Origin of the sequence: uncultured Sanguibacteroides sp., from assembly GCF_900543425.1 — a bacterium.
Classification (GTDB): Bacteria; Bacteroidota; Bacteroidia; order Bacteroidales; family Marinifilaceae; genus Gabonibacter.
In genome coordinates this window covers 1-57,671 of the sequence record NZ_UQRQ01000019.1, presented here as the reverse complement: position 1 = coordinate 57,671, position 57,671 = coordinate 1, and the positions used below count along the sequence as shown (strand labels likewise).

Genomic DNA, 57,671 nt, shown 5'->3' with positions numbered 1-57,671 from the left:
AATACCATTATCGCGAGTGGAGAGGTTTCGAATACGGTAAACCGATTAGAGGGACATCGGTTGGAAATTTACCTTGGAGAGAAAAGTGTTATTAGAGGAGAATTTAAATCCAAGGGCTTACCCCGTTTCTGGGAGACGGATTTTGACATTACTTTTCAGGATAGTAAAATTGCTCCCGAGGAATTGGAAGGTATTTACATGCCTTGGTTGGAAAGTCATTATGTGAAATTACCGGCTTTATTGCATAAATACAGGACTTTTGATCTGGAAGGGAATTTTAAGGGTAAGATAGAAGATTTTGTATTGACGGCAAAAAGTGAAACTCCCGGTCTTTTGGGAAATATGGATTTGGCTTATAAACCGGATACGATAGCCGGACATCGATATAATGGAAGCTTCCGTTTCTATCATGTAGATTATAGGTTTCTCACCGGACAATCTTATTTGGGGAATGGTTCCTATTTGGGGAAATATGCCGGGTATTCGAGTGATTCTTCGTCTACCTTTACATTGGATAGCCGGATTGGTCATCTGAATCTCTTTCACGGTTGGGTTCGAAATGTCGGTTTGGTTGTTCGTGGCGATAACGATTACATGAAACTTACTTCGTTCGTAAAAAATGATAGTATACAGGCCAGTTTAGTGTTAGACTATATGTACGGGGATACGATTCGATTGGCGGATGTATCGGGAGAGTTGCACGTCCGGCATTGGGATTCATGGAATACTCCTGTTTTTGGGGAGAAGGAATCCTTCGGTTTCCGTTTTTCCGGTAATTATGATCAAAAAAACGAAGATGCTGAAGTGAAATTATCCATTTCAGATCTCTCTTATGAAAATATCCGGGGAAGTTTTGTTATCGACTCGATACGGTTGGAGCATCAAAAACTGGAGGAGTACGGATTGACTGATTTACGCTCTTCCATGGCGGATGTGCGTGTGGAGGGTTTTTATACGGGACTTACTTTTGAAGACCTTGTAGATAATCTGGTCTGTCGTTATGTTCCTGCTTATCGCTATGCTGTTGATAAAACCTTAAAACCGGGAACGAATTTTACCTGTGAAGTAGCACTAAAAGAGGTAAGTCCTGTGTTGAAAGTGATCTATCCCGAGCTGACGGTTTCCGACGGGACGAGTTTCTCGTGTGATTTTAACGATTATCAAGGGAGCTTGCGGGTGAGATTGGAAGCGGATACATTGCGTTGGGGGGATGTGCATTTGTATCATTCGAAAATCCGGGCGACGGGAGATTCTTTGACTTTACAATGTATATATACGGCAGATGAACTGAATTATAAACGTATCGGGCAATTGTATAATGTTCGTAATGTGACGAGTATAAAAACCAATGATGTGGACAATGCCCTTTCATGGGGGAATTGGGAAAAAGAGACTTATTCCGGTTCATTGTCGGCTAACTTGCGATTGATGAAGTATCACGATCGGTATATTACACAAGTTTTTGTAAATCCCGGTACGATTGTAATGGCAGATAGCGTGTGGCAGGTTAAGAGGGCTCTTCTGCTAAAAGAAGATAAGAATATTTTCGTGAATAATTTTGTTATTTCTCGCGGAGATCAGCGTTTTAGCTTACAGGGAAAAATTGGTAATAGTCCGCGAGATACACTTACTGTTTCTTTTGATAATTTTGATCTGGCAGAGTTTAATAGGATTATTTTCGATAATAAAGTGAAGCTTTTTGGGAAAGTAGTCGGGCGGGTGAATGTGTCTGATTTTTATAAGGATCGTTTGATTTATGCTGACGTTGACGTAAATCAGTGGGGTATAAATCAGGATACGCTGGGAACAATGGAGATCCGTTCTTTTTGGGATGCGCCGGGAAGTGCGTTGCAAATGCAAGTTTCCGACCAGATTGGTGATCGGGTTCCGTTGTTCATTTCCGGATATTACAAACCCTCTTCCGACAGTATAAATATAAATATGGCTCTGTCCGGAATTGATATGAAATATGTATCCAATTATTTCCCCGATCTTATCAAAAAGGGTGCGGGTTCGGTTTTCGGAGAACTATCTTTGGCCGGGACGATGGGGGACGCTAAGGTAAACGGATTTTTAGGTATGGATACCGTATCCTTTGCTTTGACCGGGTTGAACACGGATTTTTCTATCGACGATCGGATACAGATAAAAGACAACAGAATTTTGTTGGATCGCTTTGCCATTCGGGATGCCGCTTCCAATGAGGCTGCCTGTTCCGGGTATTACGATATCGGGAGTAGTCTGTACGACGTGAGCGTACAATTAAAGAATTTCATGGTATTGAATACGCAAATGGAGCAAGGCGAATCTTTCTACGGTCAATTGTATCTTAGCGGGCAGACTCGCCTGCATAATTTGAACGGACCGACCAGTTTTACTGTAAACATAAAGACCGAACCCTATTCTAAAATATATGTTCCTCTGACGTCTGCCACTTCGGAGAATAGCGGGCAATTTTTACATTTTATGGGTGATGAACAGTCGGATACCTTGAGACGCTCTTTTGAGTTTCAGCATTCGTTGGCAGATGGGGTTGATTTGAATGCCAATCTGGAGATTAATAATAATCTGGAGGTACAGATTATATTTGATCCCACGATCGGAGATATATTGAAAACAGTGGGAAGTGGAGATATCAGAGTCTCTTTGGATAAAGATCGCCAATTGAATGTTTTCGGTGAATATAAGATCGAGAAAGGGGATTACCTTTTCACTTTGAGCAATCTGGTCAATAAGAAATTTATTTTGACCCCCGGGGGAAGTATAAAATGGAATGGCTCCTTGGATGATGCTACCATTGATATGAGTGCTGTTTATCATTTGAAAACATCGTTAAGTGATTTGTTGTCGGGGATGGAAAAAGGGACAACCAAGGTTCCCGTGGAATGTATTCTGAACTTGAAAGAAAATTTGATGAATCCTTCCGTGAATTTCAGTATTAATTTTCCTTCTTTGGACGCCCAGATGAAAAGTTTGGTACAAAGTCTTTTTGCCAGCCAGGATGATATTAACAAGCAGATGTTTTCTCTTTTGATATTGAATAAATTTTACACTCCGGATTACGTGGAAAAATTGGAGGGAAAAGATGAAAGAAGTGCCGGTTATCAGATGGGGGTGACTACCGCGAGTGAATTACTTTCTAACCAGCTGTCTCGTTGGTTTTCGCAAATCAGTAATAATTTTGATATCGGTTTTTCTTATCGTCCTGGAGATGAGGTGACTACAAATGAATTTGAATTGGCACTCTCTACTCAGATTTGGAACAATCGAGTGACTATTTCTGCTAACGGCAATGTGGTCGAAAAGGCAAAAACGACTTCTAACAGTCCGATTACGGGAGATTTTGACGTGGATGTAAAAATCAATAAGCAAGGTACCTTAAAATTAAAAGCTTATTCTCATACGGATGAGAAGATCACTTATAATGCCACGGAAACGGTTCAAGGGGTTGGTATCTCTTACCAGGAAACTTTTGATACCTTTAAAGAACTATTACGAAAATATTTTGGTTTTTTCAAACGGAAAAAACATTTGCCGGAAGATGTGCAAACGGTTGATAATAAAGTACAAGATTAATATTCTATATTCTATTTTTTATTTTCGATTCAGATGTCATTGTTTTTTTCCTTTTTTTTAGTGAAATTGGGAGCGTTACATGAATACGTATAACCAACTAATATAAAAAAAATGACAGAAAAAGACTACATGAATCGTGAGGCCAAATACGGTGCTCATAATTATCATCCGCTACCCGTGGTATTAGAGAAAGGAAAAGGAATTTTTGTATGGGATGTGAACGGGAAACGTTATTTTGATTTTCTTTCCGCTTATTCGGCTGTTAATCAGGGACATTGTCATCCGAAGATCGTAAAGGCAATGACTGATCAGGCCAAAAAACTGATGTTGACTTCCAGGGCGTTTTATAATAATGTTTTAGGTGAATGGGAAGAATACATCACCAAGTATTTTGGATATGATAAGGTGTTACCGATGAATAGCGGGGCAGAAGCGGATGAAACGGCTTTAAAACTTTGTCGTCGTTGGGGATATGATGTGAAAGGTATTCCTGCCGATCAGGCAAAAATTATTGTCTGTGATAATAATTTCCACGGTCGTACGATCACGATTGTGACTCTTTCCAATGATCCTTCTTCTTACGCGGGCTTTGGACCTTTTACTCCTGGTTTCGTACGTATACCTTATAACGATATTCCGGCACTGGAAAGAGAGTTGAAAGATCCTAACGTGGCGGGATTTTTATTGGAACCGATACAGGGTGAGGCTGGTGTATTCGTGCCGGACGAGGGGTACCTGAAAAAGGCTTATGACTTGTGTAAAGCCCATAATGTGTTATTTATGGCAGATGAGGTACAGACCGGAGTGGCTCGTACCGGACGAATGCTGGCATGTGATCATGAAGGGGTTCGACCGGATGTTTTGATTTTAGGGAAGGCTATATCCGGAGGGGCAATGCCTGTTTCCTGCGTGTTGGCCGATGATGAAATTATGTTGACGATTAAGCCGGGTGAACACGGTTCTACCTACGGCGGTAATCCGATTGCGGCAAAAGTATCCATGGCGGCTTTACAGGTAGTGAAAGATGAAAAATTAGTTGAAAACGCCGAGAAATTAGGAAAGGTTTTCCGGAAAAAGGTAGGAGAGATAAAATCCGATATGATCGAGTTGGTTCGCGGTAAGGGCTTGTTGAATGCCGTGGTGATTAAACCGAAGAACGGAAAGACGGCTTGGGATGTATGTTTGAAATTGAGGGATAACGGTTTGCTGGCTAAGCCTACCCACGAACATATTATTCGTTTTGCACCACCTTTGGTAATTAAGAAGAAACAATTACTCGAGGCGGTTGACATTATTAAAAAGACTCTTAAAGAATTCGAGTAGACAAGATATGGTCTAAAGAAGTAGTAAGATGAGTTATAACCGTTGTAAAATAGAGAGGAATCTGTTTTACAACGGTTTATTTTCTACAACCGACGGGGCTATTTATTTTTTGGGGGAGTTTGGGGCGGTTGAGATTCTGTTTTCTTCTTTTCAATCATTTTGCATTCTCCGTTAAATTGGGCTCCCGGTTCTACAATCAAAGTACGTGTGGTAATTGTCCCTTCTATGATAGATTTCGATTTTAGAATCACGCTTCCTTCGGAAATAATATCTCCGGTTAACTTACCGAAGATCTCGATGTAAGGGGCTTCTGTTTGTCCCGTGATACTTGCTGCCGGACCAATAATTATTTTTCCGTTAGTCGTCATGTTTCCCTTTAGTGTCCCGTTGATACGAATATCTTTATCCGTTTGTAAATTACCTTCCAGTGTAAGCCCTTCGTTTAATAAGTTGAAAATGTTTTCTGTCTCTTTCTCTTTTGCCATGGCTTTCTTTTTTTTACATGTATATTACTGTTGATATTGATAAGTGATAGAATATCATTGTTTTAATATTGATAACATAACTCATAAAACCAACGTTTTATGAGTACGGTAATGTGTATGTATTTTAGAAATTAAATGCAAAGTAATATATAATTATAAATCTGATAGACAATTAGATGGCCTCAGTATTGGAGTATGGAATAAATATAATTATGGAGTATGTGTTGTGCTTATAAAACGTTCGTTTAAAGCGTAATATTATAAAATAAAAATGAGATATATGATATAAATGGAGTAAAAATAATATGATGTATATAAAATATAGGCGTAACTATGTGAAATATAATATGTAGTTGTTTAAATCTGTTCTTGCGTATATTATCTTTACAAGCATTGATTACATTTTAGAGGAAAGCGGTTCCCGATATTTTAGGTTTATTATAACATAATTTTAAAATATCAATTTATTTATTCTTAGAATTATCTTTCTATATTTGTTACGAGGTTTGTGCGTAACCTTATAAATTTATTTATTCACTTAAATTTACACAAATGAGAAAATGTAGATTGGTTATTTTAAGCTTATTTCTTTTTCTGTTGTTTTTGCCGGGTGCTTTCGGGCAGGAACAGGATAAGTTACTGCAACTTTTGAAGCAAGAGTTAGCATATGATATGAAAGAGTTGCAAAAACAGGAATTTCCTCCTTATCATATGAATTTTCGTGTTTTGGATGATAGAAATGTAAACATATCCAGCTCTTTCGGAGCAACGATGTCGGTTCAAGACTATCGTACTCGCATGTTAGTACCTCAGATCCGTTTAGGCGATACTTTACTGGATAATTTTAAATATAATTACATGGGAACGGCTCCGGACCAAAGAAGAAGTTACCGGGGATCGTTACTTCCTTTGGAGGATGAAAACGGAGAAGACGGTATACGACAAGCAATTTGGTCGGAGGTTATAAAGCGGTATAATTTTGCCCTTGATATGTATGAAAAGGCAAAAACACAGAGTACGGTGAGTGTTGATAATGAGGATAAGGCTCCTTGTTTTTCTTCCACTCCGGTAGAAAAATATTACGAAGCACCGATCCCGGCAGAAAAGCAAGCTATTGATGTAAAGGCTTGGGAAAAACGATTGAACGAAGTTTCTTCTATATTTAAAGAGTCTTCTTTATTGCAGGAAGGACAGGCCAGTTTGAGTTTCAGGGTATTGCGCACTTACTTTGTGAATACAGAAGGTACGGAAGTCGTGCAAAACCGGACATATGCTCGTATTATCATCTCTGCTTCCATGAAGGCGGAGGACGGAATGGATTTACCATTGAATCTTTCTTATTTTGCTTATGAGTTGAAAGATCTTCCTTCTAACGAGCGTTTGATAGCAGATGCAGAAGATATGGTAAAACGGTTAAATATTTTGCGAACGGCTCCGGTTGTTGATCCCTATACGGGACCGGCTATTCTGTCGGGTCCTGCCAGCGGTGTGTTTTTCCATGAAATCTTCGGACATCGTTTGGAAGGTCATCGGATGAAGAGCGGCGGACAAACCTTTAAAAAGATGGTTGGCGAACAGGTATTGCCAACTGATTTCCAGGTATATTCCGATCCTACGTTGAGACAATATGCAGGAGATTATATGAACGGTTTTTATTTATACGATGACGAGGGAGTGAAGGCCCGTCGGGTAGATGTCGTTACGAACGGTATATTGCAAGAGTTTTTGATGAGCCGGGTTCCTTTGGAGGGATTCCCTCATAGTAATGCTCACGGACGTACTGCCGGAGGTGGAGATCCCGTATCCCGTCAGGCTAATTTGGTTGTGGAAACAACGAATCCCCAAACCGAGGCTCAATTACGCCAGATGTTGATAGAGGAAGCTAAAAAACAGGGAAAAGAGTACGGATATTATTTCAAAGAGGTAACGAGTGGTTTCACTTTCACGGGAGAGGGAGGAAGTTTGAACTCCTTTAACGTAACCCCGTTGGAGGTATACCGTGTTTACGTGGATGGTCGTCCGGACGAGTTGGTGCGGGGGGTAGATCTGATCGGAACACCGCTATCTATGTTTTCCAATATTGTAGCCGGAGGAGATCGGCCGAGCGTGTTCACGGGAATGTGTGGTGCTGAGTCTGGCTGGGTACCTGTAACGGCAAGCTCCCCTATGATCTTCGTTAATAAGATCGAAACGCAACGGAGAGAAAAATCTCGGCAATTGCCTCCTATTTTACAAGCTCCGAGTGAAAACAAGAAATAAAAGTATTATACTTTAGTTTAAGTCTAAAATCGTAAATCTAAAATAAGATGAGATATATATTAGCTATATTTTTGCTTTTTTTGCTGGCTGTTCCGGTATCGGCACAAAGTGATTCCGATAAGGTGGTTTTCAAAGCTATGCAAGATGAGATCGAGCGGAATAAAGAAGAAATTGTTTTGCCGAATATGCAGAGGCCTTTTTTTCTGTCTTACGCCTTGGGACATTATCGTCAGTTTGAAATAATAGGTGTGTTAGGAGGGGTAGTAAACTCATACGTGTCAAATGGAAATACGACAGGGGGAGTTCAGTTGATGTTGGGTGATTATAATCACACGAGTGATGCCATGTATGTAGGACAATATGCGGAAGCATCTATACCGGAAGAGATGGATTATTTGGGTATTCGAAGAGGCTTTTGGTTAGCTACCGATGTGATGTATAAATTTGCCTTGCAGTCGGCATCTGCTAAGGATGCTTATTTGAAAGCTAATCCGCAATCTCCGGAAGAAGCTCAATTGGCCGATTTGGAAAAAGTAGAACCCATCGTAAAGATAGTAGAGCCGAAGGAGCCTTATACGATCGACCGTTCTAAATTGGAAGAGATTGTAAAAGAGTTGTCTGTTATTTTTAAGGATTACAAGGAGATATACAATTCCCGGGTTGTGGTGAGCGGTATAGATATGGAGTTGTATCGTCAAACGACGGATGGGGTTTCCGTGAAGCAACCTTCTCGTTTTGTGAATCTCTTTGCTCAAGGAACCGTTACGACTCCGGAAGGAGAGAAAATAACGGATTCTTATTCCGTTTTGGTAAAAAATCCGGATGATCTGCCTTCTATAGATGAATTGAAGAAGAATGTAACAAAATTTGCGGAGAATCTGGTTAAATTGAAAGATGCTCCTAAAGTTGAAGAGTATTATTCCGGGCCGGTATTATTTGAGGATGCTGCCGCTTCTTCTATTTTCACTCGTAATCTATTGAATAAACAAGGTTTATTCGCTTACCGTAAGCCGAATTCAGACCGTACCCAGCCCGTGAAAACATTGGACGACCGGATGGGAAAAAAGATCATAGATTCTCGTTTAACTGTAAAAAATTACAGTACATTGGATAAATACAACGGAGTCTCTTTAATTGGTGCTTATGAGATCGATGCCGAGGGTGTTGTTCCGGAAAAAGAGATGACATTGGTTGAACATGGTATTCTTCGGGGAATGTTGAACGGTTGTGTGCCCACATCGAAGGCTCCGCATTCTACCGGTAGTTCCCGTTACGTGTATAGCGGAATTGCTTACGTGACTGCTCCCGGTACGATTCACATTCAGGTGGATAAAGGTGTGAAACCGGAGAAAATGAAAAAGGCTTTGATTAAAGCTGCTAAGGAAGAGGGATTGGCTTACGCTTATATTGTTCGTCGTATAAGTGGTGTCGGATCTTTACTTTATCGGGTGGATGTAAAAGACGGTAGCGAAACGTTAACTCGTACGGCTGATATTTCTGCTATTACTTTACCTAAAATTAAACGCGTATTGGAGATTTCAAACAAAGAGAATGTATCCAATTACATTTTGAACAATGATGTTTTATCTTCTTTGATTTATCCTTCTGCCATTTTGATTGAAGATGTCGAGATCGGTAAATTACCTGTTAAGGCAGAGAAAGAGCCTGTTTTAACTTATCCGTTGCAACGGTAAAAGTTATATTTAATACAAAAAAAGCCGGATTTTTTATCCGGCTTTTTTTGTATTACCATCCTCCGCCGAGAGCGAGATATAAATAAACGACCGAAAGTAATTCGTCCCGGATAGCGTTGTTCAGACTGATTTGGGCATCGAAATAGCCACGTTGTGCGTCCAATACGTCCAGGTAACTGATTACGCCGTTAATGTATTGGAGGGTTGCCAGATCCATATAGGAGTGGGCGGCTTCTTCCAGGTGTGAGCGCGATTCCCGTATCTCTTTTATTTTTTGATAGGAAGTCAAGGCGTTGTCGACCTCCTTAAAAGCGGTTAATACACTTTTTTGATAGGCATATACTTCCTGCTCATAAGCTGCTTTTGCAGCTTTTAGCTTGGCCCTGTGTTTACCCATGGCAAATAAAGGTTCAAGTAATTCACCTCCTATATACCAGTAGGGTGCTTTTAGAAAATTGCTAAGATCATTATTTTCCAGACCGTATACGCCGGTTAGTTTGAAATTAGGAAATAAGCTGGTATAGGCGATGCCGACTTTGGCATTCGCTGCCTTTAGTTTTAATTCGGCTTGCCGAAGATCCGGTCGGCGTTCCAATAAAGTCGAGGGTAAGCCTACAGGTAATGATATGGGTAGAGCTTGATTGACGATGTCTTGCCCGCGTGGGATTTGCCCCGGGTAGTGTCCGGTAAGCAAAGAGATATCGTTTTCTTTTAGTTTTATATTGCGTTCCAGGTCTGGAATCAGGGTTTTGGTTTTAGCCAATTCTACCTGTGCCTGTCTGTAGGAAGTCTCGGATGTCAATCCTCCTTCAAAACGGAGTTTAGCCAGGTGTACGCTTTCTTCCCGTGCTTTGAAGGTTTGTCGTACGATACTTAGTTCCTGATCGAGAGCTCTAAGTTCAAAATAGGCTTGTGCGACTTGTGCAATTAGCGTCATTTGCAGAGCTTGTTTACCTTCTACTGTTTGCAGATAGGCGGCTAAACTTTCTTGTGTAGCCCAGCGTAATTTACCCCATAGATCAACCTCCCATGTAAGGTTTAATTTAGCCTCGAAGGTATTCTCCGGAGTTGCATCGTACTCTCTCTCTCCACCGACTTGTCCCTCGAGTCGTGGGAATAAATCGGCTTTACTGATACGTTGGTAAGCCCTGCTTTCCTTAATCCGGGCTGCGGCTATCAGCATATCTTTGTTGTGTTCCAGTGTCGTTTTGATTAATCCTTGTAATACGGTATCCTTGTATAGTTCCCACCATTTGACGGATTGGACAGAAAGGGTGTCTTTATCTCCTTCAAGAATAGCTTGGGGGAGATTTAATTCGGGACGGGTATATTTTTGTCCTAATTTGCAGGAGGTGAGGAGAACTCCTATCAGTAGTCCGATACTTATGATTTTATAGTGTTTCATAATCTTACGTTTTAAAGGTTGGTGTCAAATTGTTTCAGTTTGAAATTTCATTTTGCACCTTGTGATGTTTTTTCTGCTTCAATTTATAGATCATAATGAAGAAGAATGGAACCAGAATAATTCCGACCGTAATCGCAACGATCATACCGAAGAATACTCCGGTACCGATGGAATGGCGACTGGCAGATCCCGGACCACTTGCTATTACAAGGGGAAGCATTCCCAAAACAAAAGCCAATGAAGTCATTAAAATAGGACGGAATCGGGCTCTTGCAGCCGTTACTGCGGCTTGTACTGCATCGACACCCCGGTCGACTTCTATTTTGGCAAACTCCACGATTAAGATAGCGTTTTTGGCGGCCAGACCGATTAGGGTAACTAATCCGATCTGGAAATAAATATTGTTTTCCAATCCGAAAATCCATATTCCCAAGTAAGCACCGAAGGCGGCAACCGGAAGGGATAATAATACGGAGACAGGTACAAGCCAGCTTTCGTATAAAGCAGCCAGAAATAGAAATACGAAGGTAAATACCAGCACCATAACAAGTCCGGTTTGCCCTTCTGCTTTTTTCTCTTGGAAAGACAGACCGCTCCACTCGATGCCCATATTTTCGGGTAAATGAGTCCGGGCTATTTTTTCAATGGCATTCATGGCCTGTCCGGAACTATACCCCGGTGCGGCAGAACCTCGTATGACGGCCGTAGAAAACATATTGAATCTTTTAATACTTCCCGGTCCGGTTGTGTATTCGGCTGATCCTAAGGCTGTCAAGGGAACCATATTCCCTTTGGCTGTTTTAACAAAAAACAGATTCAAGTTATCTTTGTATTTACGATAGGGAGCTTCTGCCTGGATGTATACCTTATATACCCGGTTAAACATGTTGAAATCGTTCACGTAGACCGATCCCGTGTAAGCTTTCATCGTTGAAAATATATCGGCCAAGGGGATGCCTAATAGTTGGGCTTTATCCCGATCTACATCAAAATACAGCTGTGGTATTTCGGCTTGCAATGAGGAGGATATTCCTGTGATGGAACGTGATCGTGAGGCGTATTTCATTAGAGTGTCAACGGCTTCCACGAGATTATCGAATGTGGCTCCGTTACGTGCTTCTATTTGCATTTCAAATCCCCCGGAGGCTCCTAAGCCCGGTATCACGGGTGGGGTGGATAAAAATACTTGGGCTTCCGGGTAATTAGAAAATTCGGAGCGTACATCTTCCATGACTTTCTCCAATGATAAGTCACCTTTTTTCCTTTTCTTCCATGATTTGAGAATGACGGTCAGTTCAGCTCTGGATTGGGCCGTCCCGATTCTCGGACTGGTTCCCGTTACATTTTGGACGTATTCGACAGCCGGATGTTTTTTCAGAAATTCTACTGCTCTTTCCGTTACGATTCGGGTACGTTCAAGACTTGCCCCTTCGGGCAGAGCTAATTCGACCTTAAAATATCCCTGATCCTCTTCGGGTAAAAAGCTACTTGGAATAAATCGGTTTAGCACGAATATGAGTACAAGGATCATGCCGAATCCCGCAATGATGCGGCGAGGACAATTTACGGCTTTGTGTAAAGTCCGAATATAAAAATTGTTGCCTCTTGCCAACCATTCGTTGATTTTGCGGAAAATAAAGTTTTTCTCGTTTTTATTCGGTCGAAGCAAAATAGCACACATGGCCGGGCTCAACGTCAGGGCTACCAATGTGGAGATCAATACGGAGACTACGATTGTCACGGCAAATTGGCGGTAAAGCATCCCCGTGATTCCAGGAAGGAAACTAACCGGAATAAAAACGGCGGCCAATACCAATGAGGTAGCAATCAAGGCTCCGGTTAATTCTTTCATGGCTTTACAGGTAGCCTCGTAGGGAGATAATCCCTCTTCCATAAGGCGTTCTACTCCTTCCACGACGACAATAGCGTCATCTACAACAATACCGATGGCCAGTACTAATCCGAGTAATGTCAACATGTTCAGGGAGAATCCCATCATGAGCATGATGCCGAAAGTGCCTATTAAAGAGACAGGAACGGCGAGTAACGGGATGACGGAAGCTCTCCAATTTTGTAGAGAAAGAAAAACAACCAGGATAACCAGAAAAAGGGCTTCGAAGAGAGTCTTGTACACTTCATGTATCGATTCCGATATGTAGGTAGTGATATCGAAAGGGATAGAATAGCTTAGTCCTTCCGGAAAGTTCTTACTGATCTCTTCCATGGCTTTTTTCACGTTATCGGCAACCTCTATGGCGTTGGCTCCCGGAAGCATATATATTCCCAATACGGCAGCATTTTCTCCGTTTATACCACTTTCCGTGGAATAGGAACCGGCTTCTAATGATACTCTGGCCACATCGCGTAAACGGATAATGGAACCGTCCGGATTGGCACGAACGACAATTTCCTCGAATTCGTTGACACTGGAGAGACGTCCGGGTGCCGAGATCGGAATAGTCAGGTCAGAGCCGGAGATCGGTTGTTGTCCTAAAACTCCCGCGGCAGATTCTCGGTTTTGATCTTTCAGAACATTTTGAAGATCTTTGACCGTTAATCCGAAGTTTGCCATTCGGTCGGGAAGTACCCAGATACACATCGCGTAGTATCGACTACCGATGTTGGAGACCCGTCCTACTCCCGGTATCCGTCGAAGGATATCCAATACGTTGATTGTAGCGAAATTACTCAGGTATATTTCATCAAAACGAGAGTCGGAAGAGGTGAGGCATAGGGTCATCAACTGGCTGGATGATTGCTTCTCGACTTTTATACCGTTTTGTATTACTTCTGCCGGAAGACGTGATTCCGCTAATTTTACCCGGTTTTGAATATCTACGGCGGCGAGTTCGGCATCGGCCGATATGTCAAAAGTTACGTCGATAGAGAGGCCGCCGGAGTTGGAACTGCTTGATTCCATGTAAAGCATACCCGGAGTTCCGTTTAACTCTTGTTCAATGGGTGTAGCTACGGCCTGAGAAACCGTAAGGGCGCTGGCTCCCGGGTAAGAAGCAGATATTTTTACTACCGGAGGGGTGATTTGCGGATATTGATCGACAGGAAGAAGAAATAAACCGATAAAACCTATAATCACGATAACAATAGAGAGCACGGCCGAAAAGATCGGCCTATCGATAAAAAATCCTAATTTCATAAGCTTTTTTCCTCCTCTTCTTTAGTGGCAACGATTGGAAGCACGAGACTTCCCGGGGTTAATTTGTGGAAACCTTCTACTACGATAAGTTCTCCTTCTCCTAATCCTCGTTCTACGACAACCTGATTCTCAAATTCCGGACCTAATTCGATGAAACGTTTTTCTGCGGTACTATCCCGTCGTACAACATATATATAAGCTCCTCCTTTTTCAGTTACAACGGCTTTTGTGGGAACGACTATAGCATGTTCCCGTACATCGAGCAATAGTTTTACCTTGGTAAATTGTCCGGGCAACAGGATACGATTCGGGTTAGGAAGTTCGGCTCTTACCCCGAATGTTCCGGTTTGAGGATCAACCTGAGGCTCCGCGAAATCAACGATCCCTTTTATCGGATAAACAGAATTATCCGCTAAGGTTATCGTAACATTGGGCTGCCAGGAGCGGTTGTCATCTTGCTCTCCCAAGCGAACGTTACGTTGTTGACTGCGTAAATAGTCCAATGCGGTCAAGCTGAAATCAACAAGAACCTCGTCGCTCTCCACGATCGTGGCTAATAGCGATTTGGATCCGGGTCCTACTAATGTTCCTATATCCACATAACGCTCGCTGATGTATCCGTCGATAGGAGATTTCACGGTAGTATAACTTAACTCCAGTTCGGCTTGCGCCAGATCGGCCTTACTCATGGCTACATTTGCCTCAGCACTTTCCGAAGCTGCTTTTGCGTTATCCAGATCCAGTTGACTGGCAGCGTTTTGTGCATATAACGGTTGAAGACGTTCGACGTCCCGGTCTGACTTGGCTTTTTGGGCGTTGTCTTTTTTTAATTGTGCTTTTGCTTTATCTACTCTTGCTTTGTATAAGTCACTATTAATCCGGAACAAAGGTTGATTTTTATGCACTCTTTTTCCTTCTTCAAATAACATCTGTTCGAGATAACCTTCCACTCTGGCACGAACTTCCACGAAACGTTTGGCTCGAATTCTTCCCACGTATTCACCGTATATCTCAACATCATCAATACCGACTTTTTCAACGGTTACTACTTGTCTTTCCGGTTCCTGATTTTTTTTACATCCGGCTAAAGATACAAGCAAAAAGATAATAAGGACTTCACATAATCTATTCATACTTTTGGGTTTTAATTTCGTACACGATGCCCTTTCTTATGAAAATGGCGTGCTATTTTTTTGTCAATTCGATAGTGTTGATTGTATTTAATTGGTTATCAGTAAAATATTCTACGTATTCCATGTAGTGATTGTTTGACATATGATCAATATCTTGGGGTGTTTTTCCACGGTATTGGGGAATTATTCTACGTTGGAGCGATTTCACAAAAAATAATTAACATCTTTGATTGAATATCCGATGTTAATTATTTTTTATGTGATTGCAGTATTATTTTACGGATCTGTAATTAAGATATCGCTATTTTCAGCATATTATTTCCAAATGTTATTTCAATCCGCTACGTTCAAGGAGAGCGTCGACCGTAGGTTCTTGCCCGCGGAAGCGTTTATAAAGAATCATGGGATTTTCCGATCCCCCTTTTTCCAAAATATTTTTACGGAAAGAAGTCGCTGTTTCCTTATCGAAAATTCCATTCTTCTTGAAAACGGAAAAGGCATCGGCATCCAAAACTTCCGCCCATTTGTAACCGTAATAGCCGGCTGCATATCCTCCTGCAAAGATATGGCCGAAAGCTGTTGAAAAAGCACTACCTTTTACCAGCGGCATGATTTCCGTTTTGCCCATGGCTTTATTTTCGAACTCGATCAAAGGTTCTGTTACCGGTTTGGTAATCGTATGCCATGCCATATCTACCATGGCAAAACTTAATTGCCGATCGCTGGCATATCCGCTTTGAAAATTAGCTGATTTTTTGATTTTATCTATGTATTCTTGAGGTAATCTTTCCCCCGTTTGGTAATGTACTGCCCAGGTGTCCAACCACTCTTTTTCTAACGCCCAGTTTTCCATGATTTGAGAGGGTAATTCCACGAAATCACGGTAAACATTCGTTCCTGAAGTAGATCCGTAAGTACATTTGGATAACATGCCGTGCATGGCATGTCCGAATTCATGCAAAAAGGTTGTTACTTCGCTGAATGTTAACAGAGACGGCTTTGTTTCTGTCGGTTTGGTGAAATTCATGACCATGGAAACCAATGGTCGGGAGTCTTTACCGTCTTTTATTTTTTGTCCTCTGAATTCGGTCATCCAGGCTCCGCCGCCTTTACTTTCTCGCGGGAAGAAATCCAGGTAGAGAACACCCAGATAGGTGCTGTCTGTATCATAAACTTCAAATGTTTTCACCTCTTTGTGATACAACGGGATATTATGCACCTCTCTGAAGGTAATTCCATATAACTTGTGTGCTAAATCAAATATGCCGGATTGTACGTTTTCCAGTTTGAAATAAGGTTTTAACATTTCATCATCGAGGGCATATTTTTCTTGCATGAGTTTATTGGAATAATAGGCCCAATCCCAACGTTGTAGTTCTCCTTTCAGGCCGGCTTTGCTGGCATACTCTTCCACCTCTTTTTTGTCTCTCAAAGAGGCCGGATGGGATGCTTTATGTAATTCTTCGATGAAATTATTCACGATCTCCGGGGTATTGGCCATGCGATCGGTAAGGGCGTATTCAGCGTAATTCTTATATCCCATGATTTGGGCCAGCTCCAATCTCAGAGCGGTAATTTTTTTTATAATTTCTTCGTTGTTGTATTCGTTGTCATGATATCCCCTGGAAGAGTTCGCCCTATACATTTGTTCTCTTAATTTCCGGTTATCGGCATATTTCATAAAGGGGGCAAAACTCGGGTAGTGGAGTGTAAATATCCAACCTTCCTTTCCTTTTTGTTTGGCTGTTATTGCGGCCATCTCTTTTACTCCTTCCGGTAGTCCTGACAGATCCTCTTCTTTTGTCACGTGTAATTCGAAGGCATTGGTTTCGGCCAGTTCGTTTTTATCGAAGGTCAGGCTCAACTTGGAGAGTTCGATGGAAACCTCTTTGAACCGTTCTTTGTCGGCTCCTTCCAGATTGGCTCCGCCTTTGATAAAGGCTTTCCAGGTCTTCTCCAGTAATGCATGCTGTTCCGGATTCAAATTCTGTTTTTCTTTTTGCTCGTAAACCTGCTTTACCCGGTTAAAGAGCTCCTGATTCATGTATATTTCGTGACCGTATGCTGTTAATTTAGGAGAGACTTTTTGGGCTATATCCTGCATCAGGCTGTCGGTCATGGCAGAATTCAGGTTAAAGAAAATACTAGAAATATATTCCAAACACTCTCCGGTATTGTCGAGGGCAACAATGGTGTTTTCGAATGTAGGAGTCTCTTTGGAAGCGGCAATCCGAGCTACCTCTTTTTTTGCGTCTTCAATAGCTATATCAAAAGCCGGTTCGTAATGTTCAGCCTTTATTTTATCGAACGGAGGGGTCTGGTGTGGAGTATCAAAAGCCGTTAGTAAGGGATTTTGATCGTTTTTGTCACAAGAGGCCATAACAAGAATAATTGCAGCCATAAAAGTTATTTTTTTCATTTATAAAAGTCAGTTTAATTTATACTCGATTTACGGGGACAAAAATAAGATTTTTTCGGCTTTTTCGATAGATTATTTTTTCCCTTTGAAAAGGATTTGAACTTCCAATATCATGGGAATAATGCTTACCGTTATTTTCAAATCCATTTCATCTTCCTTGATCGTTCCGTTAGGAGAGTAGCTGATAGTTTGTTTGCCGTAAGTGACGTTTCCGCTTCCTGTCAGATAGAACGTGTCTGCCGTTTGGGTTATTTTGCATTTTGCCGGTTCAATCTTAATACCCTCTACGGGTATTTGGAAATCTATTAATTGAACGAATATCTCTTCTTGAGGGTTTCGGGTTATTTCCAATTTGCACGGAACAGGTTCGTCCGGTATTAATTTTTTCCCGTCGGGAGCCGGTTTGATCATACTTTTTATATGTTCCGGTAATTCGATACTGGCTTGTCCTTTATACACTCCCGGCAAGGAGGTGACATCGTTTGCTTTTTTCCGGCTGCATCCCGTGCAGGAAGTCATCAGGTGTGCCGTTAACAACAGTAAGAAAAGAATCCCGGTAAAGAGTCGTATCCGCTTCATTGTTTTTGATTTTATTTTTTGTATTTTCGAACGGCTAAAATAAGAAAACCTTTTTAAGAATTAAAACAGCTTGAATGATGAAATTTGTCCGGATATTCTCTTTTCTGTTCGTGTGTATTTTTTGTGTTGAAAATTTCCTGTTTGCGGGTGATAAAGAAAAAAAAGATAATGCGGCTTCGGTTGCAGGAATATACGAGGGAACGGCTTTCGTTGAGATCATGCAACAAGAGATGAAATTAAAATTGGAATTGATACGAATTCATAAGGATAGCGTTATCGTGAAGGTGACGGATTTCGTGTTGCCTAACGGTCAAAAATTCAATTATCGTTCCCAGGGAGTTTCCGTGAAATCGGAAGTAAAGCAGGGGAAAAAGATTTATAATCTTTATATCTCTTTCTCCTATGACTATAACGGAATGCCCATGGAGGTGAAAGCCTCGGGAAAAGTGATCGATGGCCAGCTCGATTCCGAAGTGAAGGCCACGATTATGCAGTCCATGGAAACCAAGGTTACTTATAAAGCGAAAAAGCAAGAAAAGTAGTATGTTCTAAAATTGATCGATTGAACTTTTCCCGTGATTTTGCGAAATAAAAATAATTCCTATTTTTGTGGAATGGAATGTAGGTGTTATGGTTGTAAATGACGTACAGATTCTGGAAATGTTAAAGACCGGGCAGCGCCAGGGAATGGGAGTATTGTTCGATCGATATTATAAGCCGTTGGTTTTATTTGCCGACGGTTTTATGCATAATATGGCGGAGGCAGAAGACGTGGTGCAGGAGCAGTTGGTGAAATTGTGGGAGGAGGAGTTGTACGAGCGGATTCATCCCAGGGCTCTTTCTACTTTTCTTTTTACGATGGTAAAAAATAGTTGTACGAATCGTTTGCTGCGAAAAGGTATAAAAACGGAGCATTTGAATATGCCGCATTACCAAATAGCGCAAGAAGAAGCCGAGGGATTGGATGAAGCGGTTGTCAATACCGTTCTGACCGCCATGCAGAAATTACCGCATAAGACACGTGTGGTCGTCGAGACGGTAATGCAAAAAGGACGAATGTATAAAGAGGCGGCAGAAGAACTGGGGATTTCGGTTAACACGGTAAAGACTTTATTGAAAATGGGATTGAAGGAACTGCGGGGAGAGCTAAAAGACCATAAGAATATGTTCTTTTTATTGATGATGTGGAATAAAAGGAATGATCTCCGTTTATGATTCTATGATTTTCTTCATGAATCTGAAATAATATAGCTTATTTGATTAATTTTTTTTTGTTTCGTTCACCCGTTCGGAAAAGAATTTTGTTTAACTGATAAAGTTTAAACGAATGGGGATGGAAATACAGAAGGATATATTTTATGATATACAGGCTTGTTGGAAGGGTACCGCTACCGACGAGGAGACGGAGCGTGTTCGTCAATGGATAGAAGAGGATGAGTGTAATCGATTGGAGTATGAACGTTTGACACGGGTTTATTATCGGTTGAATTATGCTTCGGCATGGGATACGGTGGATATGGAAGGGGTGAAAAGTCGTTTTATGAGAAACCTGAAGACGAAAACGAAACGGTATGTTTGGGTATATACGCTTGGAGGTGTTGCGGCAGCTTGTTTGCTTTTCTTTGCCATAACGATCTGGTTGAACAGTCATGAACGACAGGAGCCCCTCTCTTTAAATTTGGCACAAACGATAGGAGGCCATTCGTCGGCTATGCTTATTCTTCATGACGGGCGACGGGTAAAATTATCAGCCGACAGTTCTTTTTCATTAGAACTCAAAGGTACCCTATTGAAAGGGAAAAAGGGAGCTGGCTTAAGTTACGAGGTAACCGATCGTATGGATCAACAGGAGGATATTGAGTACAACACCTTGGTTGTACCTCGGGGAGGAGAGTATTTTTTGACCTTGTCGGATGGGACAAAGGTATGGTTGAATTCGGAGACCGAATTAAGTTATCCGGTTCGTTTTACCGGTTTACAAAGAGAAGTAAGAGTAAAAGGAGAAGCTTTTTTTGAGGTCAACCGAGATACGTTGCATCCTTTTATTGTTCATACGAGTCAACTGACGACACGCGTGTTGGGAACTTCCTTTAATGTAATGGCCTATGACGGAGAGCCGTCGACGGAGGTAACGCTTGTAAGCGGAGAAGTGGAGGTTGCCAACCAAAAAGAGAAGTGTGTGCTGAAACCGGGGTGGCAGGCTATGACAAGTAGTGTTTCCGGTAAGATAGAAGAGAGAAAGGTTAATTTGTCTGCTTATGTATCCTGGAAAGAAGGATTGTTCGATTTTAACGAAATGTCGTTGGAAGAATTAGTCGTGAAATTAGGACGTTGGTATGATGTGGATTTTTTCTTTGCGAACGCAAAGGCTAAAAAAGTGAAATTTACCGGGGCTATAAAACGTAGTAATTCGTTGAGGTTTATGTTGGATTTTGTGGAAAAAACATCGGATGTCTATTTTAAAGTAAATGGAAATGTAATTCAAGTATACGAGAAATAATAAAAAAGACCGTCGGGTGTTCGCACCACCTTCCGGTCCCTTAGTTTGAAACTTAATATTACAAATGTATGAAAAAAAATCCATTATCGGGGTTCGTTTTTTATAAAAACGAACGCTGGAAGATCTTTCTGATTATGCGCTTAATGATTGTTATGCTTTTAGGATTTGTGTTGGGTGGTCATGCAAATGGTTTGGCCCAGCATAAGATGGACGTAAAAATGGGAGAAACTACTTACGAGGAGTTATTTCAGGAAATTCGTAAACAGACGGGATGTATCGTTATGTATAATAGCGATATGCTGAATAAGGGAGATAAGGTGAAGGCTGATTTCGGTACGATTGACTTAACGGATTTGCTGGAGCGAGTACTTTCGGTAAGAGGATTGACGTTTGAATTGAATAACGAATTTATCATCGTGATGAAGGCTGCTCGTTCGGAAGATAAAGCCAAAGAGTTTACGGTTACAGGTACGGTGAGGGACGAGAGGGGAGAGCCGATGCCGGGAGTAACCGTAAAATTGGACAGTACGTTCTTGGGTACGGCTACCGATCATTTGGGAAGATTTTCTTTACAATTGCCGGTAGACACAGGTCGGTTGGTTTTTTCTTTTGTGGGATATAAGACCGTAAAGATGAACTTTAAAGCAGGAAAACCCTTACAAGTAATATTAGAGGAAGATGTAAAAGCGATGGAAGAGGTGGTTGTGACCGGTTATCAAAAGATCGATCGTCGGAAAAATGCCAGCTCTGCCATTAGCGTAAAAGGTTCCGATATGATGGAAGGAAGTGCCATTTCTATCGATAACATGCTGCAAGGGAAACTGGCAGGGGTGAATATTATCAATCCGACATCGACACCCGGGGCTGCTCCCAAGATTAGGATCCGGGGTTCTTCTTCCATATCCGGAAACCGGGAGCCGGTATGGGTGGTAGACGGTATTATTCTGGAAGAACCGGTTCCGATTTCCGCGGAAGAGTTGAACAGTCTGGATAATGTGAATCTGATCGGTAATGCTATTGCCAGTATCAACCCGGAAGATATTGACCGGATTGATATTTTAAAAGATGCTTCTGCCACGGCTATTTATGGTGTAAAGGCTGCCAACGGAGTGATTGTTATCACCACGAAAAAGGGAAAGATCGGCAAACCCGTAGTACATTATGCCGGTAACGTGGGTATAAGCCTTCGCCCGAGTTATAACAATTTGCACCGGATGGACTCCAAGGAGCGGATTGATGTTTCCAAAGAGATTGCCGAACGGGGATTGGTTTTCGGAGTCAAACCTTCCAATATAGGTTACGAGGGGGCTTTGTATGACCTCTATTCGAAAAAAATAACCCAGGAGGAGTTTGTCGACCGGGTTTATGATTTGGAAAAGGTAAACACCGATTGGTACGACGAATTATTCCGTACGGATGTTTCTCACAAGCATTCTTTATCCATTTCCGGGGGGACGGAAAAAATCAACTATTATTTTTCTGCCGGTTACTCGAATACGAATGCGGTAGTGAGAGGGTCGGATATGGAGAGCTATAACGGATTGCTAAAATTGAATATACGATTACGGGATAATCTGGATGTCGGATTCTCTTTGAGGGCTTATTCTGCCGATAAAAAGTATCTGCATGGCTCTATTGATCCCTATTCCTATGCCTATAATACTTCGAGAGCCATTCCGGCTTATAATGCCGACGGTTCTTATCTGTTTTATAATAAAACGCAGGGATATGAGACCATATTGAATTATAATATTTTGCACGAGCGGGAAAATACGGGTCGGAAGATACGAAACGAGAGTATCGATTTTATGGCTAACGTAAATTATAAGATTTTTTCGGATTTGACGTTTAACGGTGTATTTTCTTTGACAAGAATGAATACCAAAGAGGAGAATTGGGCCAATGAACGATCTTATTATATTGCCCAGTTGCGAGGGGTAAATTATGGAGAAGAATTACCTACGGATCATAATTTTGTTACCTCGCAATGTCAATTGCCTTATGGTGGGGAGTTGAAAAACGATCATACGCATTCGGCTTCTTACGTGGTACGTGCCGGTTTGAATTATTACAAACGCTTCCTGGATCGTCATGAAGTAGATGTAAACTTGGGGACAGAGGCTCGTTCCGTAAAATACGACGGTATTTCAACCGTGCAGTGGGGATACCTGCCGGATCGAGGCGAAAAGTTTGTTCCGATTAATCCGGTGGAGTGGCCTAAATACAATGAATGGTTGTTGAATAATCCCAATGTAGTGACGAACAGACTTACCAATGTAGTGTCTTTTTATGGGACGTTTACTTACACTTACGATAACCGATATACGGCTAATTTTAATATCCGCACAGACGGATCGAATAAGTTCGGACAGGACAAAGACGCTAAATTTTTGCCTGTCTGGTCTGTGGCCGCTCGGTGGAATATCCATAACGAATCGTTGTTTAACGATGTGATGTGGATGAATTTGCTGGCGATTAAAGCTTCTTATGGAGTACAGGGTAACGTACATCCCGATCAAACTCCTAATTTATTAGTGAGTATCGGTAGTATGGATAATGTTTCGAAAGAGTATATATCCTCTTTAAGTCAGCTACCGAATCCTTCCTTGCGCTGGGAAAAGACAAAATCTTATAATCTCGGTTTGGAGTATGCATTTTTGGATAACCGGATTAACGGGTCCGTGGAGTATTATTTAAAGAGAGGCGAGGATCAGATTATTACGAAACGCGTATCTACGGTGACAGGGAAAAAAGATGTGTCCATTAACGGGGGAGATGTTGAGAATAAAGGATGGGAATTGACTATTGGTGCGATTCCTGTGAAAACACCGAATTTCACTTGGGGATTGTCCGTGAACATGTATAAGAATTACAATAAGGTGACCAGTAAGAATCAGACTAAATCTTACGAGTACAGGGATTTTCTACAAGGGAATCTGGTCGTAGATTCGAAGCCTCTGGATGCTTTTTACTCCTATAAGTTTGATAAATTAGACGAAGAGGGATTACCTACTTTTAAGGATACGGACGAACCGGAAGGTATTACGAAAGAGGAGATGTTTGAAAAGGCATTTGCCTATTCCGGAAAACGGGTGGCTGATCTGAACGGCGGTTTTTCCATGTATTTCCAATATAAACGTTTGACCCTGAATTGCTTGTTTGCGTTCTCGATCGGAAAGAAAGTCCGTTTGAACAACCTGTACGAATCTTCTGGTCAGATGTTGCCTATGCCTCAGCAGAATATGTCCGATGAATTTGTGAATCGTTGGCGGAAAGGAGTTAACGAGAACACGGTTATTCCGGCTTTATCCGATCTTAATCTGGTGTTTTCCGATTTTGATCGGAAATATGTGATATCCAATAACAAATGGGAGATGTATAATAATTCGGATTTAAGGGTTGTTTCCGGGGATTTTTTGCGGATGAGAAGTGTTTCTTTGAATTATAATGTATCGGATGACCTGTGTAAAAAACTGGGCGTTTCCGCTATTAGTATGCGTTTTGAAGCGGGGAACCTTTGGCTATGGGCCAATAAAAAATTACGCGGACAGGATCCGGAACAGATGAGTTTTGGTTCCGGCACGGTCCCTCCGACGAGGAATTTTAATTTTGGTTTGAACATATCAATTTAATATGAAGGCTATGAATAGATGGTTACTATATATATTGTGCGGGTTTATTTTTACCTCCTGCGGAGATTTTCTCGAAGAGAAATCTCAGGATTTGATTATACCTAAGACGGTAAAGGATTATAGTGAATTTCTGTTTGGCGAAGGCTATATCCGGGATAATATTAAGATGCACGAATACCTCGATATCATGACGGACGACGTGGAAGAGAAAGCAGAGTCCTATCCCATGATGGCTATGGATATCCGTTCGGATGGTTACGGCTATTATTGTTGGCAACCTAATCCGGAATATCGGTTTACGGGGGTGTTGAATGCCGATAATGCCTGGGAAGTTTATTATAATAAGATATTGATAGCCAATAATATTATCAATTTAATCGATAAAGCCGACGGAAGTGAAGCCGATAAAAAAGATTTAAAGGGAGAGGCTTACTTTTTACGGGCTTATGCTTATTTTATGTTGGTGAATCTGTACGGGGAACCCTATGAGAAGGCCACCGCAGATCGGGCTTTGGGAATACCGTTGAATTTTGATAATAATGTCCAGGAACGATTTTTTGTGCGCGAATCGGTTGCCCGTTCTTATAAACAGATAGAGGATGATTTGAAGGAGTCTATTCGTTTATTAGAAGAAACAAATTATACGAAGAAAGTCTTTAGGGTGTCTCGGGCTGCAGCTTATTTACTGGCTTCCCGTGTCTATCTTTACATGAAGGATTACAAGAATACCATTGAATATGCCGATAAAGTTTTAGGTGTGAACGCCAATCTATACGATATATCTGTTATGGGAGAAGAGGATGTGGTGATATCACCCAGTAATCCGGAGATCATATGGACGTACGGTAATTATGATATCAGCTATTTGTCGCAAGCCAATCGAGGATGTTTTCCGGTATCCAACGTTTTTTATAACTCTTTTGATGACGATGACCTGCGTAAAACCTGCTATTTCAAAGAGGAGTGGAATGAGGTTTCTGTAAATAAGAGTAAGGCTAATAGCGGTATGTACGGCTTTGCCTTCAGAACGGCGGAAGCATACCTGAACCGGGCGGAAGCTAATGCGGAACTCGGAAATACACAGCTTGCCCTCGACGACCTGAAGCATTTACGTCAATACAGATTTAAAAAGGAAGTTCCGCTTACGGCGACAAAGGAGACCATTGTCGATCTGGTTCGGGCGGAGAGGCGATTCGAGCTTTGTTACGAGCAACATCGTTGGTTCGATTTGCGGCGTTGGGATCGTCCCCGTATCGAACATACTTATACGTTGGATATTATGACGGGACAGAAAGAGAAGTTTGTTTTGGAAAAAGACGATGAGGCGTATACGCTTCCACTCCCGGTAGAAGTTAGTGAATTTGATTACGGGTTGGAAAATATCAAACGTCCGGAAAGAAAAGGAGTACAGGTTAATTAAAATGGGAAATTATGACGATGAAAAATTATAAATTATGGATGTTATCCCTTGTTTTGGTCGGTTTAATGTCCGGATGTTATAAAGAAGATGATATCCAGACGACAAAGGGAGATGTTTTAATTGATGTAAAAGAGGGGGACGATGAGGTAGATCAATATATTTATCGATTCTATCAGGCTAACGGTTCTGTTATCATGTATGAATTTAGCGAGTTGGATTACCGGTGGAATATGAGCAGTGTGGTTAAGAATGTTACAATGGTGTTGCAAGAGGATAAAGCTGTGTTGAAAAACGGTCTTGCTTTGATGGAAAAAGTGTTTTTTAATGTTTACGATCAGGATTTTCAAAAGAATTATTTTCCTTTGAAGATTCTTATGGCTAAATCCATTGAAAAAATGGAGTGGGGTATTCCTACTCCGCAGGCCGTGTTAACGGGTTTAAGTTATATCGCTATCGGTAATATTGCTCCGGGGGTGGAGTCTTTGTCCCGGGATGAGATCCGGGATATAAGGGAGAAAGTGAATGCTGAATTTTGGCTGAGTTATCTGGTTAAAGGGGGATTTATTCATGTCCCGGAGAGTTTTTATGAAGTCAGCAAACAGTATTATCAGGAGTATTTGGACCGTTTGCCGGAAAACGAGGGGGTAGAGGAGGTCGATGTGAAAAAGTACGGTTTCTGGAAAAAGGATGATTATGCCAGCTGGGCTGTATTGGCTCCTGACCGGGATCTGGATTTCAAAGACTTCATGGGAGTGATAACCACGACTCCTTATGACGAATTAAAGCCCATACTGGATAAGTACGGTAAATTGAAAGACAAGTATACGATTTTGGCAAACACCTTTAAAGAGAAGTATCACATAGATATTACCTTATTCGGAAATAGATAGATAACCAAAAGCTGGTTATTGAATGACGTGGATTTTCCCATCGCGGAGAATCCACGTTTTATATTGTTGGAAATCTATGCATGGGGTAGAAAGTTGGGAGTATCGGCATCGGAAACCAAAGGATAAAAAATCAATTATTGCGGGCATGTGATCTAAAATTGGCAATAATGGATAGATGTGTTGTGTATTCTTAAAATAGTATTATTTTTGCAACTTATGGGGGTGGGGATAAGATCACATAGAGAATTTGAACATTTTTTTCGGGAGTTTTATCCTTCCGTGTACACTTTTATGCGACGGTATACAGAAGATGGAGAATTGGCTGCCGACTTAACCCAAGAAGCATTTGTAAGGGTATACGAACGAAGGGATGAGATAGAGTCGATAGATTATGCCAAGGCTTTTTTATATACCATAGCTCGCCATCTGTATTGGAATCATTGCAGGCATTTACAGGTTGCGGAGAATTATCGTACACAATGGGACGAGGAAGAGGATTACGGTATACTGAAGGAAATTACCCGTCAGGAGACTATACGCATTTTGTACGCGGCCATAAATAAACTGGCTCCCCAAACCCGTCGAATTATTTTGTTAAACTTGGAGGGAAAGAATAATGCGGAGGTAGCCGAAGAGTTGCATATTTCCGTGAATACGGTGAAATGTTTGAAAAAATCGGCTTATGTGACCTTGAGAGGTTTGTTATCAAAAGATTATATGGTGTTGTTGATGCTGCTGTTGATGGAATAAATGGAGGTTTATTTTATTTTCTCAAAAAATTATTGTTATCGACCTACCCACTTTTGCTATGAAGGGGTCTCTCGGGTAGAATAACAATAATTTTTATGGATACGTTAAAAGAGCGTTTGGAAATAGCCCGTAAGATGGCCCGGGAGTTGGCCGGAATTTTGGATGAAGGGGAGCGGGAGGGGTTGATTCGTTGGTTGACGACTTCTTCCGTTCATCAAAATGAATTCGATGAACTTCAAAAATCCATTGCTTCCGGTAAAATAATAGGGCAGGAACAAGAAGAGGGAAGAAGATTGGTAGAACGGGAGTGGCGGCGTTTTAAGCGTCGTACGGAGTCCCGTCGGAAGCGTTGGATCGGATGGAGTAGATACGCGGCCGTATTTATTCTGCTTTTGGCGACAGGTCTTTATTATTTTATGGATGTCGGTTTTGACCGGAATCCTCCGTTACAGACTACTGCTATCGTACCGGGGAAGGCAAAGGCCCAGTTGATTTTGGAAGACGGACGTCGTTTGCAATTGGACCGAGGTACTCCGTTGCAGATTCTGGAACTTGAAAAGGCCGGAATTCTGGCTTCCGATAGCGTTATCAAATATGTGGCTAAAGAGAGTTTGCCTGAGAACGAATCCCAAGAGAGGTATAATACGTTGATCGTTCCCAATGGAGGAGAATTTCACGTCGAATTGGCGGACGGGACTGTGGTGTGGTTAAATGCCGGTTCCTCGTTACATTATCCGGTTTCCTTTACCGGGGAAGAGCGTCGGGTGAAGATGACGGGTGAAGTTTATTTCGAGGTGACTAAGGATACGGCAAAACCCTTTATTGTTACGGTGAATGGAGTCGATATCCGTGTGTTGGGTACTTCGTTTAATATATCCGCTTACGGCGAAGAGGTGGTGACGACCTTATTGGAAGGAAAAGTCCGCTTAACTCATGAACGGGACGAAGTGGAGTTAAAGCCTGATCAACAGGGTGTCTGGCAACCGGAAGCGGGTACATTTGTCATCAAACAGGTAGAGGCCCGGAATTATATTTTGTGGAAAGAAGGGATGTTTTATTTTGAAGATACGGATCTGGAGTCCATATTGGATGCGATGGCCCGCTGGTATAATGTGAATATTTTTTATGTTAATCCTGCCTTGAAATTGTTACGTTTTAACGTGGAGATAAAACGCTACGAAAATATAGAGACCATATTAAAAAGAATAGAACAGACGGATAAAGTCAAGTTCGATGTAAAAGATAAAATCATACGCGTATACGAGTAAAAAAAGGCAGGTAATGCCCTCACATTACCTACCTGATACATCTAATATAGATTCCATGTATAATACAAAAACAAAGTTATGAAAAAAAAGTGTAAATCGAAAGGTTTTGCTTTTAAAGCAAAACCTCGAAAATTGTTACTAATCATGAAATTCTTATGCCTTTTCTTTCTGATTTCAACTCAGATATCGGCTATGAGCTATTCGCAAGAAACGAGATTAACCTTTGATTTTAAAGACATTTCTCTCGTGGATATCCTTTCTGCTATCCGTAAAAATAGTGAGTTTTCTTTTATTTATAACCTGGATGATGTCCGAAATATCCGGGTAAAATCTTTGCATGTAAAAGAAGCTTCCGTGGAAGACGTGTTGAATCTGTCCCTTCGGAATACCGGTTTCCGGTATTCGATCGAGGATAAAGTGATTGTGATCCGTCCGGAGGATAAAAAAGTAAAGAAATGTAAGTACACGGGTACGGTAAAAGATAAGAAGGGGGAGACTATGCCCGGTGTTACGGTGAGAGTTGACAGTACGACAATCGGGGTCTCGACGGATATTAACGGTATGTTCTCGATGCAGTTGACCCAAGATTCTGTTCATTTGATTTTTTCTTTCGTGGGGTATAAAACAAAGAAGGTAAAGTGTAAGGCGGATAAGCCGGTTACGGTCGTGTTGGAAGAGGATGTTTCGGATTTGGATGAGGTGACGGTTATTGCCTATGGAGAACGAAAAAAACGGGAGATGGTTGGTGCTGTTTCTTCAGTCAAAGCGAAAGACCTGGAAGAAATTCCTTCTTCCAGCTTTGAAAATTTATTGCAGGGACACATGGCCGGAGTCGAGATTACCAACGTCACGGGTGCTCCCGGAGGAGGGGGAACCCGTGTTAATATCCGGGGATATAACTCCTTGTTAATCGATAAGATTAATGACGGATCTCCTCTTTACGTGATCGACGGCGTACCTGTCAACTCTTTTACTTCACCGGTTACCGGAACCAATACATTAGCTGAAATTGATCCGAGTACGATTGCTTCGGTGGAAGTATTGAAGGATGCGGCTTCTGCTGCTATTTACGGTTCACGAGCCAGCAATGGGGTTATATTGATTACGACGAAACAGGGAAAAGCAGGGGAAGGAAAATTTTCAGTAAATCTTTCGTATTCCTATTCGATTTTACCGGAAACCCCGGTGCAAATCGGTGGTAACGGGGAACGGAAATGGCATTTGTTGACAGCCCGAAAATATCGGTATGGATTCAGGGCTTTCGATCCGGTGACGATGACTTGGGCCACGAAATTTCCTACTTCTTATTATGACGTGTACGGACAGGGAGATGGTGCTTACGACTATTTTTGGAACAACGGGCGTGTTACTGACACGGAGGGAAATACATTTCCCGTTGTCCGTCCGTTGCAAGACAGTTTGAATCCTTTTTTCAATAATTGTACGAATTGGTGGAAATATACTTTCCGGGCAGGAAAAATATTGAATGCCAATATTCAGACATCGGGAGGAACCGAACGGATTCGATATATGGTCGGAGCGGGTTGGTATGACGAGAAAGGTATTATGATCGGAAGTAATTTTAAAAGAGCCAATCTGATCTCTAACCTGAATATCACGCCCCGGAAGAATCTGAATATAGATGCCCGGCTGTCGCTTAGTTATGCGGATCGAAGCAAGGGAAGGGCAAACACGAGTTTCGGTAGTGCCCGAAAAATAGAAGGTCTTACGATTAATCCCAGCGGAACTTCAACCCTTTTACCCGGAGACGGCGAGATCCAGCAAAAACTATTGGAAGAGTTAAACGAGTCCTTGGAGAAAAATATCTCTTTTACTGTTCGGGCCAGTCTTGGATTATCTTATGAGATTGTCAAAGGCTTAGTCGCGAAAGCAAGCCTATCCGGCGATTACAGTTATAACAAGAAGAATGCCTTCACTCCCAGTATCCTGGATTCTGAAGACGGTTTGAGTATTTCTGCCGGGGAAATGTCCGGAGACATGCTTTTGCAAAACGAGGATTTGTTGACCTATAATTTTACGTTGAATAACAATCACCATTTCGATTTGTTGGCGGGATTCTCTTATATGCGGAAAAGTGTGGATTATATGTCGGGACATGGTAAAGGAGCTCCCAGCGATAAGATTCATTACGTTCCTGTCGGTTTTGATGATATCAAATATATCAACGGAGTTCCCGTACCCTTGAAAGATTATGTTTCCAATTTCGAGGAACAGATAATGCTTGGAATTTTTGGGCGTATCGCTTATAACTATCGCCAGAAATACTTGTTTGAAGCGACGCTGAGACGGGACGGTTCGTCTACTTTCGGTGAGAAAGTTCGTTGGGCTACTTTCCCTTCCGTTGCTGTCGGATGGGCTTTCTCGGAAGAGAATGCTTTCAAGGATCTCTGGTGGCTTAGTTACGGTAAGTTGCGTTTCTCCTGGGGAACTTCCGGACAGGCCTTTGCCGATTCTTATCTGGCACATGGAACTTTGGGGATCGGAAGCTCTTTTTTGGGACGCCCGGGTATGGTCCCGACCTCTTTGTTAAACGATCGGTTGACTTGGGAGGAGACGGACCAGTATAATATCGGGTTTGATTTTGATGTATTGGATTACCGGTTGAAGTTTAAATTCGACTATTATTACAAATACTCCAAATCTTTGTTGTTTGATGCGCTCCTCCCGGGAAACGTTTATTTTCATGAGACCGCCTGGAAAAATGCTATGGCCATTTCCAATGAAGGACTTGAACTGGAAGCCTACTTCGATATTCTCAGGGAGTCTGCGGTTAGTTGGCGTGCTCGTTTTAATATTTCGCGCAATTGGAACCGGTTGGAAAAAACGTATACCAATATGGATATTCATTCCAAAGGAACCCATTATGTTTTAGGACGTCCCATTTCCGGCTTTTACGTGTACAAAGCTTACGATTTGGCGCAGACAGAAGCCGATATTCCTAAATATTGGAACCAAAACGGGGTCAACATACCTTTGAACAGCGGTGGTGAAGAATCTCCTTTCCGCCCCGGTATGGTATTGCTGGCAGATTTGAACGGGGACGGAGAAATCACCGGTGATGATACTTATTACGCAGGATCGGCTCTACCCGTCGCTTACGGGGGATTGGCCAACGAAATAAAATGGAAGGGATTTGATTTGAACGTGTTGTTTACCTATACACTCGGGAGAAAAATCATCAACTCCTTGAAACACGGTTCACTTGCTTTCAACGGTCGTTGGGGAACTATCTACAATGATTACCGCAAATTGCATTTCTGGCAGAAGCCGGGAGATATGGGAATGCCTACCCTCGAGGCTGCATCCGATCTTTACAGCGGACAATTTAGCGGAGCCACGGACAAGATGATCGAAAAGGTCAGTTGGGTTCGCTTGAAACAGTTGACGTTGGGATACAATGTGCCTAAAAATCTGTTGAAAAAAATCAATATGGAAGGCGTACGCGTCTTTTTTACGGCGGAAAACCTGTTTATTCTCTCGAATTATTCGGGTATAGATCCCGAGGCGGTCGATCAGATGATGGCTTATGATAATTTGAATAATTATCCCTTGTCCCGGAAACTTACTTTAGGCTTAACCATAAATTTCTGATCTTATGAAAAAATTGATATATATATTTACTATTTTGTTATTCAACTCCTGCAATTTGCTGGATGTAGAGCCGGAAAATTCCGTTACCTATACCAACTATTTTAAATCGGAGCTTGAACTGGAGTCCGTAACGGCTCAAATGCACTCTTTTATCCGGATGTATTTATTGGATAACGATCATCTTCTGCATGAATATGCCGGGGCTTTTGCCGATGAAGTAGACCCTTATTTGGATGATATCCGGAAATTTAACCCGAGTTCATTCCGTTTCGACGATCCGTCCTGTGACTGGCGAAACATGTACGATATCATTTATGTGGCTAACGTGATGCTGGACAACCTGCATCGAGCCGTAAACGTGGCTCCCGACCGGGTTGATTTTCACCGGGGACAGGCTTGTTTCGGGAAAGGAGTTGCCTATTTTTTTATTACACTTCGGTGGGGAGATGCGGTGATTACCAAGGATAGCAAGACAATGACCGCCTACGGTTGCAGTCCGGCCCTTGAGGTGATCGATACGGTTATTTCCAACGCACTTGAAGCTTACCGGTTATTACCTAAATTCGAAGACATGAAAGACCGGAACGGTAGTCCTATTACGACGAAACAATATGGTTGCAAGGGTTCGGCCGCGGCCTTGCTGGTTCATGCCTATGCCTGGAAAGGAAGTTTAATCGGTTTGTATAAATTTCAAGGGGATTCCAAGGCTTGCTACGAAGAGGCTATCGCGTGGGCCGGGAAAATTATCGGCGGAGAGGCCGGTGTTTACGCGATGCAATCTCCGGAAGAGCTTTGTCAGGTCATGAGTAAGGTTCGTGAGTTTAATCCGGAGAGTATATTTGAAATCGAGTTGGACGAGGTCTCTTCCGGCTATATTCAATCCAACGAGTTCGGTCAACATTATATCAGTTGGCCGGTCAATATAAAGGCTTCTTCCGGAGCCATCGCCACGATGCCTTTACGTATTTTGAACGAGACCGTGGACAAGATGTATGATGACAATGATCTCCGGAAAAAAGCCTTTTTTTACACGCCTAAACCGGAAGATAACGTGGAACAGACTACCTATGCATATCCTTATAAATGGCGGGAAGGCTTTTATCGGTCGGCCGATAACGGAGAAAAAGAGTGGCAGACGTTGCGAGCCAATGCTATGGTGTGGCGTTTGGCAGATATCTACCTGTTAAGGGCCGAATGTTATGCCAAGATCGGAAACGAACCGGGGGCTAAAAGTGATTTGAACGAAGTACGTAATCGGGCACATGCCGTTCCTTATCCGTCGTCAGAGGACAGGGATATTCAATATGCTGTTTTCAAAGAACGGGAAAAAGAGTTGATATTTGAAGGACGTCACTATTATGATATCATTCGAAACGGGGAAGAATACATCATGAAAGAGTTACCTGCCGGACAAGCTAATTTAATCAATTATAATGCTATTCGCGAGGGTATTCTTTATTTGCCGATATCGAGCGGGGCTTTTACTTTAAATGAAAAAATACGTCAGAATATATATTGGTCCAGATACCAATAAAACAATTAATCCATAAAAACATATTTGTGATGAAATATATTACAAGCATTATCATTTTAGTCGTACTTGTATCTTGCGAGACAAAATACAACCTGATCGATACCGGATTGGCCAACGGACGTCATGATTGTAGTATGTATGAATACTTCAGGCTTCAGCCCTATGATTGGGATTCTACCCGTCTGATGATCGAGCGGGCTGATTTGATCGATCTTTTTGAGGGAAAACGAGTCGGATTTGAGCATATTACGTTTTTCGGTCCGACCAATAACACGATCCGTCGTTGGATGATCGAACAGGGGTACGAGAGTGTGCGGGATATTCCGGTTAAACTGTGTGAGCAGTTGATGCTGCGTCATGTCGTAAAGGGTAAATACAAACGCAATGATATTCCCCGGGGAACCCATGGAAACGGTTCACAGAAAGGAACGGGTGGAATTGATCTGACGGGAGCTATCGGTAATACATTTTGGGTCTACACTTTCCGCGGGGATTACGAAGGTATTCCCGGAACCGGTTCGGTAGATATTTATATTCTTTCGCTTACAGGAGACCGATTGCGTATTGACGTCGCTTCCGGGGATATAGAATCGAATAATGGAATCGTCCATTCGTTGAGCTATTTCTATCAGTTCGGAACTTTATAAAGAGAAATTTTCGAACTGATGCAAGGACATTTAATCTATAATTAAAAATTCAGCATTTTTTATGAAACATATTTTCATTCTATTATTGGTAATCATGGGGCTAAGTGCCTGTCATACCAAAACGGTGGGTTATCTGAAAACCGACGGAGCTTCTTTTACACCGGATTCTTTGGTGATTCGTAAGGAATTAGATGAAGACGATCCGGTTGATCAAATCCGGATTCAAAACAATGCTCCTTGGGTAACCAATAAATTGCAGGGGGTATTGGGAACGTCTCCCATTAATTATCGTTTGTTGGATATAAAAGCTTTCGAGGGAGGAGATGCGGCCGTTTTTCGTAAAGAGCTTACCGTCAGGGGAATTGGCGTTATGCAGGTGCCTTTGAAGTTCAATGCACCTAAAGGACGTTATTTGATTAGTTTAGAGGCTTATAACGAAGATCATTCTTCGGAGATGAGGGATATTTTTACTTTTATTGTTAAATAAATTACGTAATTATGATTCATATGAAAACATTATTATTAAAAACACTATTATTATATATCTGGTCGGTAGGTTGGAGTCTTCCCGGTTCCGGACAGGGTATTACTTTTTTTCAGGAGGGATTGGAGGCGGCTAAAACCAAAGCTGCGGCTGAGCAGAAGTTGATTTTTATCGATTTTTATGCCGATTGGTGTGGTCCTTGTAAAATGATGGAAAAAGAGGTATTTACGGATAGTTTGGTCGGCGCATATTACAATAGTAAATTCATCAGCCTGCAAATCAACGTGGAGAAGAAAGAAAATCAGAAATGGGTTAAACAGTACAAGGTGACTTCTATGCCTACATTGGCGGTTATTCGACCGGATGGTAAAATCGTATCTTTGGTTACGGGTGCTCGTTCTAAGGAAGAATTCTTAAAGATGGGACAGGTTGCGGCTGGCGATGCGATGAGTTTTGAAGAGCTTTATGCTCAATGCAAATCTTCTAATAACGATCCTCGGGTGGTACGTCAGACTCTGAAAGAGGCCCGGGCATATGTAGGGGGATTGGAAGGAATTGAAGCCCAGAAATGGATATCCCGCGTAAATAAACTGTATAAAGATTATATTGCCGAACAGTTGAAATCGGATACCGCCCTGATCAACCCGGAAGATTACCAGATCAGTTTGGTATTCCACCAGATCAAAAAAGATGATCCGTTGTTGGAATACATCAATTCGCATATGGAAGAGTATATTCAAAAAATGGGGAATGCCCCGGCTGCTTGGGTTATCGAGTATAATAATCAGATTTGTGAAGAGTTGGCCAAAGCCGGGGATTCCGGATATCGGGAATACCTTGACCGGATTTCAGGAGATATGCGCACGGCTTACAGTACGGCACCGGAAGATATCAACAGTATATACAATCGCCAGAAAGGGTATTGTGATGGATTGTATATATTGTATCATAAAAAAGATGCCGGTAAATACATCGAGCACATGAATCATTATTTAAAGAATCTGGGTGATAAGGTCGATGCTACCACTTACGGGCAAGCGGCTCAGAATATGTATTACGCGATGAGCGGTAAATTGACTTCCGATCAACATAAGGCGGCGGCAGAATGGATTGTTAAGGCTCTTCAATTTCCGAATATTCCTCTTATTGACCGGATTAACTACCTGGCCATGTTGGGGGACAGTCACAAAGCTATGAAGGATTATAAAAAAGCGGCTGAGGCCTATAATCAGGCTTACATGGAGTCTTTGCAGATAGAAGGTAAGATGACGGCCATGGAGATACAGATGGCGATCAAAAGTAAATTGGCAGCTTTAGAATTACTACAATGATGATGAAAGAAAGATATACGATACTGATTAGTTTGCTATTTGCTTTTCTCGGTGTTTCGGCACAGGCCACTATGCCGGGATTACGTCAGGGAAAACTTGCCAACGGAATGACTTATTATGTAAAACATTCCTCTTTGGAACCGGGAAAAGTAAGCATATATTTGGTTCAGAACGTAGGAGCTATTCTGGAGGAGGATAACGAAAACGGTTTAGCCCATTTTTTGGAACACATGGCTTTTAACGGTACCCGGCATTTTCCCCGGGGTGTTATGTCGTGGTTACGCGGAAAAGGGATTTATACCTTTAACGCTCATACCGGGGTTAACGAAACGGTATACAGCATAGATGCCGTTCCCCTGGAGCGGCAGGGAATCGTGGATACCTGTTTCCTCATTGTCAAAGATTGGTGCGATGAGCTTTTACTTAAGGATGAGGATATTGACGCCGAACGAGGAGTTATTGTCGAAGAGTGGCGTGTTCGGAATACTCCCGATAGTAAAATTCAAAATGCTGTTGCTCCGGAACTTTATAACCATAGTAAGTTTGCCCGACGTAACGTGATCGGGAATGTCGAATTGTTGAAAACGTTTCATCCCGACGTGTTGAGAGCATTTTATCATAAATGGTATCGTCCCGATTTACAGTGCGTGATTGTCGTCGGGGATATCGATCCCGTCGAATACGAGAAGAAGGTTGAACAATTGTTTGGTACGATTCCGGTAGTTGAAAATGCACCGGAACGTTACGATATTACGATCGATGATAATGTAGAACCTCTTTATAAATTGGTTTTGGAGTCGGAAAATACGGTGCGTACGATCAGTATTGCGCAACGGGTAAAACGTCCCGATTACCCGAACGATGAGGTGCGGCGTAAATACCGGGAATCCGCCCGTCTTTTTAACACGTTATGGGCCCGTCGGATTACCCGATTGAAAAACGCAAACGGGGAGCAATTCTTGGCTGCTAATGTGGATTTTGGACGTTTCGTGAAAGGGTATAATACAATGTCGATGGATATCATGCCTTTTAACGGTAAAGATGCCGATGCGTTTCGGCAAGTTTGGGGGATGTGGGAGGAGATTCGACGTTTCGGATTTACCAAGGAAGAGATCGAACGCGTACTGGAAGAGCAATTATCGGAACTTCAGGAGTTGGAGCGGAATTTGGATCAAAACCGGAATAATTACTATATCGATCTTTTTAAATCCAATTTTCTGCTCGGAACTCCTTGTCCCGATATGGAAGAAGAGATTGAAAAGTCAAGGGAGACTATTTTTGAATTTACTCCCGAAGATATGCAGGAGTGGTTGCGTTCCTGGGCCGATGATAATCGGAATATCACGATCTTAATTTCCGGGAATGATCCTGGTTATGCTTATCTTACCCGGGAGGAGGTCGTCCGGATGATGAATGAAATCCGTCGGGAAAATAGGCAACAACAAGAAGTCAAAAAGGACGTCCCGGTATTTTTCGATCTGAAACTCACCCCTGCTACGGTGGTTAAGACACGGCCTTTAAAACGTTTTAACGCTGAAATTTGGACGCTATCCAACGGTGCCAAGGTCGTTTATAAAAACGTACCGGAAGGTAATGGGACCTTTTCTATGGCATGCAGCAGTCACGGCGGAGCTTCCGTCGTCGCTACCGGGGATTTGCCTTCTTTGACGGCCATGCAGGCTTTGACATTGAAGTCCGGTTTATACAAACACGATCGGAATACCTTGATGGATCTCATGAGCGGGAAACGGATGAATATGACGTTTATGCTGGATGAATACAACCAGGGAATGGGAGGGCAAGCGCCTGTCGAGCATGCCGAGATGTTTTTCCAATATCTTTACCTGATGTTTGAAAAGCCGAGGTTCGACAGGGAGCAGTTTGATAAATACATCGAGCGCCAGCGCTACCTGTACCGGAATACCGTGAAAACGGCTCTTGATAGGGTACGGGATTCCATTCAGAATTTATTGGTATTGAAAGATGCACGGAATCGGGATTTCGATCTCTCGTACATAGATGAAATGGACTTCGATAAACTTGAGAAACTCTATCACGATCGTTTTGCCAACGCCCGTCAATTTACCTTCTGTATTGTCGGGGATATTGACCGGGAGGAGGCCAAGCGATTAGCTTGTATTTATATAGGTAATCTACCGTCACGTAAAGGGAAAAAGGAGAAATTTGTTCTTCGGGATTATTCCGTCAAACACGATTCCTTGATAAAGGAGTATAACGCGGAGATGCCTGACGATCGCGGTATTGTCGAGATCAGTTTTCTCAATGATAAAAAAATGTCCAATAAAGAACAATTGGCTTTTATGATCTATGGAATGATGTTGAAAAATCATTTCTTCGAACTCATACGCGAGCAGGAAGGAGGGGCGTACGATGTGGATGTGACGGCCGGTTATTCTGCTTTTCCTTTCCGAAGAGAGAGTCTCGATGTCAAATTCCTGACGAAACGAGAACGGACGGATGATTTGAAACAAATCGTTTACCGACAGATCGAGTTGATGAAAGAGCGCTTATTTTCTCCGGCAGAGATCGAACAAATCGTGGTTATGCTGAAACAAAATAAGGAAGAAGCCGATAGTTGCATGGATCCGCAATATTGGATGAATGTATTGAACTATTACGTGGTGTATGGAGTGGATATCACTTCGCCGGATAATTTCGAGAATATTATCGATACGATTACCCCTGGATTTGTTCGTAAAACCGTGCTGAAATTTTTTAAAAAAGCCCGAAAACAGGAATTTATCATCAAATCAACTCCGGTGGAGCAAAAACCTGAATGGGAACATTTCTAATATTTATTTAAAAAGGAACGATATGAAAAATATTTATTTGATAATCCTGATGATTCTTGGCATCTGTACTTTTACAGCTTGCTCGAAGGATGACCACGAGAGTGGTCCCGTGAAGATACCCGTGACCGACGTTAAAATCCCTTCGACGATTAAACCGGGTGAAGTTCTGGTTATAGAAGGGAAGGGGTTTACAGAACAAAGCCAGATCTTTCTGCAAAGTGTCAACCCTTTGAAAATGGAGAAAAAGAGTGTTGATAATACGGGCGTAACGATTGATATTCCCGACGATTTGGCAACAGGAGTCTATTTCGTGTTCCTGCAACAGGAGAGTATATGGGAACTTGGGCGGGTTCATGTTGTTACAGGCTTACCTTCTCCGGTTACGGAAACGGTTGTTCCCGAAGAAGCAACGGCGGGTGATTTAATCACGATAGAGGGAACCGGATTCAGTAGTGATTGCCGGATTTCTATCGTGGGATCGACTGCGGAGGAGATTATGGAAATTACCGGTAGAACGGATCATACGCTTACCGTTCGTTTGCCGGTCATGTTAAAAACAGGGGAGTATACCTTACTTCTTCGTCAAGGTGAACAATGGGAGTTGGGTACTATTCGTATTCATGCTAAAACGACTTCGGCTCGATTCGCGAAAATTATTCATGTCCGGGAAGAGAGCGACGGAATGCGAAGTGTCGATACAACCCTATTTATGTATCGCGAAGGCAGGTTGGAATCGCTTATCTTGGGTACGGAATATAGCCGTTCCAAGTATGCATTCGAATATGAGGAGGGGCTAATCACGGTTAATAACTACTTTTTTAACATTTATGACCCTGATCCGGAAACCGGAGATGAGGGCGGATATTGGGAGTGGTCTGATAGTTATACTTTTACTGTAGCGGATGATTTAATTATAAATCATGAAGTATACGGAGAACCTTATGATTGGAACTATGATTCGGATAATCATTTAACCTCCGTCAGTAACGGTTCCACTTCTACCGTCACATATCATTATTTGGATGAGAAGCTGGAATCTATGCAACAGGATGAGTGGGGTTCCGAAACGACGTACAGGTTTAGTTATGCAGATCAGCCAAACGACAAAGCCGGGGTGGGGGTGGATGCAATGGCTGTTATTCTTTATCTATTGAATAATAGTACGAATGAACTCCATGCCCGTTTATTGAATTTATGCGGAAAGGCCTCAGCAGTACTACCTTCGGAGATTATTGTTAAAGGTGAATACGTGGAAGCGACTTATCGTTTTTCATATAAAACGATCAACGGTTATGTTAGTAAGATTACAAAATCGGGTACTGATGCTGTAAAGGATATTTATGACATTTCGTACGAATAAGTATTGAAAGGAAGGAGGCGGTATGCTGGTTTAAATTCGAAAAGATGAATCGTTAATAAACAAAAAATCCGGAAGTAATTCCGGATTTTTAGTTATATGTTTATGGATAATTAGAGGTATTTATGTTCTTTTGATGGTCTTGCCTTTCCTGTGAAATTAGATATTGGAATTGATCTTATTTTTATAAATAAATCATTATTTTGTAAACAATAGTTTTGTGTACTATGTATTGTAATTCACAGATTGTTATAGTATTTGTATATTGGATTATTTTGCAATACGGGTATTTTTTAACTTAAAAATAGGGAGGTAGTAGTAAAAAAATATTTGTATTCATGATAAAAAAAGTTATTTTTGACAAGTGTATGGGTGGTGACTAAAATAAGCAAAAGCATGGTAAAGTCTGTTTTTGATAGTAAGATGTTCGAAAAATTGTTTCATCTTCATTTTGTGGATTTGATGGGTTTTGTTAATAGCTATGTAAAGGATGAAGAAGTAGCTAAGGATATTGTTCACGATGTCTTTTTAGTACTTTGGAATAATAGGAAGCGATTAGACCCTTCTTATTCAATGAAATCTTATTTGTTTACGTTATCCCGGAACTATGCCTTGAACTATTTAAAGCACTTGCGTGTTGTAGCCTCCAATGAACGGGAAGTAACGGCTTTAATAGAAAATGCTAATGATGAATTGGAGCAACACGAAAAGAGATTGTTTCGTCTGCATGAAAAATTGCTTCAATTACCTCAGAAACAGCAAGAGGTGTTGAAAAAATGTTTTATAGAAGGGATGGGATATAAAGATGTGGCCGAAGAGTTCGGAATCAGTTTGAATACGGTAAAAACCCATTTGTCCCGGGCACTGAAGTTTTTGAGAGAAGAGATGCATGACGAGGTGATTTTATTCTTCTGCATGCATAAAAGAATAGGGATAGGGAGATTCTGATTTCTTCCCGAATGATTAAAAAGAGCCGGAGAAATTATACTATTTTCTCCGGCAGCACACTACAGTCGATTGTTTGTTTTTAGGTTTAGGTAATCATTATCCAGTAGTTCTCGAAATATATTGTAGGAGATAAAAACACCTTCTTGATTATCTTTTTGAAAAAAATCGGGAAGGGGAGAATAAAGTCCCCTTCCTTTGTATTTAAAAATGATGATCTTATCTTCCTCTTCTGCGAATCCAGATGATGATGGCGGCAATAGCCAACAGTATCGGGAAGAGTCCCATAAGACCGAGTTTTGAAATATACATTCCTGACTCTCCTATGCGTACGGCGTTGTCCGGTGGATTGGGACGGCGTACGTCTATGGGCACTTCTTCGTCTGACATCCAGAAGAATGATCCGGTGATAAGCGAGTAGTTGGAAGCCCTCACGCCTTTTCGACCGATATTGATCTCCCCGTTACTCAGGCAATCGGCATCTCCCAAAATAATGATCTTCTGTTCTTTTTCTCCCACTTTCCGGGATAAAGCTAAAGCTGTGGTATAGATTTTCTCTACTTCTCCGGCTTTGGGATTCAATTTAACCGTATCATCCACGAAATCGGTCGTTTCTACTTCGTTCCAGCAATTAATCGTGTCGCTCCTAAAGAGGGGAATAACCGTGAAACCCTTGTTTTCCGTGTATTCTAAGCCTGTACAGCTTGGCATCGTGACTACTAATTCTCGTTTGATCATATTGTTGAAATGATAGGAAAACTCTCCGGCCTCTTTCGTGGGCGTAGCGATGATAAAATCTGCCTGGAAATTTTCAGTCGGTCGAACCAGGCGTCCCGGCATGAATTGCACGCCGAATCGTTCCACGAGCGGATTCATTACCTCTTGCCGTTTGGGTTCTCCGGCAATCAACAGATTGCCTCCCCGTTCGATATAAGCATTTAAATGTTGGTTTTCTTCCGGGGTAAGCGGTTCACGCATGTCGGCAATGACCAGAATATCGACGTTTTCCGGTATCTCCCTATTCAGGGTTACTTCCAGGAAGTCGAACCCTTGGTTGATCAAGGAGTAACGGAAAGGCCTGTCTTGTGCAAAACGGTTGTAATCGCGATCTCCTTCCTTGATACAATCTCTTTCCCCGTGTCCCTTTACGAAACCGACTTTCGGTAGTTCCATTACCAGGCGCTTAAAGGCGGCTGAAATTTCGGATTCGAAAGGATGTACATACATATCATCGAATACGCGCAAGAAGGTTTTTTGTCCGTTCTCTCTCTCCAGTACCCTCACGAAGCGATTTTTTTCCGGGGTAAGGTCTTCCAATTGACGGACGGCTTCCGGGGTAATGAACAGGTTCGAGTCTAAGTTCCATGAATTGCATATCTTTATCATCCTTTCCCGGTCGGAAAGCCCCGGATAGCGCTTATCCAGTTGAGGGTTTTCGGCCTTATCGTAGTAATAGACGTATTTCATCTTAATCTCCGGTTTGAAACGGGTGTACTGTTTAAATCGGTCCAGATCCCGGTTTATACTACGCGGTAAAGCTAATGTATAGTAATTATCCAAGATGTTGGTATAGGTGGTGATGGTTAAACCGCCCTCCATCTTGTTTACGATTTCTTGGCTGTTGAGGGTTAACGTTCGGGCTTTGGTACGCGTGGCATCATAGAAACCCATTAAATGCGGGCGAGAACTCAGGTATCCGAGGGATATGGCAATAAAAACGACTCCGATGTATTTTCCGAAAGAGATCGTCCAAGCACTTTTCTGTCTGACTCCCTGTAAGCGAATGATGGAAAGAGTCAGGAAAAGGGCGATAACGATCAGGAAATACAAAACATCTTCGCTGCAGATCAGTCCGTTGATAAATTCCGAGGCTCGTCCCCGGATGGAGAGCCAGTACGTGATATCCCGTACAAAAGCGATGTCCTGCCACATTCCCCCGATGAAGTTCAATACGGCTAAAATAGCCAAAGTACCCATGGCGGCAACAACCTGATAGGATGTTAGACTGGACATAAACAGACCGATCGCCGCGTAAGCGCAAATCAAAAGGTAAAGGCCGAGTAAACCGGATAATGTAGCGACGAAATCAAACGATTTGATCGTGCATGCTCCATAAATAACAAAAACAAAGAGGATGAACGCAAGCACGAGTCCGTAGATCATCATAGAGAAGAATTTTCCCAAGATGATCTGGGTATTGGTGACGGGAGAGGAGTAGAGTAATTTGATAGATCCGCTTCCTAATTCCCGGCTCATCAATCCCATGGTTAACAGGGGTATATAAAAGTATAGATATTGTTGTACGTTGGTAAAAAGTCCCCACATTCCGGCATAGGTTCTCATGGTGACGTCACGTAGGGTATATCCCAATTCCTGGTTTCTCACGAAACCGCTAAATACATCCGAAAAAGCCATGGCTGTCTGAAATGTGAAAATCACGATGATCAACCAGGCCACAGGAGAATAAAACAGAGTTTGTAATTCCGTTCGGGCTATTTTATATATCATTCTCATAATATCAATTTTACAGGTTATTATTTTTTGGATAACTCGGCGAAAACAGCGTCGAGAGAGCTTTTTTCTATATTGATCTCCGTGAGGCGCCATCCTCTGGCTACGCTGGTTTCAACGATGCGCTCGCAAACATCTTGAGCCTCTCCGAATTGCACTCGGAATTTTGTACCTCCCAATTCTTCTACGCCTAACACGCCTTGGATGGAACGTAACTCATCGGTAGGAGGAGCTGCGGCCATGTTGACCAGTAAAGTGTTCGGAATGATATAATTATCGAATTCATCCACCGTTCCGGCAAAGACAAGGTTTCCCTGCTCGATCATACGGATGTAATCACAGGTCGCCTGTACTTCCGAGAGGATATGGGTGGACAATACCACCGTGCGTTCCTCGGCAATCTCTTTTATCAGGTGGCGTATCTCCACGATCTGGTTCGGGTCCAAGCCATTCGTCGGCTCGTCGAGTACCACGAAATCCGGATTATGAACGATGGCTTGCGCTATTCCCACCCGTTGCTGGTATCCTCCGGAGAGGTTACGGATCAGGCGTTTGTTGAAATGGGAGATCCCGCATTTATTCATTACCTCCTTCACGGCATTATCCACCTCTTTGCCCCTGAGCCAGCGTAAATTGGCACAATGAACCAGGTATTCTTCTACCGTCAGGTCCATATGCAAGGGCGGTTTTTGCGGTAGGAAACCGATATGACGTTTGGCCTCTACCGGTGACTTTCTCAGGTCGATTCCCTTGATATAAATACTTCCCTGGGTCGGTTTCAATACCCCGCACATGATGTTCATCGTGGTTGATTTACCTGCCCCGTTAGATCCCAAAAGGCCGTATATCCCGTTACGGGGAATCTCGAAATTGATATCCCGTATGGCCCACTGAACACTATAGCGGTGGGATAGATTTTCCACTTTTACAATTGTTTCTTCCATAATTTTTTTTGATTACATAACACAACATCCCTATCATACACAATATATGATATACGATAATTTATAAATACGTGATTTGGGTATTCACGAGGCCGTGTTCAAACGGCCTCGTGAATGATTTTGGTTTATTTTTATCTATATCTGTCTTCTGCAGAGGACCAATTAGAGAACCTACCATATTTAAAGATAGAGTGAACAATATTTCCTAATCCTGAATAGTGTTTGATTTCCAATTTTGCGTTTGTTGCAGGATCAGAAGGATCGACATTTCCGCGGGCGATAGCGTTGACTACCTCTTCCGGATCTAAGTCACAAATGTAGAAATGACCGTCACTAAAGGCAATACCCATTTCGGAGACGACAGCATTGGTATGAATGGAAACAATCTTTCCCGTGGGAGGATTTTCTCCTAAGCTACAATCTTTATACAAATAGTATTTGTCGTTTTGTTCCCGGTAGAAATAGACCTTCTTGCCTACGGTGAAGAATACGTGAGGGCTATCTTGGAAATAGGTGTTTTGTCCTCGTAACATCCAGAATTGAGAATCTTCCGTAAGATTATAACCGGCAGCAAATTCTTTTTGTACGGGTTGAGAGACTTTTATCGTGTTGGTGGAGGAATCCCAGGTTAAATAACACTTCTGGAAATAATATTTTCCGGTTTCCGTGTCTTTTAAAATATTTACGAGATAACAGTCGCCTCCCCATTCGTCACAGGTCTGAGCATATACTAACTCCATTTTTTGATCCATTCCGTTACAGAAGTCGAAATAGTCCGGAAACTCTTCTTCGTCGTAGTTTTTAACTAACAAAGGTAACATCTTATCGTTGCTGGAAGATTTGTATATGGCTAACCATCTTTTGTTTTTATTATCGAACATAAGTTGATAATAAGTCGGCTTGGGGAACGTAAACATGGTAATCTCCATACCTCCGGGGTATTCAAGAGGGATCGTGGGATATTGAGCCGTTTGGAATTGACTGGTTACGGTCTTGTTCATACGGGCATATACCTCTCCTTTGGCGGTCAATAACAATTCGACGCCACTAACCGTTCCGTTGGCATAACATACTTGAATAGGGTCAAAACCTTCATAGGGGTATTTTTCACCGATAAACTCGTCTTTCGTTTGAATGACCTGACTGAAATTTCTTCCGTCCAATTCTACTAATCCGGGTTCTCCTCTCTGCATAACCAATATTTCGTCATAGGCCGAAGTAAAGTGTTGTTCCAACCGGAATGGATTGGAGCCAAGAGGTTTATCTGGATGTAAGGTTTTATAAATATCCGGGTATAGTTCATAGGTGTCAATATGGATGAAATCCAAAGCGGAACGTCCGTCTTTGTCGGAAAGAATAAGCCATCCTAAAAGATATTTGGCACTGACCGTTACGGAAAGAGAAGCTCCCCAGCTAAGCCCCGTGGATCTTTGTATCACCTGGAAGGTAACATAGGTACTTCCGGATTCATTAAAAGTATAACGACATACTCTTTCGTTAGAGATCTCTTCTCCGTTGTAAGTCCATTTAAAATCGTATTGAGTGGAATCTTCCGCTCCCCAGTTTACTTTACAATCCAGCTCACACTCTTCTCCTACATAAGCTATTCTGTTGCTCCTGTCTCCGGATAGAGCTTCATCTCCTATGATTGAAATCTTGGGCATAGGAATCCGGGCCGTTTTCGATTTATCATCATAGCATCCTGTAAATAGTCCCCAAAAGACTAAAAACGCACCTAAATAATATATTATTTTTTTCATAAACATCATTTTTTAGTATTAGATCAAATTTCCGAGAACTGCTACTTCCATTTCCGAACCGTCTTTTTCATATACCGTTCTTCCGGCCTCCTTTTCATCATTCAGGTATTTTTTGAATAGAAGTGAATAATTCCGGAGTTCACTGTCCGTTGCATTTGTCAAGTCTACTTTTATCACGTCTAAAAATAATTGATATTTTTCATCGGAATATTTGCCTAAATAGTAGTTGATGACATTGGAATTCCACCATTTGGGTTGTGCGATGATGTTGTGGAACCAGATGATGGCTACTCTATACTCGGTTCTTCCGGCTAAGAAATTCTCGGAATCCTTTATTTCAACCACTAAACGGACTTTTTGCGTGTCTAAAATGGGATTGTATTTCAATTTGATATAACAGGTATCCATATCTCTTCCGGCTCTCATAACCGGATTTTCCGGGATTTCATAGGTTTCTGCCGGGGCCGTGGTATATTCGTCTACTACTGCAATTTTATACGTTTGATCTTGATCTCCTCTTCCTGTACACCTTACACTAATTGGAAATTCGATGGTTGTCTCTCCGGGATAGAAGAAGAAGGAGGTCTCTGTGGAATCGGTCTCGGCCCGATACAGATAGAGATATCTGTTTGAGGTCAAATCGTTGTAGGTGGGAATACCTTCCCGTTCGCAACTGGTCAATAGACCTACTATACTTATTACCAGTAAATATATATTTTTCATATGTTTTTACTTTATAACATTAATAATAAGATGTTTCACTATCCGGGAGAGGTAATACAAACCAGGAATCGGGTACGTCCCAAGGAATATTGGTTCCGTTATACATCTTTTTCCAGTTTAATTTTTTCAAATAGTACCAGGTTTGTCCCCGGGTCAGGAAATCCCGGCTCAAATCATTGACCAGAACTTCCATAAAGGAGTTGTAGTCGTTTACCGTGCTGGGAATGGGAGTGGTGATGTTACGGTTATCCTTTACCACTTTTAAGGCATTGATAGCCTCTCCGATTTTTCCTTGTTCGGCCAGGTATTCTGCTTTGATGTAATAGATTTCGGGAATTTCCAATACCGGTAAAATAACTCGAACCTGTTCGATGTAATTATCTGTTGAATAAGAAGAGTTAGAAGGATCCCATACGCGATAACGAGATGTTGATGCGTTATAGAAGGCTGTATAACGATAATCTTCTTTAATATCATCCGCACCGAACAAATCGTTTAATTTTGTCATTTTGAAATAATTTGTTCCGGCAACCTTGCTATAATTTTCCGCAACTTTTGTATTCCATAGGCATATTAACCCTTCCGGGCATCTTTTACCGTCAATTAAATTCGGATTGTTATTGGGCTTTTGATCCCAGGCAAATTCGAACCCGACACCTGAGTCGATCCAGTCCTCAATGATTTCATTGACATACGGCATGGCTTTGTCATTTTCTCTATTGTAGGAATATACCCGGGCCAATAGACCGGTTACTCCCCAGTAATTCAACCTAAATCCCCGGTAAGCAAAGAATCCGGCTGCATTTCCGTTACTGCGTTGCCCGTCGTCCTGTAAGTTTTGGATACCGTAAAACAACATCGTACTGAAATAAGACATGATACTTTCACCCCAAAGTATATCCACATCGATGGGTTTGAGAATGTCTCGGGCGTATTTCAAATCTTCGATCACATTTTTAATGATCTCTGAAGTTGATTTGTATTCGGGAGAAATGTTAGGATAGGTAGTAACGTAAGGAATAGCCTTATCCGTGTTTCCCAAGATGGGTGCCGGAGCAAAAAGGCGTAAAAGTTCGAAGTGCATCAATGCGCGCAATGCTTTTGCTTCTGCCAATATCATACCTTTTTCCCACGTGTATTCGAAAGGCTTGTCGGTCGTTTCGACGTTTTTGATGATATTGTTGCAGTTTGCGATAACATTATAACCGGTTTCCCAAATACTGGCAATGGCATCTTTGGTATAAGAACTTTCAAAGTTTGTATTGTCCATCGCGTATTTGTATTTGGTAGGAAGAGAACTGGCGGTATAATTTCTGCCCAAAACACTCATCATTCCCCAGGTTAATTCCTGTCCCCATAAAGGATCGGAAGCTGCGATTTGATAAGCTCCGATTAAGGCTGTCCGAAATCCTTTCGTTGTGGCAAAAGCATCTTCCTCAAGTATCTCTTCATTCGAAAGGACATCTAACCATTTGTCACATGAACTGACCAAGATTCCGGTCGATAACGTGAGAAACAGTGCTATGATTTTTATTCTTTTCATATTGATGTGGTTAAATATTAGAAACTGATATTCATGCTAAAATTGAACGTACGTGCAAAAGGATAGCTCGTTCCTCTTTCCTGCTTAATGGAGGAGATGGTTGCGATATCTTCCATGTTGAACTGTAATCTTAACGTACTGAGTCCCCAACGATTTACTAATGCTTTGTCGAAATCGTATCCTACGGTTAAGGAGTTGAATGTTAATGTATTGTCGTCTTGTACGAACCGGGAAGTAGGACGGGTAACGTAAGTTTGGTCTTTGATATCCTTTAACGGGGTTACGTCTCCGATCTCTTTCCAACGATCGGTCAAGATACGACGGTCTCCGCTATACGATTTCAAATCAACGTTTTCAATAGCCTGTAAGGTTTGGTTATAGGCTTGTCCTCCCCAACGATACATAAAGGTTGTATAGAGGGTGAAGTTTTTCCAACGAACATTGAGACCGAAGGAACCCGATATTTTGGGATCGGAATCTCCCAGGTTTTGTTGTTCTTCGGATTTCCACACGTGCGTGGTGGTTCCGTCTCTTTTCACGTAGAGTTCATCGCCGCGTGCGGGGTCGATACCCAAAGATTTCATACCGTAGATAGCAGAAAGCGAGTTACCTACCTCGTATTTCATGAAGGGAGTGGCAACATCCGAGCTCGTACTTGTGGAACCATAACTATTGAAGTGTTCATCGATTCGTTTGTTATAGTTTTCTAATGCTTGGCCGATTTTGGTAATGGTATTTTTGTTGTGGTTGGCATTACCGAAAAGATAGATACTCCAGTCCTTGTTTTCAAGTGCCCTGATATTGATATCGATATCGACCCCCTCGTTTAGGATTTCTCCTACATTACTTTTGTAAGAAATAAAACCGGAAGAAGAGGGTATGGTGACATCTTCAACCTGATCGAGTGTTTTAGCATGATAATAATCTACTTTCAGGGTCAGGGCGTTATTTAATACGGCGATTTCCGTACCGGCATTCCAGGTTCTTACTTTTTCCCATTTCAGGTTTTCATTACCGAGAGCTTTTAGTTTCATCCCCCTGATATTGGCATAATCCACGTCGTATAGAACTTCATAAGTTGTTCTGGCCTGATAAGGATTGAAATTAGCTTTTCCGGTTTGTCCGTAAGTTGCCCTAAGCTTGAATTGATTCAAGAAACCGACGTTTTTCATGAACTCGTAATTGTGAATATTTATTCCGGTACCGAAAGACCAGAACGTACCTGTTTTCTTTTTGCTACCGAAGGCAGAGGATCCGTCCAAACGACCGGAAACGTCGAATAGATAAATATCACTAAAACTGTAGTTGAATTGCAGGTAAGTACCGAAACGACGGCTGTAACTATCTTTATAGGTAGGTTTGGAGCTCACGTCTACGGCACTACTGGGGGAAGGAACGCTTCCGAACGGGAATCCCTGATAGTAAGCATAAGTGGCTTCTTGTTTCGTTTCCGATGCTTCCAATCCTAAAGAGAAGTTTAAATTATGTCTTCCCAGTTGCTGATTGTAAGATAGTAAACCGTTGGCATTCCATTTGCTCGTGCGAATTTCACGATCTGTGTATTTTCCTTTTAAATCGTTTTCGCTTTGGTAGAAGTCTCCTGAAGCCGGGTCCTTGTATTCGTCTTCATCCTGTAATTTGAAAGAAGCACTAAAAGTTCCTTTTAATAACCAGTAATTATTAATGTACCAGCTGATACTTAAGTTGTCGGTAAACTCTTTGTATTTGGTTTTATTGAAACTTTGTAAAGAGGCTTCATACAAAGGATTATTAATGCGCGTTGATCCGTTAGGCGGAACAGAAGTTCTGTAAATTTCAAATTTTTTATAAGGGTTTCCTGTTTCCGGATCATAGGGAGAGAGGTAGGGTTTCATCCTCACGTAATCGCTAAATGAACCGTAAGGAGAATTTTCAGAAGACATAATACTTAATGAAGTTTGGTTTTTAATCTGTAAAGATTTCCATCTGTAATCGACGGTGATTGCGGCTCCATATACATCCCGGAATGATTTTTTCATTACACCTCCGTTGTGTTGATAGTTTAACTCCAATCCCCAACGAAGTTCCTGGGAACCTCCGTCTATGTAAAGGAAATGTTTATGATTTACTTCTGTTTGTAAAGGTTTGGAAATCCAATCCGTATCGATACCGCGAAGGATGTTGTTGTATTGTTCGTCGTAATTGATGATTCCGGCAGCAATGGAACTTGCGTTGGTTCCGGTGTATAATCCGGCTTGATATTCAGCTTCCAATGCTTCTGCGGCATTTAACAGATGGTAACTGCTTAGATCCGGAGCGGAAACGGCTAATGTCCCGGCGTAACTGATTCGGATCTCTCCGGGTTCCGGAGCAGAGGTTTCAATAACGATTACACCGTTTGCGGCCCGTGAACCGTAAACAGCAGTTGCTGCTGCATCTTTTAAGATGGTGACACTCTCGATCCGATTGATATCCATATCATATACTTTGGCCATATCCACTTCGAATCCGTCCAATATAAAGATAGGGGCACTCGGATTGTTTGTTAAGGCGAATTGAGATACGTCGTCGGCAGTTAGCTTATCCAACTCTTTTAATTCCGATGTACCGGAACGCCCCCGGATATAATACTCGGGCATCGTATTCGGGTCGGAACCCATGACGTTGTTCTGAATTAATTTGAAAGAGGGATCGAAGACCTGCAATGCTTTCATCACGTTTTGGCTGGATACCTTCAATAGATCTTCTTTACTGACCCTGGTGGAAGCTCCCGTGAAACTTTCCTTTTTAATATTGGCGTATCCGGTTACCACAACATCATTTAAGGAGGTGGTTTCTTCTATCATGATAACGATCAGAAATTCTTCTTTCGTGTATTTGATCTCTTTGGTCTTCATTCCGATAAAAGAAAATATCAAGACAGGATCTTTTGTTTCCGGTATGGAAAAAGAAAATTTACCTTCCCGGTCGGTAGCCACTCCTATGGTCGTACCTTTTAGACGAATTGTCGCACCGGGAATGGCAATAGAGTCTTTATCCAGAATCTTTCCTTTAATGACCATCTTTTTAATCTCATCCGGTATATTTTTAACAGGAGAGATAACAATGACGTTATCGACTATTCTGAATTTGAATTGTTTCCCAAAAACAATTCGTACGGCCTCTTCCAGAGTTGCTTGCGTTAAATTAATCGTGATTTTTTTATTTACATCGATCTCTTGTTTGCTAAAAAAGAAATCCTGTTTTAATTGCTTCTCCAGTTCTTGGACAGCTTTTTCTATGGAAACATTCTTTAATTTGAGATTAATTAAAGAATTCTGGCTTTTAACTTCGGCTGAAACGTGAGCCAAGCCTACCAGCAGTATAAAAATCACGATTTTCATTACTCGTAATAAGTTAAAGATTTTTTCACGCGTGCATAAAAAGCACCAACTTCGTTTTTTTTTCATAACTTTGTAGTTGAAAATTAATACTAGAATTCTCTTAGGAGGATAAGCGAGGGTTGTTCACGGCAATCCTCGTTTTTCTTCCTTTAGTAAAAAAATAAGTAATCTTTCTTTATCGTTTTGAAATGGTTATTGTCCGGTTATTAATGTTAAATGTTATATTAGTAGTTTCTGATATAATGTTTAAAACTTTATTCAAATCCATGTCTCTATTGATCACGCCCCTGAATTCATATTGTTTTATTTCCGGATTTTGATAGAAGATTTCGATATCATACCAACGTCTGAGTTGTTGCATGATGGACTCTAACGTCATGGAATGAAATACGAAACGTCCCTCTTTCCAGGAGATATAATCTTGAACATTTACTTGCCTTACGCCTGTATTTCCGGTTCTTGTATTCATTACGCTTTGCATTCCCGGTTTCAAAATGACTTCCTGTTTGTTTTTTTCAGAAATGAACTTCACGGAACCGTTAACAAGAGTGGTGTATATATTTTCATCATCGCCATATGTGTTTATATTGAACGTGGTTCCCAACACTTCGACGGATGCATCCTTTACGTGTACGATAAACGGTTTTGTACTGTCTTTTTTCACCGTGAAGTAAGCTTCTCCTTTTAAGGTAACTTCTCGTTTATCGGATAGGAATTTGACCGGGAAACGTAGTTCCGATTCAGAATTCAGCCATACCCGGGTTCCGTCGGATAGTTCGAGCGGGTAGAATCCACCCGTCGGTACTACTAATGTGTTCTGTATTTCCGTTTCGATTAGATTCATATCATTGATTTGAACCTGTCTATAGCTTAATCCTAATAAAGAATCATTTTTGATTCCTTGTACAAGAGGAGCGTCTACCCGTTGGTTGGTCGATTTTAGTTTGGCCACCTTTCCGTCGGACAGGATCAATTGAGCTTTTACCTCACCGGGAGTGATTGCGGCAATCGAAGTCCGTGCTGCAACAGATTCTTTTTCTTTTAGATGATTAATGATTTGACTCGCGAATAAACCGATGACGAGCAGAACGGATGCGGCTACGGACCATCGAATCGTTAAATAGCGATTTTTTTGTTTTTGTATGGATTGTCGAAGGTGTGAATATACCTCTTCTTTTATTTTTTCAACGTTTTGAGAAGAAAGCGATTGTCGAATTGCCGCTATTTCGTCTAATAGTTTTGTGTGTTCCGGATTTTTCAACCAGTTAATAACCTCTTCTTCACGTAACTCCTTCCTATGGTTTAAGATGCGGTAGGCAAATTCTATGTCTTGATCGTTGTAATTCATTATTTTTTTTATTTTGTCAATAACACAACAACCTCCCTAAAATGGGTGACAAGCTTGTAGAATTTTTTTTATAAAAAATAAACTTATTATTCCCTGTTGTTTTTTTAAGGTATAATAGAAATATATGAAGAGGAATCTTCAAATAAAAAGAGGCTGTTCTGTTGAAAAGACAGCCTCTTTAATATTCTATTTCTAAATTCGAGGGAAAAGAGCAGGAGAAGGGTTAAAAATTATAACCAACTCCGATTGAAAAATTGCGGTTTTTAATTTTGTAATCTTTCCATTGATCTTTGTCGGCAATATTTGCCAATCCCAGATCATAATTTAGACCTACATAAAATTTTTTAATGGAAACTCCAACTCCAAAACTTAATCCGGCATCAAATCTTTTTAGACCGCCCTTTCTGTCGTCAGACTCATCTCTGGCTGGTCAATAATAATGGGCGCAGTATCTTGTTCATATCCTAGTATTAAGTCTAACAAAATTGCCGTTTTCCATCCTGGGCTCAAACTGTTAAAATCTTTTCCGTCTTTCGTCACAATCTTATATGAACGTGTGTTTAACTCCATTAATTTCGTATATACTTTTTGAGTCATATCGTTGTATGATTCGACATTTGGATTTTTCTTGAAATAGCGACTCATCAAATTCCATGGTGTAACATCTGTAATAGTATTGATATTAGACTTTAAACAGTATTTCAATGCATCTACTAACACTTTCTCATTAAAACTAAAATTGTTAATCACAGACAATTTATGTCCTCTTGCTTCTATCTCTCTAGTCTGAAAAGAGTATTTTGTTTTAATCAATTCTTGTTTACAATGATTAAAGCCCGTAAGAGCTTTTATATATTCACCTACTGTTTTAAGCAAACTATCCTTGTTTGTGATGCGGGATTGCTGCTGTCCAAGTTCATCTTTAAGTATTCTGTCTACAACTCGTTTATGTTCTTTTACGACCATAGACACATCATCAAACACAGTATAAGCTTTTGCCGCTAAAGCAAGTTTCATTTTTATAGAGTTAATCTCTTCATTTGCATCCTCAACCAAAGGATTATTCTCTAAAAAAGTTCTGATAGTCTCTATTGCTTCTAAATCGATTTTATATTGATTTGAGGGATACTTAACGACACTTTCTTCTTCAGCCGTTGGCATCAATATATTCAATACATTTTTCTTCACTACACCAGTAACAATTAACTGTCCTGGGTTAGGCAACGCATTCAAGGTTCGCTCGCAGTCCTCTATTTTCTCCACGTACTGCAACATTTCACTAATTACCTCATGCAATTTATTTAGCCCCGTTGTAATGCTACGATTAATTTCATCGTCTGCAGGAAAAATGTTCCTTAATATTTCTATTTTATCAATGCTTTTTTCGTTATTATCCGAGATATTTTCTGCTATGAAGTTTTGAGATATATAATATGGGGTCATTCCGCTTGTATTCTCTACAATCATATTCTCTACACCATAACGCTCTATATACTTTGAACCCTCAAAATCCTGATGAATATTTCTATACAACGAATCCACAAATAAAGTTTTTCCAGATGAAGATCCGCCAATTACGACATTCAGACCTTCGGTTAAGTTTACATTCACGTCTATATGTTCATTCTGTAGCTCCACATGCCCAATATAATCACTTCGTCTTATTGGTTTCTCGTGACTAGCCACAAGTCTTGTACTTTCAGAAAGCGAAAGTCGTAATCCATCAAATGTTGGTTGCGCAAACATCCACGTTGGAATGAAATCATCATCATTGCCGCTATGCGAACGAGGATATATATTGGGAGAATAGTTGTCCGAGCAAGTCACAAGATTAATGAATTCTGATATTCCTAGTCGTTCAAAATACCGATGAGTTGCTTCCAGCCCTTTGGTGCTTCTTGACGTAAAACCATCGAATTGATTATAATATATACTTCTATTGATGGCATTATCTAAATTTTCACCATCATTGATGCTATAATTAAATGCTCCATGTTTTTGTGAGCCATGTGGCAATAAGATAAAATCGAAACTATCAAAACTATTGATAACTTTTTGGATATCTGGTGTATTAGAATCATTCCTGTTAGGCAATTTATTAGGATATAGCTCATCCAGAATCTCGTTTAGTGAATCTATTACAGCCTCTTCTATAGGGGCGTTAAAATATATATGACAATGGTACGATTTTGCCTCAGCACGATTTTGGATGTGTAATTCTATACCAATAATTAAGTTAATCCCCAAATTCTTGGCCTTCAAATAGACTGATTTATTAATGGTATTGTGATCTTTAATGAAATCATAAACGGACTGTCGCCATTTAGTTTCTTTATTTGACTAACTAGTTCTGCTATATCGTAGTTTTCATTCAGATGATTTGCATCCTCCGAAGTATGTATATGTAAATCTATGTATATTGGTTGCATAATTATTTTTATTAACAACACTATTTATTCATGTTTCTTATAATTTTCTACCTGCTCTAAAACTTTCTGAAAGACTTCCTCGTCCCACTGGGGCGGGTAGCCCTCTTTGTAGAGAAGGTAAGTAAGCTGGCTGGCGAGTTTGCTTTTTAGGTTGTCATTATTCAACCAATCTGCATAGATGGCGGTATCATCTATTAGAGTTTTGATTTTCTTAGCCAATTCTATACAACGATCATCCGCATACTCAAAGTTATGCTTGTCACGAACTTCTACAAGGACATCAAAAAATGCTTTCTCTTCGAAAGTGATACCCAAAACCTTGAATTTCTCGCTGTCAGCTTTTAGTTCTTTCAGAATATTCATTAACTTGTTCGAAAGTCCGTTGATTTTGTATGAAACGATGTCATATACATCATTCACTACGTTCTGTGTCACTTCGTTGGTAAATGTCAGCTTATCACGTGTATTATAGGCATCTATCGTATCTTCAAGCATTTTCTGGAAATGTTCAGCCTGAATCTTGTTTGTCCGGCTGTATGCTCTGATGGCTTTAGCGACAAGTTTACAAAGAATCTGGAACTTGGTGAATGGCATTTTTATTTCATCGACCTCTTTGGCAAATGAGTCGCTGAATACGTTTTCTTCAACACCTTCATTCATTACTCGTTCTACACCACTTGCAAGAATCGCTTCCTGAACCATCTGTTCCACGTGCCTGTTCATGTTCTCCGTATCGTGCTCTGTGGTGGTCATTTTGTTCACGTATGAGCAGATACCCATAAAGCATTGACTCCATGTTACTTCTTCGTCTGTCAGAATACCGGCTGGGTTACAGATATTATAAGCAGAGCGCAGCCGTTTAACATGTTCCTTGAAAAGTTTGAGGAAGGAAATCTCTCCTTTTCGTTCTATGCTGTTGGCAAGGACATATTCAGCCGCTTCCTGAATGAACTGAAGTCGGGCAAGGTCATTGTTCCCGAAAAAACGGTCAAATACCAACCCAGATAATCGCTCTTGCAAAAGTTGCAATTCGTTCTGCAATACTTCACGTGCAACTTCCAAATCTTCCTGAGGTCCGACTTCACCACCATATTTTTTCATGGCCTTTTTCATCTCTTCGCGGATACCTATGTAGTCGATGATAAAGCCACACTCTTTTGTGCCGAATTTACGGTTTACACGTGAAATAGTCTGAATGAGCGTATGTTTCGATAACGGTTTGTCGTTATAAAGCATCGTAAGGCAAGGCACATCGAATCCAGTAATCCACATATCCACATTGATGGAGATATGGAAATTCGATTTTTCCGATTTGAACTCAGTATCAAGAAATTTACGATATTCCTTGTCCCCAAGCAGATTGTAAAGTTCCTTTTCATCGTCTTTATCCCTGGTCATGACCATATTGACAAATGCGATGTCGTTCAGTTTATTCTTTTCGTCTGCTGTCAATACAAGTTCGTTCAATGCTTTCTTCTTCTCGAACCAATCAGGCTGCATCTCCCGCATGATTTTATACAACCTGAATGCTATTTTGCGGTCAGCGCAAGTAATCATAGCCTTTTGCAAACGGTCTGTTGTCTCAGTCCGACGCTTATAATCTTCGATAATGTCTTTGGCAACACGATGCAGGACATCTTCATCACCGATAATCACCTCCATACTTGACATGGCGGCCTTGCTCTTGGCAATATCCTCCGGCGTTGCCCCTTCGTCTGCACATAGGCGATAATACTCTTCTACTTTCTCTGCCTGTTCTTTATTGAGGAATACACGAGCTAATCGAGGATCATATTTGATTGGGACAGTGATGCCGTCATCCTCCGACTCCTTCATCGTAT

35 protein-coding genes (1 of these 35 running past the window's edge) are annotated in these 57,671 nt (G+C 41.4%); 20 read left to right on the top strand and 15 right to left on the bottom strand.

Translation table 11 applies throughout. From position 1 onward, the window contains the following. Window positions 1–3,576 carry the 3' portion of a translocation/assembly module TamB domain-containing protein gene (locus QZR76_RS10780; RefSeq protein ID WP_294142823.1) on the top strand. 864 nt of this gene lie to the left of the window's left edge, so the window shows 3,576 of its 4,440 coding nt (coding positions 865–4,440); its start codon lies beyond the left edge, outside the window; its stop codon occupies window positions 3,574–3,576. A gap of 111 nt (window positions 3,577–3,687) precedes the next feature. Next, complete coding sequence (gene rocD / locus QZR76_RS10775; protein WP_294142822.1) at window positions 3,688–4,899, top strand: ornithine--oxo-acid transaminase; 1,212 nt, start codon at window positions 3,688–3,690, stop codon at window positions 4,897–4,899. A 98-nt stretch (window positions 4,900–4,997) separates the two neighbouring features. On the opposite strand, the gene QZR76_RS10770 is transcribed toward rocD, so the two are convergent. Beyond that, window positions 4,998–5,384 (bottom strand): polymer-forming cytoskeletal protein, encoded by a 387-nt coding sequence (locus QZR76_RS10770; RefSeq protein ID WP_294142821.1) that lies wholly within the window; start codon window positions 5,382–5,384, stop codon window positions 4,998–5,000. Between the two features lie 552 nt (window positions 5,385–5,936). On the opposite strand from QZR76_RS10770, the gene QZR76_RS10765 reads away from it, so the two are divergent. Both QZR76_RS10765 and QZR76_RS10760 read left to right on the top strand, forming a co-directional pair. After that, entirely contained in the window at window positions 5,937–7,643 is a 1,707-nt protein-coding gene (locus QZR76_RS10765; RefSeq protein WP_294142820.1) for a metallopeptidase TldD-related protein, read from the top strand. A 47-nt stretch (window positions 7,644–7,690) separates the two neighbouring features. Then, the gene (locus tag QZR76_RS10760) at window positions 7,691–9,337 is read left to right on the top strand and encodes a metallopeptidase TldD-related protein (RefSeq protein WP_294142819.1); all 1,647 of its coding nucleotides are present in this window, start codon (window positions 7,691–7,693) and stop codon (window positions 9,335–9,337) included. A gap of 52 nt (window positions 9,338–9,389) precedes the next feature. On the opposite strand, the gene QZR76_RS10755 is transcribed toward QZR76_RS10760, so the two are convergent. The 5 genes from QZR76_RS10755 to QZR76_RS10735 form a co-directional block, all read right to left on the bottom strand. Next, window positions 9,390–10,742 carry an efflux transporter outer membrane subunit gene (locus tag QZR76_RS10755; protein ID WP_294142818.1) on the bottom strand — a complete coding sequence of 451 codons (1,353 nt, stop codon included), beginning with the start codon at window positions 10,740–10,742 and terminating at the stop codon, window positions 9,390–9,392. 34 nt (window positions 10,743–10,776) lie between these two features. Beyond that, window positions 10,777–13,896 carry a multidrug efflux RND transporter permease subunit gene (locus QZR76_RS10750; RefSeq protein ID WP_294142817.1) on the bottom strand — a complete coding sequence of 1,040 codons (3,120 nt, stop codon included), beginning with the start codon at window positions 13,894–13,896 and terminating at the stop codon, window positions 10,777–10,779. Beyond that, window positions 13,893–15,029, bottom strand: coding sequence for an efflux RND transporter periplasmic adaptor subunit (locus tag QZR76_RS10745; protein WP_294142816.1), 1,137 nt, complete (start codon window positions 15,027–15,029; stop codon window positions 13,893–13,895). The genes QZR76_RS10750 and QZR76_RS10745 overlap by 4 nt, the downstream gene beginning before the upstream one ends. A gap of 328 nt (window positions 15,030–15,357) precedes the next feature. Beyond that, window positions 15,358–17,448: a M3 family metallopeptidase gene (locus tag QZR76_RS10740; protein WP_294142815.1), complete on the bottom strand. Its 2,091-nt coding sequence runs from the start codon at window positions 17,446–17,448 to the stop codon at window positions 15,358–15,360. A 72-nt stretch (window positions 17,449–17,520) separates the two neighbouring features. Beyond that, entirely contained in the window at window positions 17,521–18,027 is a 507-nt protein-coding gene (locus QZR76_RS10735) for a calycin-like domain-containing protein (protein WP_294142814.1), read from the bottom strand. A gap of 74 nt (window positions 18,028–18,101) precedes the next feature. On the opposite strand from QZR76_RS10735, the gene QZR76_RS10730 reads away from it, so the two are divergent. From QZR76_RS10730 to QZR76_RS10655, 16 genes are all read left to right on the top strand, one after another. After that, entirely contained in the window at window positions 18,102–18,569 is a 468-nt protein-coding gene (locus tag QZR76_RS10730) for a hypothetical protein (protein WP_294142813.1), read from the top strand. A 67-nt stretch (window positions 18,570–18,636) separates the two neighbouring features. Further along, the gene (locus tag QZR76_RS10725; protein WP_294142812.1) at window positions 18,637–19,242 is read left to right on the top strand and encodes a sigma-70 family RNA polymerase sigma factor; all 606 of its coding nucleotides are present in this window, start codon (window positions 18,637–18,639) and stop codon (window positions 19,240–19,242) included. A gap of 118 nt (window positions 19,243–19,360) precedes the next feature. Then, the gene (locus QZR76_RS10720; RefSeq protein ID WP_294142811.1) at window positions 19,361–20,527 is read left to right on the top strand and encodes a FecR family protein; all 1,167 of its coding nucleotides are present in this window, start codon (window positions 19,361–19,363) and stop codon (window positions 20,525–20,527) included. 68 nt (window positions 20,528–20,595) lie between these two features. After that, entirely contained in the window at window positions 20,596–24,159 is a 3,564-nt protein-coding gene (locus tag QZR76_RS10715) for a SusC/RagA family TonB-linked outer membrane protein (RefSeq protein WP_294142810.1), read from the top strand. Between the two features lie 10 nt (window positions 24,160–24,169). Next, a complete protein-coding gene (locus QZR76_RS10710) occupies window positions 24,170–25,579 on the top strand; it encodes a RagB/SusD family nutrient uptake outer membrane protein (RefSeq protein ID WP_294142809.1) in 1,410 nt (469 codons plus the stop codon). Window positions 25,580–25,590: 11 nt separating this feature from the next. After that, window positions 25,591–26,469: a hypothetical protein gene (locus QZR76_RS10705; protein ID WP_294142808.1), complete on the top strand. Its 879-nt coding sequence runs from the start codon at window positions 25,591–25,593 to the stop codon at window positions 26,467–26,469. Between the two features lie 216 nt (window positions 26,470–26,685). Beyond that, a complete protein-coding gene (locus QZR76_RS10700) occupies window positions 26,686–27,219 on the top strand; it encodes a sigma-70 family RNA polymerase sigma factor (RefSeq protein ID WP_294142807.1) in 534 nt (177 codons plus the stop codon). 95 nt (window positions 27,220–27,314) lie between these two features. Next, complete coding sequence (locus QZR76_RS10695; protein WP_294142806.1) at window positions 27,315–28,487, top strand: FecR domain-containing protein; 1,173 nt, start codon at window positions 27,315–27,317, stop codon at window positions 28,485–28,487. Window positions 28,488–28,565: 78 nt separating this feature from the next. After that, a complete protein-coding gene (locus tag QZR76_RS10690) occupies window positions 28,566–32,099 on the top strand; it encodes a SusC/RagA family TonB-linked outer membrane protein (protein ID WP_294142805.1) in 3,534 nt (1,177 codons plus the stop codon). 4 nt (window positions 32,100–32,103) lie between these two features. Next, window positions 32,104–33,633 (top strand): RagB/SusD family nutrient uptake outer membrane protein, encoded by a 1,530-nt coding sequence (locus QZR76_RS10685; RefSeq protein ID WP_294142804.1) that lies wholly within the window; start codon window positions 32,104–32,106, stop codon window positions 33,631–33,633. 29 nt (window positions 33,634–33,662) lie between these two features. After that, window positions 33,663–34,280: a fasciclin domain-containing protein gene (locus QZR76_RS10680; RefSeq protein ID WP_294142803.1), complete on the top strand. Its 618-nt coding sequence runs from the start codon at window positions 33,663–33,665 to the stop codon at window positions 34,278–34,280. 61 nt (window positions 34,281–34,341) lie between these two features. After that, window positions 34,342–34,767 (top strand): hypothetical protein, encoded by a 426-nt coding sequence (locus QZR76_RS10675; RefSeq protein WP_294142802.1) that lies wholly within the window; start codon window positions 34,342–34,344, stop codon window positions 34,765–34,767. A gap of 20 nt (window positions 34,768–34,787) precedes the next feature. Then, window positions 34,788–36,095 (top strand): thioredoxin family protein, encoded by a 1,308-nt coding sequence (locus QZR76_RS10670; RefSeq protein WP_294142801.1) that lies wholly within the window; start codon window positions 34,788–34,790, stop codon window positions 36,093–36,095. After that, window positions 36,092–38,908, top strand: coding sequence for an insulinase family protein (locus QZR76_RS10665; protein ID WP_294142800.1), 2,817 nt, complete (start codon window positions 36,092–36,094; stop codon window positions 38,906–38,908). Before QZR76_RS10670 ends, QZR76_RS10665 begins: the two co-directional genes overlap by 4 nt. 22 nt (window positions 38,909–38,930) lie before the next feature. Beyond that, window positions 38,931–40,268: an IPT/TIG domain-containing protein gene (locus tag QZR76_RS10660; protein ID WP_294142799.1), complete on the top strand. Its 1,338-nt coding sequence runs from the start codon at window positions 38,931–38,933 to the stop codon at window positions 40,266–40,268. Window positions 40,269–40,661: 393 nt separating this feature from the next. Continuing rightward, complete coding sequence (locus tag QZR76_RS10655) at window positions 40,662–41,213, top strand: RNA polymerase sigma-70 factor (protein WP_294142798.1); 552 nt, start codon at window positions 40,662–40,664, stop codon at window positions 41,211–41,213. Between the two features lie 216 nt (window positions 41,214–41,429). Here the strand turns inward: QZR76_RS10655 and QZR76_RS10650 are convergent, their stop codons facing one another. From QZR76_RS10650 to QZR76_RS10610, 9 genes are all read right to left on the bottom strand, one after another. Beyond that, entirely contained in the window at window positions 41,430–43,724 is a 2,295-nt protein-coding gene (locus QZR76_RS10650) for a Gldg family protein (protein ID WP_294142797.1), read from the bottom strand. Between the two features lie 20 nt (window positions 43,725–43,744). Next, window positions 43,745–44,665 (bottom strand): ABC transporter ATP-binding protein, encoded by a 921-nt coding sequence (locus QZR76_RS10645; RefSeq protein ID WP_294142796.1) that lies wholly within the window; start codon window positions 44,663–44,665, stop codon window positions 43,745–43,747. Window positions 44,666–44,796: 131 nt separating this feature from the next. After that, window positions 44,797–46,425 carry a PKD-like family lipoprotein gene (locus QZR76_RS10640; protein ID WP_294142795.1) on the bottom strand — a complete coding sequence of 543 codons (1,629 nt, stop codon included), beginning with the start codon at window positions 46,423–46,425 and terminating at the stop codon, window positions 44,797–44,799. A gap of 18 nt (window positions 46,426–46,443) precedes the next feature. After that, window positions 46,444–47,148: a DUF4843 domain-containing protein gene (locus QZR76_RS10635; protein ID WP_294142794.1), complete on the bottom strand. Its 705-nt coding sequence runs from the start codon at window positions 47,146–47,148 to the stop codon at window positions 46,444–46,446. 19 nt (window positions 47,149–47,167) lie between these two features. Next, a complete protein-coding gene (locus QZR76_RS10630; protein WP_294142793.1) occupies window positions 47,168–48,691 on the bottom strand; it encodes a RagB/SusD family nutrient uptake outer membrane protein in 1,524 nt (507 codons plus the stop codon). Between the two features lie 17 nt (window positions 48,692–48,708). Then, the gene (locus QZR76_RS10625) at window positions 48,709–52,119 is read right to left on the bottom strand and encodes a SusC/RagA family TonB-linked outer membrane protein (RefSeq protein WP_294142792.1); all 3,411 of its coding nucleotides are present in this window, start codon (window positions 52,117–52,119) and stop codon (window positions 48,709–48,711) included. Window positions 52,120–52,228: 109 nt separating this feature from the next. Further along, complete coding sequence (locus tag QZR76_RS10620) at window positions 52,229–53,401, bottom strand: FecR family protein (protein ID WP_294142791.1); 1,173 nt, start codon at window positions 53,399–53,401, stop codon at window positions 52,229–52,231. Window positions 53,402–53,791: 390 nt separating this feature from the next. Beyond that, the gene (locus QZR76_RS10615; RefSeq protein WP_294142790.1) at window positions 53,792–55,663 is read right to left on the bottom strand and encodes a hypothetical protein; all 1,872 of its coding nucleotides are present in this window, start codon (window positions 55,661–55,663) and stop codon (window positions 53,792–53,794) included. A 191-nt stretch (window positions 55,664–55,854) separates the two neighbouring features. After that, window positions 55,855–57,671: type I restriction enzyme endonuclease domain-containing protein (locus QZR76_RS10610; RefSeq protein ID WP_294142789.1), on the bottom strand; the 1,817-nt coding region annotated here is incomplete at its 5' end.

Coding starts and splice junctions, on each gene's coding strand:
- rocD (WP_294142822.1), top strand. CDS start 3,688: ATGACAGAAAAAGACTACATGAATCGTGAGGCCAAATACGGTGCTCAT.
- QZR76_RS10770 (WP_294142821.1), bottom strand. CDS start 5,384: ATGGCAAAAGAGAAAGAGACAGAAAACATTTTCAACTTATTAAACGAA.
- QZR76_RS10765 (WP_294142820.1), top strand. CDS start 5,937: ATGAGAAAATGTAGATTGGTTATTTTAAGCTTATTTCTTTTTCTGTTG.
- QZR76_RS10760 (WP_294142819.1), top strand. CDS start 7,691: ATGAGATATATATTAGCTATATTTTTGCTTTTTTTGCTGGCTGTTCCG.
- QZR76_RS10755 (WP_294142818.1), bottom strand. CDS start 10,742: ATGAAACACTATAAAATCATAAGTATCGGACTACTGATAGGAGTTCTC.
- QZR76_RS10750 (WP_294142817.1), bottom strand. CDS start 13,896: ATGAAATTAGGATTTTTTATCGATAGGCCGATCTTTTCGGCCGTGCTC.
- QZR76_RS10745 (WP_294142816.1), bottom strand. CDS start 15,029: ATGAATAGATTATGTGAAGTCCTTATTATCTTTTTGCTTGTATCTTTA.
- QZR76_RS10740 (WP_294142815.1), bottom strand. CDS start 17,448: ATGAAAAAAATAACTTTTATGGCTGCAATTATTCTTGTTATGGCCTCT.
- QZR76_RS10735 (WP_294142814.1), bottom strand. CDS start 18,027: ATGAAGCGGATACGACTCTTTACCGGGATTCTTTTCTTACTGTTGTTA.
- QZR76_RS10730 (WP_294142813.1), top strand. CDS start 18,102: ATGATGAAATTTGTCCGGATATTCTCTTTTCTGTTCGTGTGTATTTTT.
- QZR76_RS10720 (WP_294142811.1), top strand. CDS start 19,361: ATGGAAATACAGAAGGATATATTTTATGATATACAGGCTTGTTGGAAG.
- QZR76_RS10715 (WP_294142810.1), top strand. CDS start 20,596: ATGAAAAAAAATCCATTATCGGGGTTCGTTTTTTATAAAAACGAACGC.
- QZR76_RS10710 (WP_294142809.1), top strand. CDS start 24,170: ATGAATAGATGGTTACTATATATATTGTGCGGGTTTATTTTTACCTCC.
- QZR76_RS10705 (WP_294142808.1), top strand. CDS start 25,591: ATGACGATGAAAAATTATAAATTATGGATGTTATCCCTTGTTTTGGTC.
- QZR76_RS10700 (WP_294142807.1), top strand. CDS start 26,686: ATGGGGGTGGGGATAAGATCACATAGAGAATTTGAACATTTTTTTCGG.
- QZR76_RS10695 (WP_294142806.1), top strand. CDS start 27,315: ATGGATACGTTAAAAGAGCGTTTGGAAATAGCCCGTAAGATGGCCCGG.
- QZR76_RS10690 (WP_294142805.1), top strand. CDS start 28,566: ATGAAAAAAAAGTGTAAATCGAAAGGTTTTGCTTTTAAAGCAAAACCT.
- QZR76_RS10685 (WP_294142804.1), top strand. CDS start 32,104: ATGAAAAAATTGATATATATATTTACTATTTTGTTATTCAACTCCTGC.
- QZR76_RS10680 (WP_294142803.1), top strand. CDS start 33,663: ATGAAATATATTACAAGCATTATCATTTTAGTCGTACTTGTATCTTGC.
- QZR76_RS10675 (WP_294142802.1), top strand. CDS start 34,342: ATGAAACATATTTTCATTCTATTATTGGTAATCATGGGGCTAAGTGCC.
- QZR76_RS10670 (WP_294142801.1), top strand. CDS start 34,788: ATGAAAACATTATTATTAAAAACACTATTATTATATATCTGGTCGGTA.
- QZR76_RS10665 (WP_294142800.1), top strand. CDS start 36,092: ATGATGATGAAAGAAAGATATACGATACTGATTAGTTTGCTATTTGCT.
- QZR76_RS10660 (WP_294142799.1), top strand. CDS start 38,931: ATGAAAAATATTTATTTGATAATCCTGATGATTCTTGGCATCTGTACT.
- QZR76_RS10655 (WP_294142798.1), top strand. CDS start 40,662: ATGGTAAAGTCTGTTTTTGATAGTAAGATGTTCGAAAAATTGTTTCAT.
- QZR76_RS10650 (WP_294142797.1), bottom strand. CDS start 43,724: ATGAGAATGATATATAAAATAGCCCGAACGGAATTACAAACTCTGTTT.
- QZR76_RS10645 (WP_294142796.1), bottom strand. CDS start 44,665: ATGGAAGAAACAATTGTAAAAGTGGAAAATCTATCCCACCGCTATAGT.
- QZR76_RS10640 (WP_294142795.1), bottom strand. CDS start 46,425: ATGAAAAAAATAATATATTATTTAGGTGCGTTTTTAGTCTTTTGGGGA.
- QZR76_RS10635 (WP_294142794.1), bottom strand. CDS start 47,148: ATGAAAAATATATATTTACTGGTAATAAGTATAGTAGGTCTATTGACC.
- QZR76_RS10630 (WP_294142793.1), bottom strand. CDS start 48,691: ATGAAAAGAATAAAAATCATAGCACTGTTTCTCACGTTATCGACCGGA.
- QZR76_RS10625 (WP_294142792.1), bottom strand. CDS start 52,119: ATGAAAAAAAAACGAAGTTGGTGCTTTTTATGCACGCGTGAAAAAATC.
- QZR76_RS10620 (WP_294142791.1), bottom strand. CDS start 53,401: ATGAATTACAACGATCAAGACATAGAATTTGCCTACCGCATCTTAAAC.